Source organism: Butyrivibrio sp. INlla16 (assembly GCF_900104155.1).
Taxonomy (GTDB): Bacteria; Bacillota; Clostridia; order Lachnospirales; family Lachnospiraceae; genus Butyrivibrio.
This window is the reverse complement of the sequence record NZ_FMYB01000005.1, coordinates 1-57,671: the sequence shown is the minus strand read 5'-3', so window position 1 is coordinate 57,671 and position 57,671 is coordinate 1. Positions and strand designations below refer to the sequence as shown.

57 protein-coding genes (1 of these 57 running past the window's edge) are annotated in these 57,671 nt (G+C 38.3%); 55 read left to right on the top strand and 2 right to left on the bottom strand.

Going from position 1 to position 57,671, the window contains the following annotated elements; translation table 11 throughout:
- The 49 genes from BLR42_RS03840 to rsfS form a co-directional block, all read left to right on the top strand.
- A protein-coding gene (locus tag BLR42_RS03840; protein ID WP_091866799.1) for a glycosyltransferase family 2 protein crosses the window boundary here: on the top strand, positions 1-386 show its end. It extends 610 nt beyond the left edge of the window; only the last 386 of its 996 coding nucleotides appear in the window; the start codon falls outside the window, past its left edge; it ends in the stop codon at positions 384-386.
- A 27-nt stretch (positions 387-413) separates the two neighbouring features.
- Entirely contained in the window at positions 414-1,232 is an 819-nt protein-coding gene (locus BLR42_RS03835) for an Mrp/NBP35 family ATP-binding protein (protein WP_091866797.1), read from the top strand.
- A gap of 48 nt (positions 1,233-1,280) precedes the next feature.
- The gene (locus tag BLR42_RS03830) at positions 1,281-2,693 is read left to right on the top strand and encodes an AI-2E family transporter (protein ID WP_170832626.1); all 1,413 of its coding nucleotides are present in this window, start codon (positions 1,281-1,283) and stop codon (positions 2,691-2,693) included.
- Positions 2,694-2,886: 193 nt separating this feature from the next.
- Positions 2,887-3,918, top strand: a complete 1,032-nt coding sequence (locus BLR42_RS03825) for a branched-chain amino acid aminotransferase (protein WP_091866793.1) — start codon at positions 2,887-2,889, stop codon at positions 3,916-3,918.
- Between the two features lie 232 nt (positions 3,919-4,150).
- A complete protein-coding gene (locus BLR42_RS03820) occupies positions 4,151-4,540 on the top strand; it encodes a NusG domain II-containing protein (protein ID WP_091866791.1) in 390 nt (129 codons plus the stop codon).
- Positions 4,541-4,566: 26 nt separating this feature from the next.
- Entirely contained in the window at positions 4,567-5,055 is a 489-nt protein-coding gene (locus tag BLR42_RS03815) for a Gx transporter family protein (protein ID WP_091866789.1), read from the top strand.
- A 108-nt stretch (positions 5,056-5,163) separates the two neighbouring features.
- Positions 5,164-8,940, top strand: a complete 3,777-nt coding sequence (locus tag BLR42_RS03810; protein WP_091866787.1) for a response regulator — start codon at positions 5,164-5,166, stop codon at positions 8,938-8,940.
- Positions 8,941-8,966: 26 nt separating this feature from the next.
- Positions 8,967-10,355, top strand: coding sequence for a GGDEF domain-containing response regulator (locus tag BLR42_RS03805; RefSeq protein ID WP_170832624.1), 1,389 nt, complete (start codon positions 8,967-8,969; stop codon positions 10,353-10,355).
- A gap of 39 nt (positions 10,356-10,394) precedes the next feature.
- The gene (gene ruvA / locus BLR42_RS03800; protein ID WP_091866783.1) at positions 10,395-11,012 is read left to right on the top strand and encodes a Holliday junction branch migration protein RuvA; all 618 of its coding nucleotides are present in this window, start codon (positions 10,395-10,397) and stop codon (positions 11,010-11,012) included.
- Between the two features lie 16 nt (positions 11,013-11,028).
- On the top strand, positions 11,029-12,066 hold the full coding sequence (gene ruvB / locus BLR42_RS03795; RefSeq protein ID WP_022759931.1) for a Holliday junction branch migration DNA helicase RuvB: 1,038 nt from the start codon (positions 11,029-11,031) through the stop codon (positions 12,064-12,066).
- Positions 12,067-12,172: 106 nt separating this feature from the next.
- Entirely contained in the window at positions 12,173-12,580 is a 408-nt protein-coding gene (gene zapA / locus BLR42_RS03790) for a cell division protein ZapA (RefSeq protein WP_022759932.1), read from the top strand.
- A gap of 50 nt (positions 12,581-12,630) precedes the next feature.
- Positions 12,631-14,967 (top strand): peptidase U32 family protein, encoded by a 2,337-nt coding sequence (locus tag BLR42_RS03785; protein WP_091866781.1) that lies wholly within the window; start codon positions 12,631-12,633, stop codon positions 14,965-14,967.
- A gap of 18 nt (positions 14,968-14,985) precedes the next feature.
- Positions 14,986-16,341: an FtsW/RodA/SpoVE family cell cycle protein gene (locus BLR42_RS03780; RefSeq protein ID WP_091866778.1), complete on the top strand. Its 1,356-nt coding sequence runs from the start codon at positions 14,986-14,988 to the stop codon at positions 16,339-16,341.
- Positions 16,325-17,743, top strand: coding sequence for a peptidoglycan D,D-transpeptidase FtsI family protein (locus BLR42_RS03775; RefSeq protein WP_091866776.1), 1,419 nt, complete (start codon positions 16,325-16,327; stop codon positions 17,741-17,743). Before BLR42_RS03780 ends, BLR42_RS03775 begins: the two co-directional genes overlap by 17 nt.
- 30 nt (positions 17,744-17,773) lie before the next feature.
- Entirely contained in the window at positions 17,774-18,112 is a 339-nt protein-coding gene (locus tag BLR42_RS03770) for a hypothetical protein (RefSeq protein WP_022759936.1), read from the top strand.
- On the top strand, positions 18,112-19,107 hold the full coding sequence (locus BLR42_RS03765; RefSeq protein WP_091866774.1) for a DUF2953 domain-containing protein: 996 nt from the start codon (positions 18,112-18,114) through the stop codon (positions 19,105-19,107). Before BLR42_RS03770 ends, BLR42_RS03765 begins: the two co-directional genes overlap by 1 nt.
- A 16-nt stretch (positions 19,108-19,123) precedes the next feature.
- Positions 19,124-19,522: a GerW family sporulation protein gene (locus BLR42_RS03760; RefSeq protein ID WP_026497523.1), complete on the top strand. Its 399-nt coding sequence runs from the start codon at positions 19,124-19,126 to the stop codon at positions 19,520-19,522.
- A 24-nt stretch (positions 19,523-19,546) separates the two neighbouring features.
- On the top strand, positions 19,547-20,080 hold the full coding sequence (locus BLR42_RS03755) for a hypothetical protein (protein ID WP_091819434.1): 534 nt from the start codon (positions 19,547-19,549) through the stop codon (positions 20,078-20,080).
- Positions 20,081-20,226: 146 nt separating this feature from the next.
- Complete coding sequence (gene rpmB / locus BLR42_RS03750) at positions 20,227-20,412, top strand: 50S ribosomal protein L28 (RefSeq protein WP_022759940.1); 186 nt, start codon at positions 20,227-20,229, stop codon at positions 20,410-20,412.
- A 149-nt stretch (positions 20,413-20,561) separates the two neighbouring features.
- On the top strand, positions 20,562-20,924 hold the full coding sequence (locus BLR42_RS03745; RefSeq protein ID WP_022759941.1) for an Asp23/Gls24 family envelope stress response protein: 363 nt from the start codon (positions 20,562-20,564) through the stop codon (positions 20,922-20,924).
- 16 nt (positions 20,925-20,940) lie between these two features.
- Positions 20,941-22,722, top strand: a complete 1,782-nt coding sequence (locus BLR42_RS03740; RefSeq protein WP_091866917.1) for a DAK2 domain-containing protein — start codon at positions 20,941-20,943, stop codon at positions 22,720-22,722.
- Between the two features lie 4 nt (positions 22,723-22,726).
- The gene (gene recG / locus BLR42_RS03735) at positions 22,727-24,790 is read left to right on the top strand and encodes an ATP-dependent DNA helicase RecG (protein ID WP_091866772.1); all 2,064 of its coding nucleotides are present in this window, start codon (positions 22,727-22,729) and stop codon (positions 24,788-24,790) included.
- A 66-nt stretch (positions 24,791-24,856) separates the two neighbouring features.
- Positions 24,857-25,726 (top strand): DegV family protein, encoded by an 870-nt coding sequence (locus tag BLR42_RS03730; RefSeq protein WP_091866769.1) that lies wholly within the window; start codon positions 24,857-24,859, stop codon positions 25,724-25,726.
- A 37-nt stretch (positions 25,727-25,763) separates the two neighbouring features.
- A complete protein-coding gene (locus tag BLR42_RS03725; RefSeq protein ID WP_091866767.1) occupies positions 25,764-27,686 on the top strand; it encodes a DNA gyrase/topoisomerase IV subunit B in 1,923 nt (640 codons plus the stop codon).
- Between the two features lie 63 nt (positions 27,687-27,749).
- On the top strand, positions 27,750-29,987 hold the full coding sequence (locus BLR42_RS03720) for a DNA gyrase/topoisomerase IV subunit A (protein WP_091866765.1): 2,238 nt from the start codon (positions 27,750-27,752) through the stop codon (positions 29,985-29,987).
- Positions 29,984-30,532, top strand: coding sequence for a 16S rRNA (guanine(966)-N(2))-methyltransferase RsmD (rsmD, locus tag BLR42_RS03715; RefSeq protein ID WP_091866763.1), 549 nt, complete (start codon positions 29,984-29,986; stop codon positions 30,530-30,532). Before BLR42_RS03720 ends, rsmD begins: the two co-directional genes overlap by 4 nt.
- 67 nt (positions 30,533-30,599) lie before the next feature.
- Complete coding sequence (locus tag BLR42_RS03710) at positions 30,600-33,221, top strand: Ig-like domain-containing protein (RefSeq protein ID WP_091866761.1); 2,622 nt, start codon at positions 30,600-30,602, stop codon at positions 33,219-33,221.
- Positions 33,222-33,235: 14 nt separating this feature from the next.
- A complete protein-coding gene (gene coaD, locus BLR42_RS03705; RefSeq protein ID WP_091866759.1) occupies positions 33,236-33,739 on the top strand; it encodes a pantetheine-phosphate adenylyltransferase in 504 nt (167 codons plus the stop codon).
- A 5-nt stretch (positions 33,740-33,744) separates the two neighbouring features.
- A complete protein-coding gene (locus tag BLR42_RS03700) occupies positions 33,745-34,395 on the top strand; it encodes an ATP synthase subunit B family protein (RefSeq protein WP_022759950.1) in 651 nt (216 codons plus the stop codon).
- A gap of 60 nt (positions 34,396-34,455) precedes the next feature.
- Positions 34,456-35,163: a pseudouridine synthase gene (locus BLR42_RS03695; RefSeq protein ID WP_091866757.1), complete on the top strand. Its 708-nt coding sequence runs from the start codon at positions 34,456-34,458 to the stop codon at positions 35,161-35,163.
- A 19-nt stretch (positions 35,164-35,182) separates the two neighbouring features.
- Positions 35,183-35,785: a hypothetical protein gene (locus BLR42_RS03690; protein ID WP_091866755.1), complete on the top strand. Its 603-nt coding sequence runs from the start codon at positions 35,183-35,185 to the stop codon at positions 35,783-35,785.
- Positions 35,676-36,854: an RluA family pseudouridine synthase gene (locus BLR42_RS03685; RefSeq protein ID WP_242879172.1), complete on the top strand. Its 1,179-nt coding sequence runs from the start codon at positions 35,676-35,678 to the stop codon at positions 36,852-36,854. The genes BLR42_RS03690 and BLR42_RS03685 overlap by 110 nt, the downstream gene beginning before the upstream one ends.
- Positions 36,855-36,889: 35 nt before the next feature.
- Positions 36,890-37,423 (top strand): Holliday junction resolvase RecU, encoded by a 534-nt coding sequence (locus BLR42_RS03680; RefSeq protein ID WP_022759954.1) that lies wholly within the window; start codon positions 36,890-36,892, stop codon positions 37,421-37,423.
- A gap of 88 nt (positions 37,424-37,511) precedes the next feature.
- Positions 37,512-38,624, top strand: a complete 1,113-nt coding sequence (gene hisZ / locus BLR42_RS03675) for an ATP phosphoribosyltransferase regulatory subunit (protein ID WP_091866750.1) — start codon at positions 37,512-37,514, stop codon at positions 38,622-38,624.
- Between the two features lie 2 nt (positions 38,625-38,626).
- Positions 38,627-39,274 carry an ATP phosphoribosyltransferase gene (hisG, locus tag BLR42_RS03670; RefSeq protein ID WP_026497515.1) on the top strand — a complete coding sequence of 216 codons (648 nt, stop codon included), beginning with the start codon at positions 38,627-38,629 and terminating at the stop codon, positions 39,272-39,274.
- A complete protein-coding gene (gene hisD / locus BLR42_RS03665) occupies positions 39,274-40,569 on the top strand; it encodes a histidinol dehydrogenase (protein WP_022759957.1) in 1,296 nt (431 codons plus the stop codon). The genes hisG and hisD overlap by 1 nt, the downstream gene beginning before the upstream one ends.
- Before the next feature lie 2 nt (positions 40,570-40,571).
- Positions 40,572-41,159 carry an imidazoleglycerol-phosphate dehydratase HisB gene (gene hisB / locus BLR42_RS03660; protein ID WP_026497513.1) on the top strand — a complete coding sequence of 196 codons (588 nt, stop codon included), beginning with the start codon at positions 40,572-40,574 and terminating at the stop codon, positions 41,157-41,159.
- A gap of 28 nt (positions 41,160-41,187) precedes the next feature.
- Positions 41,188-42,465, top strand: a complete 1,278-nt coding sequence (gene hisIE, locus BLR42_RS03655) for a bifunctional phosphoribosyl-AMP cyclohydrolase/phosphoribosyl-ATP diphosphatase HisIE (protein WP_091866748.1) — start codon at positions 41,188-41,190, stop codon at positions 42,463-42,465.
- A 39-nt stretch (positions 42,466-42,504) separates the two neighbouring features.
- Positions 42,505-44,418 (top strand): TIGR03960 family B12-binding radical SAM protein, encoded by a 1,914-nt coding sequence (locus BLR42_RS03650; protein WP_091866746.1) that lies wholly within the window; start codon positions 42,505-42,507, stop codon positions 44,416-44,418.
- 15 nt (positions 44,419-44,433) lie between these two features.
- The gene (locus BLR42_RS03645) at positions 44,434-45,189 is read left to right on the top strand and encodes a TIGR03936 family radical SAM-associated protein (protein ID WP_091866744.1); all 756 of its coding nucleotides are present in this window, start codon (positions 44,434-44,436) and stop codon (positions 45,187-45,189) included.
- On the top strand, positions 45,182-46,225 hold the full coding sequence (locus tag BLR42_RS03640) for a ribonuclease E/G (RefSeq protein WP_091866742.1): 1,044 nt from the start codon (positions 45,182-45,184) through the stop codon (positions 46,223-46,225). The genes BLR42_RS03645 and BLR42_RS03640 overlap by 8 nt, the downstream gene beginning before the upstream one ends.
- A 91-nt stretch (positions 46,226-46,316) precedes the next feature.
- Positions 46,317-46,625: a 50S ribosomal protein L21 gene (gene rplU, locus BLR42_RS03635; protein ID WP_022759963.1), complete on the top strand. Its 309-nt coding sequence runs from the start codon at positions 46,317-46,319 to the stop codon at positions 46,623-46,625.
- A 27-nt stretch (positions 46,626-46,652) separates the two neighbouring features.
- The gene (locus BLR42_RS03630) at positions 46,653-46,982 is read left to right on the top strand and encodes a ribosomal-processing cysteine protease Prp (protein ID WP_091866740.1); all 330 of its coding nucleotides are present in this window, start codon (positions 46,653-46,655) and stop codon (positions 46,980-46,982) included.
- Positions 46,983-46,985: 3 nt separating this feature from the next.
- The gene (gene rpmA / locus BLR42_RS03625; protein WP_022759965.1) at positions 46,986-47,270 is read left to right on the top strand and encodes a 50S ribosomal protein L27; all 285 of its coding nucleotides are present in this window, start codon (positions 46,986-46,988) and stop codon (positions 47,268-47,270) included.
- 97 nt (positions 47,271-47,367) lie between these two features.
- Complete coding sequence (gene obgE / locus BLR42_RS03620; RefSeq protein ID WP_091866738.1) at positions 47,368-48,762, top strand: GTPase ObgE; 1,395 nt, start codon at positions 47,368-47,370, stop codon at positions 48,760-48,762.
- On the top strand, positions 48,746-49,042 hold the full coding sequence (gene yhbY, locus BLR42_RS03615; protein WP_022759967.1) for a ribosome assembly RNA-binding protein YhbY: 297 nt from the start codon (positions 48,746-48,748) through the stop codon (positions 49,040-49,042). Before obgE ends, yhbY begins: the two co-directional genes overlap by 17 nt.
- Before the next feature lie 77 nt (positions 49,043-49,119).
- Positions 49,120-49,776 (top strand): nicotinate-nucleotide adenylyltransferase, encoded by a 657-nt coding sequence (gene nadD / locus BLR42_RS03610; RefSeq protein ID WP_091866736.1) that lies wholly within the window; start codon positions 49,120-49,122, stop codon positions 49,774-49,776.
- A gap of 21 nt (positions 49,777-49,797) precedes the next feature.
- Entirely contained in the window at positions 49,798-50,391 is a 594-nt protein-coding gene (gene yqeK, locus BLR42_RS03605; RefSeq protein WP_091866734.1) for a bis(5'-nucleosyl)-tetraphosphatase (symmetrical) YqeK, read from the top strand.
- Positions 50,384-50,749, top strand: a complete 366-nt coding sequence (rsfS, locus tag BLR42_RS03600; protein WP_022759970.1) for a ribosome silencing factor — start codon at positions 50,384-50,386, stop codon at positions 50,747-50,749. Before yqeK ends, rsfS begins: the two co-directional genes overlap by 8 nt.
- Before the next feature lie 103 nt (positions 50,750-50,852).
- Here the strand turns inward: rsfS and lexA are convergent, their stop codons facing one another.
- Positions 50,853-51,467: a transcriptional repressor LexA gene (lexA, locus tag BLR42_RS03595; RefSeq protein ID WP_091866732.1), complete on the bottom strand. Its 615-nt coding sequence runs from the start codon at positions 51,465-51,467 to the stop codon at positions 50,853-50,855.
- A gap of 399 nt (positions 51,468-51,866) precedes the next feature.
- Here lexA and BLR42_RS03590 point away from each other — a divergent pair, with 399 nt between their 5' ends.
- From BLR42_RS03590 to BLR42_RS03565, 6 genes are all read left to right on the top strand, one after another.
- Positions 51,867-52,283: a LysM peptidoglycan-binding domain-containing protein gene (locus tag BLR42_RS03590; RefSeq protein ID WP_091866730.1), complete on the top strand. Its 417-nt coding sequence runs from the start codon at positions 51,867-51,869 to the stop codon at positions 52,281-52,283.
- Between the two features lie 141 nt (positions 52,284-52,424).
- Positions 52,425-53,549 carry a DUF5692 family protein gene (locus BLR42_RS03585; RefSeq protein ID WP_091866728.1) on the top strand — a complete coding sequence of 375 codons (1,125 nt, stop codon included), beginning with the start codon at positions 52,425-52,427 and terminating at the stop codon, positions 53,547-53,549.
- A 33-nt stretch (positions 53,550-53,582) separates the two neighbouring features.
- On the top strand, positions 53,583-53,930 hold the full coding sequence (locus tag BLR42_RS03580) for a hydrogenase maturation nickel metallochaperone HypA (protein ID WP_022759974.1): 348 nt from the start codon (positions 53,583-53,585) through the stop codon (positions 53,928-53,930).
- Positions 53,931-54,113: 183 nt separating this feature from the next.
- Positions 54,114-55,373 (top strand): 6-phosphofructokinase, encoded by a 1,260-nt coding sequence (locus tag BLR42_RS03575; RefSeq protein WP_022759975.1) that lies wholly within the window; start codon positions 54,114-54,116, stop codon positions 55,371-55,373.
- Between the two features lie 211 nt (positions 55,374-55,584).
- Complete coding sequence (locus tag BLR42_RS03570; protein WP_091866726.1) at positions 55,585-56,298, top strand: DUF975 family protein; 714 nt, start codon at positions 55,585-55,587, stop codon at positions 56,296-56,298.
- Between the two features lie 92 nt (positions 56,299-56,390).
- Positions 56,391-57,284 carry an Ig-like domain-containing protein gene (locus BLR42_RS03565; protein WP_091866724.1) on the top strand — a complete coding sequence of 298 codons (894 nt, stop codon included), beginning with the start codon at positions 56,391-56,393 and terminating at the stop codon, positions 57,282-57,284.
- A gap of 119 nt (positions 57,285-57,403) precedes the next feature.
- Here BLR42_RS03565 and BLR42_RS03560 read toward each other — a convergent pair.
- The coding region (locus tag BLR42_RS03560) for a transposase (protein WP_139165099.1) at positions 57,404-57,671 on the bottom strand (268 nt) is incomplete at its 5' end.

Sequence of the window (57,671 nt, the reverse complement as noted above, 5' to 3'; positions counted from 1 at the left end):
ATGAGAGATCTGAGAGATTTGCGGGAGAAAGTAAATATCCGCTGATGAAGATGCTTTCATTTGCATTCGAGGGGATAACATCACTTAGTGTTAAGCCAATAAGGATTATATCCGGTCTAGGCGTATTAATATTTTCCGTAAGTATAATTATACTTATTTATTCTCTTGTGCGACATTTTTCAGGAAATACGATACCGGGGTGGACCACAACTGTTTTATCAATTTGGGCTATCGGCGGTCTCACAATGATTTCACTTGGTGTGATAGGAGAATATGTTGGTAAGATTTATCTTGAGACAAAAAATAGACCAAGATACATAATAAGTGAATATCTTGGGGATAAAGAAGATAAGGTTAATCTTACAGACGTTAAAATAATAAGATAAAAAAAATAGAGATTTGAGGTTTTAGTAATGTCAGAAGAAAAGAAAAAGAAGACTCCTGCGGATTTTAAAAAGGAGAGTGAGCAGAGCTTTCGCGTAGACCTTGCAAAAGGTTCAACTGTAAAAAAAGTAATCGGAGTAGTAAGTGGTAAGGGCGGTGTTGGAAAAAGCCTTGTTACAGGACTTTCTGCTTGTGCCATGAATAAGAAAGGATATAAAACAGCAATTCTTGATGCTGATATTACAGGGCCTTCGATTCCCAAGATGTTTGGCGCTTCTCAGATCAGATACGCAGATGATGACGGTAATATGATTCCGTCAGAGTCTGAAAACGGAATAAAAATGGTATCCATTAATCTTTTGATGGAAAATGATACAGATCCCGTAATCTGGAGAGGCCCTGTTATAGCAGGCGTTGTTAAGCAGTTCTGGGGTGAAGCATGCTGGGGAGATGTGGACTACATGTTTGTAGATATGCCTCCCGGAACAGGTGATGTTCCGCTCACTGTTTTTCAGTCACTTCCCATTGATGGAATACTTGTAGTTTCAACACCTCAGGAGCTTGTTTCCATGATAGTTGAAAAGGCAGTAAATATGGCTAAAATGATGAACGTGCCTGTAATCGGCCTTGTTGAGAACATGAGCTATATGAATTGCCCTCACTGTAATAAGCCTATTTATGTATTTGGTGAGAGTAAGATTGACTCTTATGCTGCGGCAAACGGACTTGATGTGCTTGCAAGAATTCCGCTCGATCCGGAATTTGCCACAAAATGTGACGCAGGTAAGATAGAAGAATATGATGCAGACTTTATGGACAGTCTTGTATATAAGCTTGAAAATCTATAATATATTATTAAAATGACGTTTTAAGTTTATCGTTGGGGGATGGACCTTATGAAATGGAAACCGGGGAAGAAACAGCTTAGTATAATGGCATGCGTAGTTATTTGTGCACTGATCATTATGCTGATCTATTATGTACTTTTTAACGGGAAGGCACTCACTAAAAGCATAAACCGGCTTCTTTCCATTCTCACGCCAATTATCTTAGGATGTGTTATAGGCTATATTCTTACTCCTATTCTTAATACCATTGAACACAGATGGATTTACCCGCTATATAATCTAAAGGGTATTGATCTTAGAAAACCTCAGTATTTTAAAAGAAAAAAGAAAGTAAGAAAAATCAGCGTTGCTATAACTATGGCTTTTTTCTTTATTGTTCTTTACGCAATGCTGATGGTCCTTATTCCTCAGCTTATCCGAAGTATAAGGGACATTATTCGCAATTTTCCTTTCTATGCTTCTAACTTCCAGCGATTTATGGATAAGTATCTAAATGATAATCCTTCAGTCAGGAGAGTAGTGGATTCACTTTTGCAGGAATACTCCACCAATCTGACAAAGCTTTTCAGAGATAACTTTGTCCCTAATCTTTCTACAATGATTTCTACAATATCCAAAAGTATGATGAACATAGTTCAGATCTTTTTGTATCTGATTGTAGGAATTGTCGTTGCTGTTTATGTGCTTAATTCCAAAGAAATATTTATCGGACAGGGCAAAAAGCTTTGCTACGCATATCTTAAAAGGGATTTTGCAAATGAAGTTATTGGTGCCTTCAGATATGCACATCATACCTTCACCGGATTCATCATGGGAAAAATCGTGGATTCGCTTATTGTCGGAATAATCTGCTTTATCGTTATTAAGTTATTAAAGGTTCCTTATCCGATAGTTTTGGCTTTCTGTGTTGGACTTACCAACCTGATTCCTTTTTTTGGTCCGTATATAGGCGGAGGTTTTGGGCTTATCCTGCTTATCATGATTAATCCTATAAAGGCATTGGCATTCCTTATTACTATTGTTGTGCTTCAGCAGATAGACGGAAATATACTTGGGCCTTTAATTCTCGGCAATTCAACGGGATTATCAAGCTTTTGGGTCATTTTTGCCATTATGTTTTTCGGAGGTATATGGGGACCTATAGGGTGGCTTATAGGTGTTCCTGTTTTTGCCTGCATTTATGCATTTTTCAGCCATATAACATTAAAAAGACTAAGGGAAAAGAAATTACCGAGAGATACTTCAACATATATCGATACTGCATATATGGATGATGAAGGAATTGTATCTTTGGAAGATGCTGATAATACGAAATATTATGTTCATAATGAGGCATCCACCTGGCGCAGAATATTTAAGTTTTATAAAAAAGCAAAGAAGAATATCGAAAATGTTGTGCCAACATCGCCATCGCCTCTAAGCATTTCTGATGATACTGAGGAAGATGATGATAAGAATTGAGTAAAATTAATGGGACATTAATTTTGTAATGTATTCCATAAATTATTAATGCTTAAATTTGCGCCTTGACACTTGATTTTATGTAACTATAATAATCTTTAAACATTGGCGCGTTAAAGCGTTAAAACTAATCGGCTTAGAGATATTTTCATCCCTGAACTGATCTATAAAATATCAAAGGAGCATAGTTATTATGGGGAAAAAGAATTTAGACTGGTCAAGTATTGGATTTAATTATCATGTAACGGATTACCGCTATGTGTCTAATTTTAAAGATGGTAAATGGGATGATGGTGCCATTACAACGGATTCTAAAATTGTTTTGAGCGAGGATGCCGGAGTACTCCATTATGCACAGGAAGTATTTGAGGGACTTAAGGCTTATACAACAGAGGATGGCCATATCGTTTGTTTCAGACCGGATCTCAACGCAAAGAGAATGGTTGATTCAGCACAAAGACTTGAGATGCCGGCATTTCCTGAGGATAGATTCATCAAGGCTGTTGAGGAAGTTGTTAAAGCTAATGAGGACTGGGTTCCTCCTTTCGGAAGCGGAGCTACACTCTATATCAGACCTGTTATGTTTGCAACAGGTAATGTAATCGGTGTTAAGCCTGCTGATGAGTATCAGTTCAGAATCTTCGTTACACCTGTAGGTCCTTACTTTAAGGGTGGTGCTAAGCCAATCGTAGTAAAAATCAGTGATTTTGACAGAGCCGCACCGCATGGTACAGGTAACATCAAGGCTGGTCTTAACTACGCTATGAGTCTTCATGCTATTGTAACCGCACATGAGGAAGGCTTCGCTGAGAACGTTTATCTTGATGCTCAGAACAGAACTTACATTGAAGAGACAGGTGGAGCAAATATCCTGTTTGTAGATGAAAACGGTAATCTTGTTGTTCCGAAGTCCTTTACCGATTCAATTCTTCCTTCGATCACAAGAAGATCAATTGTTCAGGTAGCTAAGGATTATCTTGGACTTACAGTAGATGAGCGTCCTGTACGTCTTGATGAGGTACACAACTTCAAGGAGATGGGTCTTTGCGGAACAGCTGCAGTTATCAGTCCCGTAGGCAAGATCAATGACCACGGCAATGAGATTTGCTTCGAGTCCGGCATGGAGAAGATGGGCCCCGTTATCCAGAAGCTCTACGATACCCTCACCGGTATCCAAATGGGCGAAATCGAAGCTCCTGAAGGCTGGGTTCATGTTATAAAATAATAAATAAGGTCGAACACTGCTTATTGCTTGTTATTAGGCGAATATATGTGATATTTGTTTGCGTGGAACTATACATTCCAAAGCTGACAAAGTATCACATATATCCGCCTTATCCAATCAATCTGCAGCGTTCGACCTTTTCTATTATATAAACTTTCTATATAATTATTTTATGTCCCTGTTTCCTTGAGGAGATGGGGCGTTTTTTGTTGATTACATTATAAGTTGGGCAATGAATATGAAAGAAAAAAATAAGAAAGTAAAAAGTTATGCGTTATTAGTGGGAGTGGTTTTATTAGCTTTGTTGATTATGTTGATTAACAGGGTTAATTCGAGGAATGGCGAGCTTGTGGTGGTTTCGGTTGATGGGGAAGTGGTAAAGGAATTGGCCATTGATGTTGATGATGAGTTTGAAGTCACCGGGTTTGATGGTGGTAAAAATAAGGTTGTTGTCATGGATGGAGTTTGTTATGTAAATGAGGCTGATTGCCCTGATAAACTGTGTATTAAGCAGGGGAAAATTTCAAAGATCGGGGAGTCGATAATATGTCTGCCGCACAGAGTTGTTGTTACTATAAAGGGTAGTGAAGAAAAGGGTGAACTCGACAGTATGTCGAAATAATCTGATTAAATGCTTGAAGGATTGTTATGAAAACAAAAAAGCTTGCACTGCTTGGGCTTCTTTTGGCCTACGCGATGATTTTATCATATATAGAGAGTTTAATTCCGTTTTTCGGAGGTGTTCCTGGGATGAAGCTTGGACTTCCGAATATGGCAATCGTATATTTGATCTACAGTTATGGGAATAAGGAAGGGGCAGTTGTAAACCTGTTAAGGATTGTGCTTACTGGTTTCTTGTTCGGAAGTATGTTTGGCATACTTTTTTCTATTGCAGGAGCTGTGATTAGCTTTATTGTCATGTGTGTTGTTAAGAAGACAGATATTTTCGATGTGAGAGGAGTAAGTATTTGCGGCGGTGTTGCGCATAACATCGGTCAGCTTCTTATTGCTGCATTTGTGGTCAAAACCTCCGGAATAATCTACTATTTGCCGCTTCTTTTGATCTCAGGTGCGCTGTGCGGCTTTTTAAATGGTTTAATAGCCGATTATATGCTTAAATACAGCAAGATTTTATGAACGTTTTAAGAAAACTTTATAATGTGCTTACCTAAAAACACTTATAATTTATTTGTGGAATTATGATGTAATCTATTGATTTTTCTGTTAACTTATGAGGGTTTTTCGGTGAGGAAAAGTAAAAGTACAGCCGGAATAATTATAATTGTATTAATAGCTCTGATATTCGTTACTCTGATAAACACTTTTCTTGTATTTAATATGACAGCTGAAGAAACGAGAAATGCCGGTGCTTATCAGCTGGAGAGTATTATTGCAGAGCTTGATAAAGGTATAATTACCGCAAAAAATCATGCATCCGAAATAGCCATTGAAGTTTTGCCAATATTAGATGATAAAGATGCTTTGGAAAGATACATTTATGCAAAAAAAGATGCAATTTTCAAAGACTCCGATGGCGTTGGTTTTAACGTTTACATTGCGGGAAAAGACTATGAAATTATTCCGGATCTTGATGAAACAGATGGTTATAATGTCAAGGACAGAATTTGGTATCTGGGAGCCGTTAACAATAACAAACAGGTTTATGTAAGCGACCCGTATGTTGATGCGGTAACAGGTCAGATTTGCTATACGGTTTCAAAAGAGCTGCTTGTAGACGGAACAGTAATTGCCATAGATTGTTCTTTAAATAAAATTCAGAAAGAAATCGAGCAGATTGCCATTGCAAACAATAATACTGCGGTAATGGTTTCCGGAGATGGTGTTATTGCAGGTTGCAGCAATAAGGAAGATGTGGGCTTTAAACTTCAGGATACATATCCTGAACTTGCCGGGGTTTTTGATCATGCAAAAACGTCGGATAATACAGTTTCGTCGAGGATCAAAAACGGACTTTTTAATGATAATCTTTTTGCCACCGGTACTGATTTTGGGTGGTATCTTATAGTTTGTATCAATGACTGGGAATTATATCATGACTCTTATTTGTGGCTTTTAGCCGCGATTATTCTCAATGCTATTCTTTTTGTAATTATTTTTGTCCTTTACTTTGTAAGCAAGAAAAATGAGCAAAAAGCTCAGGAAGCGCTAGAATCAAAGGATAAATTCCTGAGGGCTGTTTCAGGAGACTTAAAATCACCCTTAAATACAATAATTAACAATTCAACCTCAAAAGCTTTTGATGAAGATAAAAATTATGAAGCGAGATTTGAGGCTATTCAAGATGCAACAAAACAGCTTTCCGAAAGCATTCAGCAGATAATCAGTTATTCAAATTTTGTAAAAGAGGAAAAACAGAAACGCAATACTCAAAGTGTAAAAAAATATACAAAAGTCAGCAGCAGGTTCAGGAATCTCATCATATCTCTGATGGCCCTTACAATGCTAATCAGTGCCCTTTCAATCAGCTGGATGACCTCAAGATGGTGTAAGGCACGTATGCGCGAAATGGTCGGCGAATATAATAATCAGGTTTCGGAATGGGTTGTTACACAAGAGAGCATTCTTGATATGTTCTGTGCAGATATATCAACAAAACCCGATATTCTTGATAATTACGATAATACAGTAGATTATCTTGAAAGAATAACCGCGCAATATGAACAGATATCAGCAACTTATATTGCAAATAAAGAGTTCAATCCTACGGTCTATATGAATAACGGTTGGAAGCCCGACAGCAATTTTAAGGTTGAAGACAGACAGTGGTACATGGATAGTATCAATTCTGATCAGGAGACATGTATTTCAAGTCCTTATATGGATGCGAAGACAGGATATTACTGTGTAACAATTTCGAAGGCTGTCTATGACAACAATACAGGAAAATTCCTAGGGGTATTTGGTATAGATTTTTACATGGATAAGCTTATAGATATCCTTGGAAAATCCTATGATGACAAAAACTATGCATTCCTTACCGATACAAGAGGCATGATTATCAATCATCCAAACGGATCTTATCAAATGCGGGAAGGAAAAACTACTAATATTGCAAAGCTGCCTTATGCAAAAGCCCAGACAAACGGCGAAAGTATAATGATATTTAAGGATTATGATAATGATCTTAAAGTTTTACTTGCAGTTGAGAATGAGTATTCCGGCTTTAAGGTTTATATTGTGTTCTATTTCCTTAGCATTTACGGAAGGACCATACTATACGGTACAATTGCATTCTTGTCATCACTTATATGTGTGATAGCTGTGTACAGGCTGCTTGGAGGACTGCTTACGTGGCAGGAGGAGATGAACAGCCAGTTGCAGGAGGCCGCTGACAGTGCGATTGCAGCAGGAAAAGCAAAGAGTGACTTCCTTGCAATGATGTCACATGAAATTCGAACTCCTATCAATGCCATTATTGGAATGAACGAGATGATCCTCCGAGAAAATCCGGGATCAGAGATAAAGGGTTATGCAAGCAAGATAAGAAGCGCCTCTAAGACACTTCTTAGTTTAATTAACAGTATTCTTGATTTTTCAAAGATCGAGGAAGGAAAACTCGAGATTATCTGTGTTAATTATGAAACAAGGACACTTTTAAATGATGTCATAAACATGATAAGTCCCAGATTTAAAAATAAAGATATTGAACTTAAGCTTGAGATTGATCCGGATATACCGAGAGGGATGTATGGTGATGACGTCAGAATAAAGCAGATTATCCTGAACATTCTTACCAATGCCGTAAAATATACGGAGAAGGGTTCTGTTACCCTGTCTGTTTCTGCGGAAAATTACGATAAAGAGCACACTATTCTGAAAGTAAAGGTTACTGATACCGGTATAGGTATTAAGGATGTTGATCTTGATAAACTGAATGCTCTTTTCCAGAGACTTGATGAAAAGAGAAACCGAAATATTGAGGGCACGGGGCTTGGTATTGCTATTGTTACAAGTCTTCTTAAAATGATGGGCAGTCATCTTGAGGTTAAGAGCGTATACGGCGAAGGTTCGGAATTTTCATTTGACCTCAATCAGAAGGTAACCGATTGGGGTTATCTCGGAGATTTCGATATTTCCACTGCTGTTACCGATGAGCAGGATACTACCGAGAAATATCTTGTTGCTGACCATGCTGATATCCTTGTTGTTGATGATAACGAAATGAACCTTGCGGTTATAAAAGGTCTCCTTAAAAGAAATAAGATTTCTCCCGACTTTGCAACATCAGGAGCCCAGTGTATAAGTGAGGTCAGAAAAAAGCATTATGATATCATCCTTCTCGATCATATGATGCCAGAAATGGATGGTATTGAGACTTTACAAGAATTAAAGAAAGAGAATTTATTACGGAAAGATACCACAGTTATTGCACTTACTGCAAATGCTGTTGTCGGAGCAAGAGAAGAATATATTGCAGCAGGTTTTCATGATTATCTGTCAAAACCCGTCGACCCGGCAGCTCTTGAAAAAATGCTTGGTAAATATCTTCCAGATTTCAAAATGTCATACGAAGAAGTCATTACCGAAAAGGAGTCGGAGCCCGAAAAAATCCTATCATCAAATGATGATATTCAAGACGATGACATTATTGAGTTTATGCCCGGACAATCTATATTTGAATCAAAAGCCCATCAGGATAATGCTTCCGATAATATGAAAAAGCTTAGAAAGCTTTCATATCTGAATATAGATGAGGCTATTTCATTATGTGGTTCTGAGGATGCCTATATCACCATTCTTCAGATGTTTATACGAACTGCAGATGTAAAAAAGAAGAGAATAAAAGAACTCTATGAGAAAAAAGATATTAAGAATTATATAATTGAGCTGCATGTGCTTAAGAGTTCAACTAAACTTCTTGGAGCTGAGGAATTCAGCGAACTCGCCAAAGAACTGGAATTTGCAGGAAAAGATAATAATTTATCGATAATTGATGAAAAAACAGAAAAAATCTTTGAATGGTATGATAAAATTGAAGATGAAATTAGTTCAATTATTTAATGGTACTTTTTTCGGAGGAGTTGAAAATGGCTGGTTGGGTTTTTGTGGTCGATGATGACATGACCAATCTGCTTGCAGCAGGTAATATTCTTAGCCAGAATAATATACGTGTCACTGCGATCAAATCAGGAAAAAAGCTTCTTGCTCATTTAAAGAACAATAAACCTGATCTGATTCTACTGGACATTCTTATGCCTGAAATGGATGGCTTTGAGACCTATGAGAGACTTCGCAAACAGGAAAAGGTCAGAGGTGAAGAGGAAACCCCTGTAATCTTTTTAACTGCCGACGAAGATAAAAACTCAGAGAACAGAGCCCTCCAGCTTGGTGCGGTCGATTATATCCATAAGCCTCTTAATGAAGATGTACTTCTTAAAAGAATTTCCAATGTTCTTGAAAACACTTCAAGAATTAAGGAACTTATTAACGATGCGACGATAGACGGTCTTACCGGTTTTTTAAATAAATCGGCTGTTAATGAAAAAATGATATCCGTATGTAAGGAAACAGACGGAGCTTTAATGATTCTTGATATCGATAATTTCAAGAAGGTTAACGATCTTTACGGGCACGACAAGGGAGACCTTGTCCTTAAAGCATTTTCAGATATTATTAAAACCAATACTCGTGAGCAGGATATCATCGGCAGAATAGGCGGCGATGAATTTGTCATTTTCCTAAAAAACTTTAAGGGAGAAAATGGTATCAGCTCTCTGAATGAAAGAATCAATCAGCAGTTTGCTGTCAAAATGCATGAGATGGTAGGAGATACGCTGCCGTTTAATATTGGCGTATCCATAGGTGTATCCTTTATTCCGAACGACGGTAGAGACTACGACCTGCTTTTCAGAAAGGCGGATACCGCGCTTTATCAGGTTAAGCAGCATGGTAAGCATGGCTACAATATTTTCTCGGATTCCATGAAACAGGTTATTGAATATGATGTTGCTTCCAAGGACGAGATAGACAGAATCAGTAATTTGTTAAAGGAAAACGAAACCTATAACAGCGCAATGTGGATAGGGCAGGATGCGTTCAGCCACATTTACAGATATATGTTGCGATATATCAGAAGCTATAACGGTACCGCATATAAAGTGCTCTTTAATGCGACGCCCGTTTCATCTGATATGACTAAAGTTGAATTTACCGAATGCATGAAGAAATTCGGTACGTTTTTATCGAATTCACTCAGAAAGAGTGATGTCATGATGCAAAACGGTGTAAATGAGTTTTTCCTGTTTTTGCCGGATATTGACGAACAATATATCGATAATGTTATTGGAAGACTGATTAGTTCCTGGCAAACACTTGATTTTTCTTCAAAAATAAATGTCTCCTATGAGACAGAGATCATCTCTTCCAACAGTGAAAATGATGGTAAGAGAAGATCCGGGGATTTTTCAAATAAGTAAATATTTCCAAAAAAATAATTTAATTGGAGCTCTTTAATAATGATTGCTTTTGTTAACGGAATACTGGATGAAAAAAGAGATCTGCAGGCAATTATAGATGTCGGAGGTATTGGCTATAATGTCAATATCTCTGCTTATACTGCAGACAGACTTCCTTCTAAGGGAGAACCGATAAAACTTTATACATATATGAGTGTTCGTGAGGATGCCATGAATTTGTACGGATTTCTTACAAGAGATGAGCTTGAATTTTTCAAGCTTCTTATTAGTGTGAGCGGCATTGGCCCCAAAGGAGGGCAGGCAATTTTATCAGTCATGACACCGGATGACCTGAGATTTGCAATTGTTTCAGGTGATTCCAAAGCAATAAGCAAGGCTCCCGGAGTTGGTAAAAAAACAGCGGAACGACTTGTCCTCGAACTAAAGGATAAAATTTCCGATGATGATATTTTGTCCGGAAAAGCCGGTGGAAACGGTGGGAATATATCGGTTCCCGGAGCTGATGAACCTTCAAATGAGGCAGTTGAAGCACTTGTAAGTCTTGGCTATGGTCTATCTGAAGCTTCTCGTGCTGTAAGGAAAGTCATTGGAGATGGCGGTGCAGCTGCAGAAGATACTGAGGGTATTCTTAAGCTTGCATTAAAAGAGCTAATTTAAGAGGATATAAAAAGGTATGGAAAAAAGAACAATAAGAACCTCTGCAGAGCGGGGCAACGGTGCCGTTAATGCAGAGGTAATTGATGAAGACAAAAAAATAGAGGGATCTCTTCGCCCGAAGAGACTGGCTGATTACATTGGTCAGTCGAAAATCAAGGAAAATCTTGTGGTTTCTATAGAAGCCGCAAAAAAGAGAAATCAAAGTCTTGATCACATCCTTCTCTATGGACCTCCCGGACTTGGTAAAACTACGCTTGCTGAGATTATTGCAAATGAAATGGGTGTACATTGCAAAGTAACAAGCGGACCTGCAATCGAAAAGCCCGGAGAAATAGCAGCAATCCTAAATAATCTTAAAGAGGGTGATGTACTTTTTATTGATGAGATTCACCGACTAAACAGGCAGGTGGAAGAGGTTCTTTATCCTGCAATGGAAGATTTCAAAATAGATATTATGATCGGAAAAGGACCGACTGCAAGATCTATAAGACTAGATCTTCCTCATTTTACTCTTATAGGAGCCACTACAAGAGCAGGTATGCTTACAGCTCCGCTTCGCGACAGATTTGGAATGCTCTATAAAATGGAGTTCTATGAGACACCTGAACTCATGCAAATAATTATGCAATCAGCAAAGGTACTTGGAGTTGAAACCATGGAAGACGGTGCACGTGAAATGGCAAGAAGAAGTCGCGGTACACCAAGAATCGCCAATAGAATTCTTAAGAGGGTGCGTGACTATGCCCAGGTTCGATATGATGGTGTGATCACAGAAGAAGTTGCCAAGACAGCTCTGGATCTGATGGATGTAGATAAACTGGGGCTTGACCATAACGATAGGACACTTCTTCTTACACTTATAGAAAAATTTGGCGGAGGTCCTGCCGGTCTTGATACACTGGCGGCTTCAATAGGAGAGGACCCCGGTACTATTGAGGATGTATATGAGCCTTATCTTTTGAAAAACGGTCTTATAAACAGAACCCCGAGAGGAAGAGTTGTTACAGACCTTGCATATGCACATCTTGGGCTCACAGGGATGACAAATACATGATGTTGTGGTATATTTATTATTAAATAACATCCAATACTATTGCTAATCCTTACTTCTAAGTTATATAATTTAATACATATTTAGTTTTAAGGTGGGGAGGAAAACTATGGCTTCTAAGACAGATACAGAGGTAATTATAGGCGGTAAGGTCTTTACACTTAGTGGATACGAGAGTGAAGAATATCTGCAGAAGGTTGCTTCTTATATCAACAATAAGATAGCTGATTACAACAAGATGGACGGCTTTAAGAGACAGCCCGTGGATACACAGAATGTTCTGCTTCAGCTCAATATCGCAGATGACTATTTCAAAGCAAAGAAACAGGTAGAAATGCTTGAAGGTCAACTCAGTGATAAGGAAAAAGAACTTTACGATATAAAACATGAGCTGATTGCTACTCAAATAAAGCTTGAAAACACAGAGAAAAATGTTAAGAATCTTCAGTCTGACATTTCAGAGGATTCAAGAAAGATAATCCAGATGGAGACAGAGCTTAAAACTCTGAAAAAGTAATATGAGGCTGCCGATTGGCAGCCTTTTTCATCTTAAGGAAAGGTTTATCTATGGATAAAGTAGAATTGCTTGCTCCCGCCGGCAATTATGAGACCATGATTGGTGCCTTTAACGCTGGTGCTGATGCTGTATATCTTGGTGGTCGGGGCTTTGGCGCAAGAGCTTTTGCAGACAATTTCACAGATGAAGAAGTGATTAAGGCTATTCGCTATGCCCACTTGATTGGAAAAAAGATTTACCTCACTGTAAATACTCTTCTAAAGGAAAAAGAAATTCCTGCTTTTATAGATTTTTTTGCACAATTTGCTTATGCCGGCCTCGATGGTGCAATAATTCAGGATCTTGGTATATTCCGGATTATAAGGGAGACTTTCCCCTGGGTAGAATTGCATGTCAGTACGCAGATGACAATTACGGGTAATGCCGGAGCATCGCTTCTTATGGAACTTGGAGCTTCAAGAGTAGTACCCGCGAGAGAGCTTTCTCTTGATGAAATCAGACAAATACATGATAATTGCAAATTTCCTGACGGACATAGCATAGAAATTGAAGCTTTTATACATGGTGCAATGTGTTACTGTTACTCCGGAGCATGCCTGTTCTCCAGCATGGTTGGAGAGAGGAGCGGTAACAGAGGACGTTGCGCACAGCCCTGCAGACTTCCTTACAGGACTTCTAAGAATACTGAATATTATGCACTCAGTCTTAAAGACATGTGCATGTTTGATCGTATTCCCGAGCTTATAGAAGCCGGCATCGATTCATTCAAGATAGAAGGAAGAATGAAAAAGCCCGAATATGCTGCTGGTGTTACTTCAATTTACAGGAAGCTTATAGATAATTACTATGATCAAAAAAGTTCTGCCAAGCCTTTTGAACCCGGTAAAATTCAGATAAAGGCGACATCCGTGGATAAAAGAATCCTTGCGTCTTTGTATCTTCGTTCTGAGACAGGGGAGGGATATTACTTTAAGCATAACGGAGCCGATATGGTTACACTTAACAGTCCTGCCTACAATGGCTCTGATGATGCTGTTCTTTGTGATATACGAAATAAATATCTTAACGGAGAGAAGAAACTACCGGTTTTTCTAAACTGTAAACTAATGGCCGGGAAAGAAGCTGAACTTAGTTTACGCCTGGAAAAATGCGCAGAAATAGATGAAAATTTATCTATAACAGCCATTGGAGAAATTGTGCAGACAGCTCAAAAAAGACCTATGTCTGCAACCGATATAGAAAAACAGCTCTCAAAGTTTGGAAATACTCATTTCGAACTTGTTGATAAAAAAATAGAAATAGACACAGATAATATCTTTATACCAAACAAGGCTTTAAATGAGCTGCGAAGAAATGCTGTATGTTTGCTTGAAGATGAAATATGCAAATTCAGAGGGTATTCAAATGAATATCAGAAGAAAGAATCTAAGTCGGATAAATCAGGATCTTTGACACCGAAGAAAAATGAAGGATTTTTGATCTCTGTATTAACAAAAGCGCAATTAGAAGAAGCTGTGAGATATTCGGAAGAATCTGAAAATGTTAATGCAATCTATATAGATAGCAGAATTGTCCTTTTAAACGATGAATTGCATTTATCATCTAAATGCAGAAATTATATTAGTCTTCCTTACATTACAAGAGATGAAAACTTCATTGATTGCAGGAAGGAGATAAAAAGCCTTCTTGATATTGCCGAAAGCAAAGATTATGACGGCGTGCTTGTCAGAAACCTTGAACAACTGAGTATTATTAAAGAATACAAGTTCAAGAAAGAAATAATAACTGATTACGGACTCTATATCTGGAATCATGAAGCTCTTTCTTCATATTGTGAAGTCCTTAAGGACTTATCGTTCGCTGGATTTAATCTTCCACTGGAGCTTAATCATCATGAAGCGGAAGACCTTTTGTCTTGTTTGTGTGAAGAAAAAACGATATCCATTGACGCTGATCAAAAAATCAGCGTAGGGACTATGATTTACGGAAGAGTTCCCATGATGCTAACTGCCAATTGCATTAAAAATACGCTAAAAGGTTGTACCGGTGACAGAGGAAAAGCTATCAACTATGAAAATGACAAGCTGATTGACAGAACCGGAAGAATACTACCTGTTACATGTGATTGCTTTCACTGTTATAATATTATTTGGAACAGTGTTCCTGTTTCACTCTTTAAGAAAATACATAAATTAAAGAGCATTGCTTCCAAATATTATGTTATTTATCGTCTTGATTTTACAACCGAAAAATCGGAAGAAGTAAGAGATGTGCTGTTTGCTTATAACAGCCTGTTTTTCGCTGCAGAATCAGACAAAAACAAATATGAAAATATATTATCCGCAAAAGACTACACTACAGGCCACTTTGAACGCAGTGCGGATTAATGGAAAATCAGACAGCTTATGGAATTATACCTGACAGAAATATCTAAATATGTGATTGCAGGAAGCATGGGAGCATATACGTTTTTCAGCTTCCTTGTTTTCATGTACAGAGGTGAAAAGAGAAGAAGCTGGATTTACTTACTCCAGATCATATCCCTATTTGCTACCCAGTTTGCATGCTTTATTCAGATTATTGCACAGACCGGAAGTAAACGTTATTTCTTTCTTCTGATGATACAGGCGCTTGTGCTTGCAAGCACAATATCGATGTTTCATATGGTTTATCCCGATGGAAACAGGCTGATTATCAACAACATGTGCATGATGCTTATGGTCGGGATGATAATGATTACGCGAATATCTTATGGGAAAGGAATACGACAATTCATTATCTCAAGTGCATCATTGGTACTTGCCTTTGTCATACCGGAGCTGTTGTTCAGATTGGAGTTTTTGGAAAGAAGAGGCTATGTCTTTGCCGCAATTGGAATTTTAATTCTGGGGATTATTTTAATTTATGGTTCTGTTGTTAACGGCTCCAGAATAAGCTTTAGAATTGCCGGCTTATCATTCCAGCCGCAGGAGCTTGTAAAGATTATTTACGTCTTTTTTATAGCTTCCGTACTATCTTTAAATAAGGATTTTAAGACTGTTGCTCTAACTTCAGCGCTGGCCGCTGTTCATGTCATCATACTTGTTCTGCTTAAGGATCTTGGCAGCGCACTGATATTTTTTGTTGTGTATTTATGTGTACTTTTTGTAGCTACCGACAGTTATTTCTATTTGATATCAGGAATTCTTGCAGGATCTGTTGCAAGTGTTCTGGCATACAAGATTTTTCCGCATGTTCAGCAAAGAGTGCAGGCCTGGAGTGATCCGTGGACCACTATAGATTCAACCGGATATCAGATAACTCAGTCTCTTTTTGCGATAAGCGGCGGCGGACTATGGGGGCTTGGCCTTTACGGAGGAACTCCTTCCTCTATTCCTTATGTTGAAGAGGATTTTATGTTTGCCGCAATTGCCGAGGAAATGGGAATTATTTTTGCATCATGCCTTCTTGCGATTTGTGTGTCAACTTTTATCATGATACTTCTGGAAGCATATAAAATAAAAAATTCCTTCGGCAAACTATTATGTACAGGTCTTGGAATAACATATATTTTTCAGGTATTTCTTACTGTTGGCGGAGATTCCAAATTCATTCCGCTTACAGGAGTAACGCTTCCTCTCGTAAGCTATGGCGGTACCTCAGTAATGGTTACAATCATTATGTTTTCTCTAATTGAGGGGGAATGTCTTGTAAGAAGCGATGAGAGATATCAGGAATATTTGAAAAGAAAAAGGGAGAAGATAAATGCAGGAAAAAAATAAATCTTATCCCATAATTATAATCGGTGTTTTTACAGTGATCCTTTTTATATCCATGATTTCCTATATATCAATTTATGCTATTACCAATCACAGGGAGATGATGGATAACAGTTATAATGCACATCAGCAGCTTCTGAAAAAGCAAAATACCAGAGGCACAATCTACTCTGCTGACGGTCAGGCACTCGCAATTACATCAACCGATGAAGAGGGAAATGAAACGAGAGAGTATCCTTTTGGTAAAACTTTTTCTCATGTTGTGGGCTTTTCCGTAAATGGAAGGAGCGGAATAGAAGATCTTGCCAACTATTACCTTATCAATTCCAATGCAGCACTAAAAAGTAAAGCAGAAGCTAAGGAAAATGACAAAAAATTTCCCGGAGATGATGTATACACAACTCTTGATGTTGATTTGCAACAGACTGCCTATGAAGCTCTTTCTGCAAGAGATGGTGCAATAATAGTCACAGAAGTAAAAACAGGTAAGGTACTTGCTCTTGTTTCCAAACCGGATTTTGATCCTGCAACCATCCTAAAAGACTGGGATTCTATTACAAATGATAAAAGTAACACCCAGTTACTTAACAGGGCAACACAGGGGCTCTATCCTCCGGGATCAACTTTTAAGATTGTTACCTCTTTAGAATACTATCGCGAAATTGGCGAAGATTATAAAAATTATAAATTTAACTGTAATGGCAAATTTGCTTCAGGTGATGATGTTATCAGATGTTTTCATGGAGAGAATCATGGAAGCCTTGATTTTCCCTTGTCATTTGCCAAATCATGTAATTCATCTTTTGCTAATATTTCTTTGCAGCTGAACAGAGATGCTTTCGGGAAAACCTTAGATAAGCTTATGTTTAATAACGAACTTCCCTGGGATATGAATTACTCTGTATCTTCTGCAGTATGCGATAACGACCTGGGAGATGCCGATACTATGCAGCTTGGCATAGGTCAGGGTAAAACTCTTGTCACTCCGCTTCATATGAATCTGATTACAGCAGCCATTGCCAATAACGGTACCCTGATGAAACCATATCTCATCGATAGTGTTGTCAGTGCCGATGGAAAAAAGATTGAAACCTTTTCACCCAAAGCCTATAAAACACTTGTTTCTGAAGAAGAATCGGATTTTTTAAAGGAAATGATGCTTGGAGTTGTGAAAAAAGGTACCGCATCAAAACTAAAAGGTCTTTCATATAATGCTGCGGGTAAGACAGGCTCTGCGGAATTTAAAGATTCTGCATCAGATTCGCATGCATGGTTCACCGGCTTTGCACCTTATGAGGATCCTGAGATTGCGGTCACTATAATTGTTGAAAATGCAGGATCGGGCGGAGAATTTGCTGTACCTATCGCAAAAAGATTGTTTGATTGCTGTTTTAACGAAAAGTAAAATGTTATTTTTGATTGTTGGGAGGCTTTTTTGAGATTAAGGGGATGTTGTAATTTTTTCTCAAAATTATATATAGGCGATTCGATTAAGGATGCTCGCCTTGTAAAGTGGAAGCTAAAGCATGGTGCAGGACAGCTTTTCATATATGTTATTACCGCATCTGATATTCCGACGGGGCAGCTTGAAATAAAGCATTGTGCTTTCCTTAAACAGAAGTATTATTTGAGACATCCTGAATTTATATATGGAATCGCAGGAAGCTATAATGAAGCTTTGGATATTGTTGTAAAGATTTCCGAAGAAGCTTCAAAAAAGGGTATGGAAGGAGATATAAAAGGCTATCTTATCAGCCTTTTGGGGAATAACTGATGTCACTTTTTCTTACTATTCTTAAAATAATAGGAATAGTTTTGCTTTTAATACTTGGAGTATTGCTTCTGATTTTACTCCTTGTTCTTTTTGTACCCATCAGATACAAAGTGAATGCTTCTGTTAAAGAAACTGATCTTCAGACTGAAAAAGATAAGTTAAAAGAAAATGTCTCTGCCGATGTAAAATTCAGCTGGCTCCTGCATCTAGTGAGAGGAGGGATATCCTATCCCGATGATTTGGAGTTCAAGGTAAAGGTGTTATGTTTCACGGTATTTCCGCCGAAAAAGAAATTATCTGAAGAGAATGTTTCCGATGACGAAGCATTGGAAACGGAAAAAGAAAGCGGATTTGAAGATTCCACAGTAACAAGCGATGTGAAGAAAGAAGAAGTATCCGAAGAATCATCTTTCGAAGAACAATCCTCAGAAAATCCAAAAAAGGATTATGATAATCATTATAATAACGAAAATTCAAAAGCAGATAATTTTGAAACGGATGATTTTGATAATGAGGATAAAGGATTCCTGAATTTTCTGAAAAAAATATTGGATACTGTAATAAAAATAGTAAAAGTACCACAAGATGTATTTTTAAAAATCCAATATACAACATCTAGAATATGTGATAAGATAAACATGGTCAAAAATACGTTATCCAATGATATTTTCAAGCGTGCTTTCGAAGTCACAAAAAAGCAGCTTATCAAAGTCCTGAAGATGATTATTCCGAAACGTTTTAAGGCGGAATTTCTTATCGGACTTGAGGATCCGACAGTCACAGCTGATATCCTTTCGGCATATGGTGTGCTTTATCCGCTGCTTGTTAACAAAGTATATGTTGTGCCGGATTTTGAGAGACAGATATTGAAGGGTGATATCCATTTTAAAGGAAGGATAACAGTATTCAGAATCATCTGGGCTGCTGCAATTCTTTATTTTAATAAGGATGTAAAAAAGACATATAGAAGATTTAAACGAATTATAAATTCTTAATTGGGGAGAGTTTTTTATGGGAGATTCAAATTTTAATTCCGTTGTTGATTCTCTAATGAATGGCATGAATACAATTATGGGAGCCAAGACCGTAGTAGGTGAAGCCACTAAGGTCGGCGATACAATAATTGTCCCTCTCGTGGATGTATCCTTCGGAGTGGGTGCGGGTGCAAGTAATGCCGACAAGAAGAATTCAGGGGCCGGCGGTTTTGCGGCAAAAATGTCGCCAAGCGCGGTTCTTGTTATAAAAAACGGTCAGACAAAGCTTGTTAATATAAAGAACCAGGATGCGGTAACCAAGGTCCTTGATCTTGTTCCCGATATAGCTGACCGCTTCATGAATCGCGGCAATGACATGATGGATGATGACAGCGCGGTTGATATTGCCTTTCCTGAAGAAGAGAACCTGGAGTAGTTTTACGGTTTTAGGGGGTTCCGTATGGAAAAGTTTATTAGTGAAGAAAGAATCGACAAAGCAACCGAGGAAGAGCTCTTTGAGATGAGACTCTGGATTTATAAAGAAAGTCAGAGACTTGAAGCAGAGCAGAAGGCTGTCGACTCAAAAGTTGCTGAAATTGAAGCAAAAATGGAAAGATTCCGCGCAAAGTTTCAGTCTGAAAGAAGTCAGTTTGAGCATGACAAGCAAAAATTCAAGGATGATCAGGCTCTATTTGATCAGCAGATAGAGATCCTTAAGGACGGATTTGATAAGCTCAATGCAGACAAGAAGAAGCTGGAGCGGGAATGGAAGAAACTCGAACAGGAGAAGGGGTACCTGAGAGAGGATGAGTATAGCAGAGCGGAATTTTTCTTCCAGGGTGTCAATTCTCTTCTTGCTCTAAAGAAGAGATATCGTGATCTTATGAAGATATATCATCCGGATAATCTATGTGGTGATCATAAGCTCTGCGATATGATCAATGAAGAATATAATATTCTTCTTCGCCAATTTGATACTTATATGAAGGCTTAAATAGAAGATTATTAATTAAATAATTATTTTTTGCTTGCATTTGCTTACCATTTCTGATATCATGTGTGATGTTGCGAATATATTTATGTAGTTATTTATTCGCTTGATGCATTTGATTAAAATATGGCTTATAAGGAGGTGTCAAAGTGGCTAAGTGTGAAGTATGCGGCAAGAGCGTTCATTTCGGTAACAACGTAAGCCATTCCCATAGAAAGAGCAATAGAATCTGGAATGCTAACGTACATAAGGTTGCAGTTAAGGTTAACGGCGGTACTAAGAGAATGAACGTTTGCACAAGCTGTCTCAGATCCAAAAAGGTTGAGCGTGCTTAATTATTGCAGATGAGTATTAAAAGGATTCACGAAAGTGAGTCCTTTTTTTATCTTAGCAGATGGGTTTTGGTAGCAAAACTCTTTTTGACTTCTATTTTTTGCTTAATTAGTTTATAATCTGTTATATGCGATTTTAATGGAGGTGCAGTATGAAGTCTACTTCAATGAACACTCATATGGGAAGTATTGCAATTGATAATGAAGTAATTGCTCAGTACGCAGGCGCCGTTGCCAATGAATGCTTTGGTATTGTCGGCATGGCTAATGTAAATGTGGCTGAGGGACTTGTCAGTCTTCTGAAGAAGGACAACATCAAGAGAGGAATTAATGTTACTGTCGGAGCTAACAGAAAGCTTACACTTGATTTTCATGTAATCATTGCTTATGGCGTAAGTATTTCCGCTGTAACTGATAACCTTATAGATAATGTTAAGTACAAGGTTGAGGAATTCACCGGCCTTGAAATTGAGAAGATAAACATCTTCGTCGAAGGCGTTCGTGTCATCGACTAAGGTCAAGGAGGGTAGAATTTTGGCTAACACTATTAAAGCGTCTGATGTAAAGAAAATGTTTCTTGCAGGCGCAAGTAATTTGAATGCAAAAAAAGAGTGGATAAACGAGCTTAACGTTTTCCCTGTTCCTGACGGAGATACAGGAACAAATATGACAATGACTATCATGTCTGCTGCAAAGGATGTAAAGAACCTTCCGGAAGATGTTGATATGGGAAGCCTTTGCAAAAGTATTTATTCCGGCGCTATGCGCGGAGCCAGAGGTAACTCCGGCGTTATCCTTTCACAGCTTCTTCGTGGTTTTACAAAGGGTGTCCGTGATTATGATGAACTGGATGCTTCAATCATTGCAAACGCTTTTGATAAAGCAGTTGAGACTGCATATAAAGCAGTAATGAAGCCTAAAGAAGGAACAATTCTTACCGTTGCAAAGGGTGCTGCGGAAAAGGCTATGGAGTTAGCCAAGGAAGGCGCTGAAGATCTTGAGCCTTTCTTTGAAGAAATCATAAAGTACGGCGACGAAGTATTAAATAAAACTCCTGAGATGCTTCCTGTTCTTAAGCAGGCCGGCGTAGTTGATTCCGGCGGACAGGGTCTTATGCAGGTTCTTAAGGGAGCTCTTGATGCATATCTTGGAAAAAAGATTGATTACACAATAGATGAAGCAGCAGCAACACCGGTAGCATCAAAGGCTCAGGCAACAGCCGAAGTAGATATTAAATTTGGATATTGTACAGAATTTATAGTCCTTTTAAGTAAACCTTTAAATGTTAAGCAGGAAATAGATTTTAAGGCATTTCTGGAATCGATTGGCGATAGTATTGTTATGGTTGCCGATGATGAAATTTGCAAAGTTCATGTTCACAGTAATGATCCCGGACTTGCTATTCAGCGTGCTCTTATGTATGGCCAGTTATCAAACATGAAAATTGATAACATGAGAATGGAGCACCGTGAAAAGCTTTTCCACGAGACACAGAACGGAGTATATGCGGAAATAGATACTGAGATTAATGGAGCCGCTGAGTCAACTCCCACTTATAATAGAGATGATGATATTCCGCTGAAAGACCAGACTCCTGTTTCTGAAAAGAAAGCTGAGCCTGAGTTTGTTAATTCAGAGCACAAGGATATTGGATTTGTTGCAGTATGTGCAGGCGACGGTCTTGCAGAGATATTCAGAGGTCTTGGCGTTGATTATGTAATCGAAGGCGGACAGACTATGAACCCCAGTACAGAGGACATTCTCGATGCTGCATCCAGAGTCAATGCCGATACTGTATTTGTATTACCCAACAATAAGAACATAATACTCGCCGCTAATCAGGCAAAGATTATGATGGAAGATAAGGGTGACAATAAGAAAATTGTTGTTATTCCCACTAAGACTGTACCCCAGGGCATCACTGCTGCTATCAACTTCATGCCCGGAACGTCTGTAGAAGAGAATGAAGAGGGCATGAAAGAAGCTATTTCAACAGTAAAAACCGGTGAGGTTACATATGCTGTTCGCGATACGATGATAGATGATGTCACAATCAAACAGGGTGACTACATGGGAATCGGCGACAACGGAATTCTTGGAGTCGGTTCTGATATTGAAGATGTTACAGCGATGATGATCGATAAGATTGTAGATGACTCTACCGAACTTATCAGCCTGTTTTATGGTTCTGACATCAAGGAAGAAGAAGCAGCTGCTCTAAGCGATAGAATCAGTGCTAAATTCTCAGGCTGTGATGTTGAAGTTCAGTATGGTGGTCAGCCTATTTACTATTACATTGTGAGTGCGGAGTAATAAGATGGTAAATAAAAATCCATCCTTAATTGAACATGTATCTTCTTTAAAGGGCGTTGGCGATAAAAGCAGCGCCCTTTTTGAAAAGTGCGGAATAAAGACTGTAGAAGACCTTCTTTCATATTTTCCAAGAGATTACGATATCTGCGAAGAAATAAAAAATGTTTCAGACTTAGCTTCAGGAGAGATTAGTGCAGTCAGACTTACCGCTGTAGGTAATATTGCTGTTAAGAAAGTCCGAAATTTAAGCATTCTTACATTCAAAGCAGGGGATGTTACAGGCACATTACAAATCACGTATTTTAATATGCCTTTTATGAGGAACAATATCAAACCGGGAAAATATTATGTTTTCCGAGGTCTTGTTCAAAAAAAGGGTAATTCATTTGTTATGGAACAGCCCAAAATGTTCAAAACAGAGGACTATCTTGAAATTATGGGTTCTATGCAACCCAGATATCCGCTTGTCAAAGGGCTTTCCAATCAGCTTGTAATAAAAACCGTAAAGCAGGCAATTCCTTCAACTCCGTATTTGGAAGAGATGCTACCTTCATATATAAGAAGACAACTGGGGCTTATGGACTACTCAGAGGCAGTAAGGAAAATACATTTTCCTGCAAATATGGAAGAATTTTCTACTGCAAGAAGACGTATAGCATTTAATGAAATACTGGAATTTATTCTCAGACTGCGTTTTCTCAAGAGATATGAGGAACAGTCAATAAATGATTATAATTATAAATCAAGTGCACAGTCAGATTCATTAATTGACAGGCTTCCTTACAAGCTTACCGGAAAGCAGCTCGAAATATGGGCTGATATAAAAAGTGATCTGACCGGCAAAAATGTTATGAACAGACTGATACAGGGCGACGTTGGATCCGGAAAGACCATTCTTGCATTTTTATCGCTTCTTTTTACTGCCGAAAATGGCTATCAGGGTGCAATTATGGCACCCACAGAAGTTCTTGCCAGGCAACATTATGAAGGTTTCATAGAGATGAAAGAGCGGTATAATCTTCCAATTACACCTATTCTGCTTGTAGGTTCACTTTCTGTAAAGGAAAAAAGGATAGCACAGGAAGGTATCGAGAACGGTGATTATAATCTGATTATCGGTACCAATGCGCTTATACAGGAGAAGGTAAATTATAATAATCTTTCTCTTGTTATTACTGATGAGCAGCATAGATTTGGCGTCCAGCAAAGAGAAAGACTCTCTGAAAAAGGAAAAAATGTGCATATTCTTGCGATGAGTGCAACGCCTATTCCCAGAACGCTTGCAATTATTCTTTACGGAGACCTTCATATTTCTATACTGGATGAAATGCCAAAAGGAAGAATTCCTATTAAGAATTGTGTCGTTGGCACAGAGTATAGACCCACTGCTTATAAATTTATTGCGGATCAGGTCAAAAAGGGACATCAGGCATATGTAATATGTCCGATGATCGAAGAGGGCGAAACGGATGGGCTTGAAAATGTATCTGATTATACAGAAAAGCTTAGAGATTCCATGCCGTCTGATATTAGAATACGTACGCTTCACGGTAAACAAAAACCGTCCGAAAAAGAAAGCATTATGGAAGAGTTTGCAAGAGGTGAAATAGATATTCTTGTATCCACAACTGTCATTGAAGTCGGCATTAATGTTCCGAATGCAACTGTGATGATGATAGAAAATTCTGAACGTTTCGGTCTTGCACAGCTACATCAGCTTCGCGGAAGAGTTGGAAGAGGAAAGGACCAGTCATACTGTATTTTTATAAATACTTCCGGTCGCGAAGAAGCTAAACAAAGGCTTGATATAATGAATCATTCCAACGATGGTTTTGTCATAGCTGAAGAGGATTTAAAACAAAGAGGCCCGGGTGACTTATTCGGAATAAGACAAAGCGGAGAAATGTCATTCCACGTTGCTGATATTTATCAGGATGCAGCACTTATTAGGGAAGCAGCAGCACTTGCAGACAGGCTGCTTTCAGAAGATCCGGATCTTATCATGGAAGAAAACAGCCCATTAAAACAGTGGCTTATATCGAATTCATTTGACTTTACAGCATTATAAAAGTAAAATTTAGTAGAGTATGTGTTCGAATAATACAATATATTGTATATTTTCTCGGAGGATAACATGTCAAAAGTAGCAATCATAACAGATACAAACAGCGGAATTATGCCTGCAGATGGTGAAGCACTTGGAATAAAAGTAATTCCCACTCCCTTTATGATTGATGGTGTTGAGTATTTAGAAGGAATTAATCTTACTCAGGAGGATTTCTTCAAAAAGCTTGCAGATGGAGCCGATGTATCAACCAGCCAGCCCAGCCCCGGTGCTCTTCTTGAGCTATGGGATGCAATGCTTAAAGAATATGATGAGATTGTATATATACCTCTCAGCAGCGGCCTGAGCAGTTCATGCCAGACAGCAACCATGCTTGCATCCGATGATTATGAGGGCAAAGTATTTGTTGTCAATAATCAGAGAATCTCAGTAACAATGAGGCAGTCTGTTCTCGATGCGATAGAGCTTAGAGATAAAGGAATGAACGGCAAGGAAATAAAGGACAAGCTCGAAGAGGTTAAATTTGAGTCAAGTATTTATATTATGCTTGATACATTGTACTACCTTAAAAAGGGCGGAAGAATAACACCTGCCGCCGCAGCTCTTGGTACTTTGTTAAAACTTAAACCGGTTTTGCAGATCCAGGGCGAAAAACTTGATGCGTTTGCTAAAGCAAGAACTGCAACTCAGGGTAAGAATATTATGATTAATGCCATGCTCTCGGATTTTGAGAACAGATTTGGCGGAATTGATGCGCATGATGTTCACTTAAGCGGCGCCTACTCATATGATCTTGAAAAGGCAAACGAATTTAAAGGTGAGGTTGAAGCTGCTTTCCCAGGATATGAGATGCATATGGATCCGCTATCACTCGTGGTTTCCTGTCATATCGGGCCCGGAGCCTTGGCTATTGCTGCATCAAGAAAAATACATGTATAAAAAGTAAGAAAAAAGTTTTGTAAGGTTGGGAAGTTTTATGTCAGTAAATAATAACTATGATGCTTCAAGCATTACAGTTTTGGAGGGTCTCGAAGCCGTTAGAATGAGACCCGGTATGTATATAGGAAGTGTTTCAACAAGGGGACTTAATCATCTTGTCTACGAAATAGTGGATAATGCTGTGGATGAGCATCTTGCAGGATATTGCTCACAGATAACAGTGACACTCAATCCTGACGGAAGTGCTACGGTAGAAGATAATGGTCGTGGAATCCCTGTTGGTATGCATGCCAAGGGAATTACTGCAGAACGTGTTGTACTGACTATGCTCCATGCAGGTGGTAAGTTTGATAACGCTGCATACAAGACCAGTGGTGGACTTCACGGTGTAGGTTCTTCTGTTGTTAACGCTTTATCTACCTGGCTAAAGGTTCAGGTTAAAACCGATGGTCAGATCTATGAAGACGCTTATGAGAGAGGCGTTCCCACTGTCAAACTTAAGGATGGACTTCTTGAGCCTGTCGGTAAAACAAGAGAACATGGTACAACCATATCATTTTTACCCGATCCTACAATTTTCGAAAAAACCAGATTCAGAGAAGAGGATATAAAATCCAGACTTCATGAGACCGCTTATCTTAATCCGAATCTAACTATTATTTATATTGATGACAGACCGGGCACGGAGGAGTATATAGAATTCCATGAGCCTGAAGGCATTACCGGTTTTATCAGAGATATGAATAAGTCCAAGGAAGCAGTTACAGATGTAATCTTCTATAGCGGAGAGAGCGACGGAGTCTCAGTTGATGTGGCTTTTCAGTATGTCAACGAATTTCACGAAAACATTCTTGGCTTTTGTAATAACATTTATAATGCCGAAGGTGGAACACACCTCACCGGCTTTAAAACCATGTTTACAAATATTATCAATCAATACGCCAGAGAGATTGGTTCTCTTAAAGAAAAAGATGCCAACTTTAACGGTACTGATGTGCGAAACGGTATGACTGCCGTTGTCAGTATCAAGCATCCGGACCCAAGATTTGAGGGCCAGACAAAAACCAAGCTTGATAATCAGGATGCGGCCAAGATTGTTTCGCAGATTACCGGTGATGAAGTCACAAGATTTTTTGACAGAAATATTGAAGTATTAAAATCTATTATCGGTTGTGCCGAAAAGGCAGCAAAGATCAGAAAAACCGAAGAAAAAGCCAAGACGAATCTTTTAACAAAACAGAAATATTCATTTGATTCCAACGGAAAGCTGGCTAACTGCATTAGCAAGGATGCTTCAAAGTGTGAGATTTTCATCGTCGAGGGAGATTCTGCGGGCGGCAGCGCCAAGATGGCAAGAAACCGTGAATTTCAGGCTATACTTCCTATCAGAGGCAAGATTCTTAATGTTGAAAAGGCAAGTATTGATAAGGTGCTTGCCAATGCTGAGATCAAGACTATGATCAATGCGTTCGGATGCGGATTTTCAGAAGGCTACGGTAATGACTTTGATATTTCAAAGCTTCGCTATGACAAGATAGTTATCATGGCCGATGCCGATGTCGATGGTTCTCATATTGCGACGCTTTTGCTTACTCTGTTCTACAGATTCATGCCTGAGCTTATTTTCGAGGGGCATGTTTATATCGCCATGCCGCCTCTTTACAAGGCTATCCCAAGCAGAGGAAAAGAGGAATACCTCTATGATGATTCTGCTCTTGAAAAATACAGAAAAAATCACAAGGGACCTTTTACACTTCAGAGATATAAGGGTCTTGGAGAGATGGATCCCGAACAGCTTTGGGAGACAACACTTGATCCCGAGAATCGTATGATGAGACTCGTTGAGATTGAGGATGCCAAGATGGCATCACATATGACAGAGCTTCTTATGGGTAATGAAGTTCCGCCAAGAAGAGATTTTATTCATCAGCACGCGACCGATGCTGAGCTTGATATTTAAATATTTGCCTTCTTTGCTAAAAGTACAGACAAGGTGTCAGCTTAGCTGACGGATGAGGTATAAATGGAAGAAAGATTAATTCGCTCCGAATACTCGGAGATAATGCAAAAATCGTATATTGATTATGCTATGAGTGTTATCGTGGCAAGAGCGCTTCCTGATATCAGGGATGGTCTTAAGCCTGTTCAGAGAAGAACTCTTTACGATATGTATGAGCTTGGAATCAGATATGACAGACCATATCGTAAGAGCGCACGTATTGTCGGCGATACCATGGGTAAATATCATCCTCACGGTGACAGTTCTATTTACGATTCGCTCGTTGTGATGACTCAGGATTTTAAGAAGGCTGTTCCGCTTGTTGACGGTCATGGTAACTTTGGCAATATCGAGGGAGACGGTGCCGCTGCCATGCGTTATACAGAGGCGAGACTTGCCCAGATTACTCAGGAAAATTTCCTGGCTGATCTTGATAAGGATGTTGTTGACTTTGTCCCTAACTTTGACGAGACAGAGCGAGAACCTTCGGTTTTACCTGTAAAGATTCCGAACTTTCTTATTAACGGGTCTGAAGGTATAGCAGTTGGTATGGCTACAAGCACACCTCCTCATAATATCGGCGAGGTTATTGATGCCGAGATTGCTTATATGCAAAATCCGGAGTTATCCGCCAAGCAGCTCATGAAATATATTAAAGGACCCGATTTCCCTACAGGTGGTATTGTCACAAACAAGGACGAACTTCGTGCTATTTATGAGACCGGGCAGGGCAAAATAAGAGTCAGAGGTAAGGTCGAAGTTGAAAAGGGAAAAGCAGGACATATAAATCTTGTAGTTACTGAGATTCCTTACACTATGATTGGTGCCGGAATAGGTAAATTCCTTTCTGACGTGGCTGAGCTTGCTGAGAAGAAGATAACCAATGACATTATCGATATATCCAACCAGTCTTCAAAGGAAGGTATCAGAATTGTAATTGAGCTTAAGAAAGATACAGATGTTGAGAACTTCAAGAACCTTCTCTATAAGAAGACAAAACTTGAGGACACATTCGGCGTAAATATGCTTGCTATCTGTGATGGAAGACCCGAGACTATGAGTCTTTCATCAATAATGAGATCAGTTGTCGATTTTCAGTTTGAGACAGCAAGAAGAAAGTATACAACACTTCTTAAGAAGGAACAGGATAAGAAAGAGATCCAGGAAGGTCTCATCAAGGCCTGCAACGTAATTGATATTGTAATTGAGATTTTAAGAGGTTCCAAGGACAGACCTATGGCTAAGGACTGTCTTGTAAACGGTAATACCGAGGGAATCAGATTTAAGAGTGAGGCTTCAAGAGCTATGGCTGCACAGCTTCTTTTCACAGAGAGACAGGCTGATGCCATTCTTGAGATGAGGCTATATAAATTAATCGGTCTCGAACTTGAAGCTCTTGTTAAGGAGCACGAAGACACAATCGCCAAGATATATCGCTATGAGGATATTCTTGAAGATCACGAGTCCATGTCACTTGTAATTCAAAATGAACTCTCAGAAATCAAGAAGAAATACAATGTGAAGAGACGTACTGTTGTTGATAACGTTGAGGATGCTGTTTACGAAGAAAAGCCCATTGAGGAGATTGATGTTGCATTCCTTATGGACCGCTTCGGATATGCCAAGACAATTGATGTAACAACTTATGAGAAGAATCTTGAGACTATCAAGAATGACTTTAAATATTCGTTTGTAATGAAGAACACCGGAAAGGTTTGCGTCTTTACTGCAAACGGAACGCTTCATACCATAAAGGCAATGGATCTTCCTGCGGGAAGGATGCGTGACAAGGGGGTTCCTATTGATAATGTCAGTGATTTCGACACGACAAGTGATCAGATTATATATGTAGCAAGCCAAAGCAGCCTTAACCTTTACAGAATAATGTTTGTTACAAAGCAGGCTAATATGAAGATTGTCGACGGCGGAGAATTTGATGTATCCAGAAGATCCGTTGCAGCCACAAAGCTTGCGGAAGGTGATGAAGTTGTCAGTGTTCATGAGCTTCACGAAATCAGTACTGTTGTGCTACAATCAGAAAACGGCTTCTTCCTGAGATTTAATGTTACAGATGTCCCTGAGAAGAAAAAGGGTGCCGTGGGCGTTCGCGGTATGAGACTTGGAGCAAAAGACCTTGTAAGAGATGTTTATTATTTAAAGGAAACGGATGATCTTTCAATAGAGCATAACGGAAAAGCCCTAGCTCTTGATCATCTAAAGATCACAAGCAGAGATACAAAGGGTACAAAGGTGAGATTATGAGAGTAATAGCAGGTGAAGCAAGAAGGCTAAAACTGGTAACTCCCGAGGGGAATGATACCAGGCCAACGCAGGACCGTATAAAAGAGACTCTTTTTAATATGCTTCAAAATGATGTGCCGGGTGCTATTTTTATCGATGTTTTCGCCGGCAGCGGCGGTATTGGAATAGAAGCTTTATCAAGAGGCGCAAAAAGAGCGTATTTTATAGAGAATAATATCAAGGCAATTAAGTGTATCAATCAGAATCTGCAGACAACTCATTTTGAGGACAAAGCTACTGTATTAAAGTCTGATGTTCTGGTCGGCTTAAAAAATGTCAACGAAAAGGAAGCTCATATAATATTTGTGGATCCGCCTTATGAGTCGGGACTATATGAGAGAACCTTTGAGTTACTTGGAAGATTACCATATGTCACAGAATATACCATGCTCATAGCTGAATGTAGTCTGGATATGGATTTATCAGTTTTTGAAGAAAATGGTTTTGAAATCATAAAAGAAAAGAGATATAAGACAAATCAGCATGTTTTCATGAAAAAGGCTTAATGCCACGCGAAAACATGTGATTATATATTTTCTGTGAGAGGGGTATACAGAAAGGAAAAGAGAGTAAGTGAGAAAAGAAATTTGGGGAAAAAGTGTTTTAGCGCTTGTACTAAGTGCTGCCTTGTTTGCAGAAGGCGTAGCGCCTTTAAGTGTAAAAGCGGAAGAAATTAACTCCGCTGAATTTCTGCAGGCAATTGAAGAGACTGAAGATGTAAATCTCTTATCTGTTTCAGACGGTAATGCTGAGGAAGAAGTACCTGCCGAAACTGAATCAGAAGAAACCACAAAAGAACCGGAGAAAACTGAAGCGGCAATTGATACTCCCGCTTCAGAAGAATCTGTTCCTGCAGAAAATGAATTCGCTGAAAATCCGGATGTATCAGAAAACGAAGAAATTTCTGAAGCTGAAACTGAAGAAGATCTGAATAATTCAGCTGATGCCGTTTCAGATGGCAATGCTGCAAATGAAGCAGCTGTTTCAGATGGAAATGCGCAGGCTCCCGGGGCTTTTGATTTTGAAAAAGAGATCGATGGCTATATAATAAAGCTTCATGCGGAAGAGGGGATTGTTCCTGAGGGTACAACAGTTGACATCACAAAGGTAAAAAAAGTTGGCGACCAGAAGGTTGATGATCTTGTAAATGATGTTCTTCCTGCAGAATCCGTAGTTTACGATTCCGCATCATTTGATATAACACTTATAAAGGATGGTCAGGAGTTTGAGCCTGATGGAAATGTTTCAGTAGAGATAACATTAAATGATAAGCTTTCTGATGCTAATTCGGAGAACGAAAGTACTTCCGTTCAGGTGTTCCATATCGAGGATGATGCCACTACAACAGAGGTTCCTGCTGATGTAACAGAGAATGCCACAGATGTTTACGGTGATGGCGAAGAAACAGTTGTATCTTATGATGCCGAAAGTTTCTCAGTTTATGACGTAGCTGTAGTACTTAATTTCGAGACATCAGAGGCAACAGCAGAAGTAAATCCCGTTTATGAAAACAGAATTGCCGTTAGCCAGAATGAGCTTAACACGCTTGCGTCACAGCTTGACTCAACCGTAAATGTTAAATCACTTCTTTCATCAGGCGGAAAATGTACTTCAATTCAGGAGATGGCAGAGGTTGCAAGAGAGGCAATTAAAGCAAGACAGACTTCTGTAATGATTAATTTCAAATTGCCGGATCTGTATAACGAGACCACTATATTAAATCCTATGCTTCCTATTATTTGGGAGCACACCGGTGTGCCTAATGAAGGCGATTATGTTAGATGGGCATTCCATCAAATTGCAAGACAGTCTTCCATTGCTTATGCCGACAATTACACATACGGTTCTATACAGCTTATGTTTGTATATAATCATGATGCTGCGCAGGAAGTACTGACAACTCAGAAGATTGATCAAATAATTAAGAATAATGGATTAAATAAGGGTACTGATTACCAGAAAATTTATAATACATATAGATATATAACCACGCACATATCTTATGATTATGAAACTATATCAAATCCAAACAAGTTTATTGGCTACTCATGTTATTCTGCAGCTTGCTTAAATAATACGGTATGTGAAGGGTATTCTCTTCTTTTCTACAGAATTATGCTTTCAGTTGGAATTGATTCAAGATTAGTTGCAGGTCTTGCAGAGGAAGGTGATCAGAATTCGGGTCATGGTTGGAATATAGTACAACTTGGCAATATATATTATTATGTTGATGGCACCTGGGACGCATATGATCCCAGACCCGGCCACAATACACCTGCAAAAACCGATAACTTCTTAAAAGGAAGTCGTGTCGATTATAATAAAAAAGTAGCTTTTGACAGCATTTATCACATTAGGTATCCGGAATATGCAACAGCTGATTTCTACAGAGTTTATCCTGTAAGCAGTACTGATTATAACGGTTCCGAAGGCAGTTTTGTTAAACCCACAAGCGTTGCTATAAGTCAGGCCAATGCTATAATTGCGGTTGGTTCACCATTACAGCTTAGTGCAACCTGTCTCCCCGCAAATTCCAAGCAGGGTATCAGATGGAATTCTTCTGATACGACAGTTGCCACTGTTAGTGATACCGGTCTTGTAATGGGTATAAGGAACGGTGAATGCGAAATCTTCGCAACCTCTGCATATGGCGGAAAAAAGGCTCGTTGCCGACTCATAGTTACAGACGGAAGAGTAAAAGGTCTTGATGTATCCGCAACAAAAATCACCGTTTATGCCGGATCAAAAGCATCAATTGGCACAGCCGTATTCCCTGAATGGGCCTTTAATAAGAGCATAAAGTTCAAGTCAAGCAATAAGAAAATTGCGACAGTCAATAAATACGGTATTATTACAGGTAAGAAACCCGGAAAATGCTTTATTACATGTAAGACACGAGATGGCGGAATTTCAAGGAAAGTTACTGTCATTGTAAAAAAAGCAAAACGTGTAAGATCTGTAAAACTTACCAAGAAGAAATTAAAACTTACAGTTGGTAGTACTTATACTCTTGGAGTTAAATTAAACCCCAAAAAGGCAACAAATAAGAATGTGACCTGGAAAAGCTCTAAACCCAGTGTTGTTTCAGTAGATGCTTATGGCAATCTTGTAGCATTAAGTCCAGGAAAAGCTAAAATTACAGTTAAATCCGAGGATGGAAATCATAAGGCAACCTGTATTGTAAAAGTAAGATAAAAAGAGGAATTGTAATGAAAATAGCTGTTTATCCCGGAAGCTTTGATCCTATAACATTAGGACATCTTGATATTATCAAAAGAGCTTCTGCCATGTTTGATAAGCTGGTCGTTGTGGTAAGCGTGAACACAGCTAAGAGTCCGTTGTTTTCAGTAGATGAACGTGTTAAGATGATTAAGGAAGCAGTTAAGGATCTTGATAATGTTGAGATTGACTGTCATGAAGGTCTTATCATCGATTATTGCAAGCAAAACAATATAAGGATTCTTTTACGAGGTCTCAGAGCTATCACCGATTTTGAATATGAACTCCAGATTGCTCAGACCAATAAAGCATTTTCACAAAATGAAGTTGATACTGTTTTCCTGACAACAAGCCTTGAATACGCATATCTAAGCAGTTCAACTGTTCGTGAATTCGCAAGCTTTCATGGGGATATAAGCCGCTGTGTAACAGAGTATGTCGCACAAATGGTTTATGAGAAATATGGGTATGATAAACAGCAAATTGGGGGGTAAAGACTATGAGCAGTAGAATTGAACAATGTATTGATGAAATTGAAACATTCATTGACAACTGCAAGTATCAGCCGCTGTCGCATACTAACATTGTAGTAAACAAAGAAGAGATTGATGAACTTCTAAGAGAGCTTCGCAGTAAAACACCCGAAGAAATCAGAAGATATCAGACTATTATCAGCAATAAAGAAGCTATTCTCGAGGATGCCAGGAAAAAGGCAAAAGATCTGATTGACAGAGCCACAGAGCAGACTCATGCAATGATAAATGAACATGATATCATGCAGCAGGCTTATGCACAGGCTAATGAGGTAATTGCCCATGCTGCAAAGCAAGCTGAGGAGATTCTTACAAGGTCTACAAATGAAGCCAATCAGATGAAGGCTGCAGCAGTAAGTTATACAGATAACCTGCTTGCAGAGGTTGAAGTAATAGTAAATAAGGCAATTGAAACCACTAATGCAAGTACAACTTCTTTCTTAAAAGATCTTACTTCATATAGTGAAACAATTAAATCAAACAGAGCGGATCTTGTTCCGCCAAGTGTCAATCCTTCTAACGTAAAAGAGAAACCCAAGCCGGCTTCTAATTTTACAGAAATAACTCCAGAAGTTATGCTTGACGATGGCTCTGATTTGAATCTTGATTTATTGTAATAATAATTTTATAGCTGCCGGTGAGTAAATCATGCGGCAGCTTTTCTTTTAGGATATATTATGAGATTAGATAAGTTTTTGGGATCCTGCGGCATCGGAAGCAGGAAACAACTTAAAGAATATATAAAAAACGGTATGGTATGCGTTGATGGTAATGTTATAACAAAACCTGAGTTTAGCGTTGATCCTACCATAAATGAAATCTTATTTTCGGGCGAAAGTCTCACTTCCGATTATAAAGAATTCAGATATTATCTGCTTAATAAGCCGCAAGGCGTTGTTTCTGCAACAAAAGACAATCATGACAAAACTGTTCTTGATCTCATTGATATAGGTTTTGACAATAATTTGGCTCCTGTCGGAAGGCTTGATAAAGATACTGAAGGACTTCTGATAATAACAAATGATGGAAAGCTTGCTCACAGGCTTCTTTCTCCCAAAAAGCATGTTGAAAAGGAATATGAAGTCCATACTGCAAGAGTGATATCTGATTTAGATCTTAAGAAGCTTGAGGAAGGCGTTGATATAGGTGATGATGAACCTACACTTCCCGCAAAAGCATTTATTGAAGATGTAAATGGTGAAGCAGTTTTGCACCTTATCATCCATGAGGGGAGATTCCATCAGGTTAAGCGTATGCTTGAAGCCATAAGAAATGAAGTTACTTTCCTAAAAAGGATAAGGATGGGGGGACTTTTTCTTGATCCAACTCTTGCTCCGGGTGAATACCGAGAGCTTACGGATGAAGAGCTTGATCTATTAAAATAACTGATATTCAGAGGTTGTCATGAAAAGAGTAGCAAAGGGAAATTTTGGATATATTGAATATAATCGTAAGTTTGCAACTATAAGGACCATTATTGCACTTGCAATTTGTCTGATTATATTTTTCACAGGTCTTTTTATCTATAAATCAAATAAGAGTGCATTTAGTATAATTGCTGCACTTGGATGCCTGCCCACAGGACTTAGTGCTGTCAATCTTATAATGTACATTAAAGCGCATCCTTGCAGCAAGGCTGCGTACGACATAATTGAAGCTCACAGAGGCGGGCTTCTCATCAGATATGATCTTGAGATGACTAGTTACGATGAAAATTTTAGTATTGCAGCTGCAACAGTTCTTGATAAGAATGTAATCTGCTATACGGAAAATAAAGCCCTTGATACCTCAAACTGCGAGAAACACATTAGAAACCAGATATCACAGAGCGGTTACAGCAGTTACACAGTCAAGGTATTTAAAGATATTAATGCATTTTGTAACAGGCTCGATAATCTTGAACAGATACGGCAATCCAAGAATATCGATCCTCAGGCAATTGAAGATTCCTGGGTGCCCGGCACGGTTGAAACCTGTGCGCTTGTTTTACTTTCAATTTCATTATAATCAGGGTGATATGAGAGAAATTAAAATAGATAAAAATTCAACAGGTAAGAGATTGGATAAATTTCTGGGGAGCTATTTTACCGAATGCTCCATGGGATTTTTATTTAAGATGCTTAGAAAAAAGAATATTACTCTTAACGGAAAAAAGGCAAGCGGAAAGGAAGCTCTTAAAGAAGGGGATGTTATATCCGTATTTTTTTCCGATGAAACATTCTACAAATTCGCAAATAAACATGTGAATATTTATGATACTGGAAGTGCTGCCAATAATACGGCGACGGAGTATGAGAGAGCCTTTGCGAAATTCGGAGACCTTGAAATTATATATGAAGATGAAAGCATTCTTCTTTTAAACAAACCATGCGGAATCTTATCTCAGAAATCTGAAGCTAAAGATTTAAGTATTAACGAATGGCTTATAGGATATCTTCTTAACCAAGGAGACATAAGTAAAGAGAGTCTTGCAACTTTCAGGCCATCTGTATGTAACCGTCTGGACCGAAATACATCGGGGCTTCTAATATGTTCCAAATCACTACCCGGAGCCAGAAAAATGGCCGAGCTGTTAAAAGACAGAACTCTTCATAAATATTACAGAACAATTGTTGTTGGAAATATTGTCTCTGATTCGCATTTATCCGGTTATCTATTTAAGGATAAAAAAACAAATAAAGTAGTTCTTACTGATACTAAGCCCAACGATGAACAAAATAACCTATATTCCCCGGTAAAAACATCTTTTAAGGTTTTGGGTCATGGTGCACTCTATATCTCAGATAAAAAAACTATACTTACAGAGCTGGAAGTATTACTTCATACAGGGAAAACACATCAGATAAGAGCACATTTATCATCGGAAGGACATCCACTGATCGGTGATACTAAGTATGGTAATGAACAGACTAATAAGATAATTAAGTCTGAATTCGGATTAAAATATCAGCTGCTTCATTCAAGCAGGCTGGAATTTCCGGTGATGGATGATGATTTTTCATATCTTTCGGGCAAGATTTTTGAAGCTGAACTTCCTGCTATTTATTCAAACATAAAATTCAAACTGTTTTCATAAATAATTTCGTATTTATTCTTTCGAATGGAGACAATATGGCCACATGGAATTCAAGAGGCCTTCGTGGTAACACTCTGGAGGAACTGATAAATCGAACAAACGAAAAATATCAGGAAGAGGCACTCGCCCTCATCCAAAAGATTCCCACGCCTATTACACCGATAAATATTGATAAAGAAACAAGACATATTACACTTGCCTATTTTGATCAAAAAAGTACTGTCGATTATATAGGCGCAGTTCAGGGAATTCCTGTTTGCTTTGATGCAAAAGAATGTGCACAGGATACATTCACCCTGGAAAACATCCATCCCCATCAGGTTTCTTTTATGGAAAAATTTGAAGCACAGGACGGCATTGCTTTTTTTCTGATTTATTATACCGGGCGAGGGGAATTCTATTATCTTCCTTATAGAAAACTCAAATATTTTTGGGAAAGAGCCGTTGAAGGCGGACGAAAAAGTTTTCGATATGATGAGCTCGATCCGGAATATATAATTTCAGATGATACAAAAGGATATATCCCTTATTTGGATATGCTGCAAAAAGATCTTGAGCAAAGAGATTGACAAATAAATTGTATTCCTATAAACTTAAATAAATTTAATGTAGTAGCGAAGTAGCACGTTAATGTAATAAAGTATCCAGGAGATATGTATGAATCGAAGACTTTTGCACACACCAGAGGGTGTACGTGATCTATATGGAAAAGAATGCAGTGACAGATCCTTTGTAATTAATACTATAGGAAACCGTATGAAATCTTACGGGTTTGAAGCCATTGATACTCCTACTTTTGAGTTTTTTGATGTTTTTGCGGAGGAGATCAGCAGTAACAGTGAAAAAGAGCTCTATAAGTTCTTTGACCAGGATGGTAATACCATGGTACTTCGTCCGGATTTCACACCATCAGTAGCAAGATGTGTAAGTAAATATTTTTTGGAAGATGAAGAACCTGTTAGATTCTGTTACAGCGGTAAGACATTTTTAAATACTCACAGTCTGCAGGGAAAGCTGAAGGAAGTTTCCGAAATCGGCGCTGAGCTTATGAACGATGGCTCAATTTTTGCTGATGCTGAGATGATCGCATTGCTTGTGGAATCGATTTCCGCTACGGGCTTAAACGATTTTAAGGTAAGTATAGGTGATGCTGATTATTATTACGGTATCTGCGAAGAAGCCGGCATCGATTTTGATACTGAAGAAGCTATAAGAGAAAAGCTTGTAAGCAGAAATACATTTGCTGCAGATCTTATCATGGAAGAGTCCGGAATTTCAGAAAAATACCGCGAACTAATAAAAAGTGTTTCAACCTGTATAGGAAATGCAGAAGTTCTTGAAGAAGCAGGAAAGCTCGTTAATAACAAGCGTTCACAAAAAGCTATTTCTCACCTTCAAAGTTTATATCAGGTATTATGTAACTACGGTATTCAGGATTACATATCTTTTGATCTGGGTATGCTCAGTAAATTTAATTATTATACCGGCGTAATGTTTGGCGCTTATACCTACGGTGTAGGTGATGCGATAGCAAAAGGCGGTCGATATGATGACCTTCTCGACAGATTTGGAAAGAGCGCACCTTCAATCGGATTTATGATTAATCTTGATGATCTGATGAAAGCTTTATACAACCAGAAAATTCAGTTGCCTGAAGAAGATAAGCCAATAGTTATTGAATATGATGAAAACAGCTTCAAGGATTCTCTTTCTAAGGCGAAAGAGCTTAGGAAGCAGGGATCAAGAGTAATCTTAAAGGGGGCAAAATAATAATGAATAAACAGGATAGATATCTCACATTTGCCCTTGGTAAGGGAAGACTTGTTGATTCAACAATGGAACTTTTAAAGAAATGCGGCATTGAGTGTGAGGAAATCACTGATAAAAAGACAAGAAAACTAATTTTCACGAATGAAGAACTGAAACTTAAGTTTTTCCTGGCAAAGGGCCCTGATGTTCCCACCTACGTTGAGTATGGTGCAGCTGACATCGGTATAGTCGGCAAGGATACCATTATGGAGGAAAATCGCAGTGTATATGAAGTTCTGGATCTTGGATTCGGTAAATGCAGAATGTGTGTATGCGGCCCCGAATCTGCCAGAGAACTTCTCGATCATCATGAAATGATCAAGGTTGCCAGCAAATATCCTAATATTGCAAAGGATTATTTTTATAACAGAAAAAACCAGACTGTTGATATTATTAAACTAAACGGTTCGGTAGAACTTGGTCCAATTGTTAATCTCTCGGATGTTATAGTTGATATAGTTGAAACAGGCAGTACACTTCGTGAAAACGGTCTTACTGTTTTGGAGGAGATATGTCCGTTATCTGCAAGAGTTATTGTAAACCAGGTAAGTATGCAGATGGAATCTGAAAGAATTCATAAACTAATCAATGACATGAAGGAGAACCTGTAATGCGGATAGTAGAATTAAACAGTAAAACAAAAGGAGAGCTCCTTGAGAAGTTATTAAAAAGAAGTCCTTCTAATTACGGTGAATACGAGCAGATCGTAAATGATATAATTACAAATGTAAGAGAAAATGGTGACAAAGCTATTTTTGAATATACCTCTAAATTTGATCATTTTGATATAACAGCTGATACAATAAAGGTAACAAGGCAGGAGATTGAGGCTGCATATGAAGCTCTTGACGATGACTTTATTGATGTTATAAAGAAAAGTGCTGAAAACATTCGTGTATTTCATGAAAAGCAAAAGAGAAATACCTGGATAGATACAAAAGAAGATGGCTCAATTCTTGGTCAGAGAATCATCCCAATTGAAATATCCGGTGTTTATGTACCAGGTGGAAAAGCTGCCTATCCTTCAAGCGTACTTATGAATGTTGTACCCGCCAAGGTTGCAGGTGTAGAACGTATTATAATGTGTACACCGCCTTCAAAAGATGGAAAAATCAATCCCGGAACTCTGGTAGCTGCTGATATTGCAGGTGTTACCGAAGTGTACAAGGTTGGAGGAGCACAGGCTATTGCAGCTATGGCATTTGGTACCGAATCAGTTCCGAAAGTGGATAAAATTACTGGTCCCGGAAATATATTCGTTGCTCTTGCAAAAAAAGCCTGCTTTGGTTATGTTTCTATTGATTCTATTGCAGGTCCTTCTGAAATTCTTGTAATTGCCGATGAAACCGCAAATCCTAGATATGTTGCGGCAGACCTTTTATCACAGGCAGAGCATGATGAGATGGCCAGTGCAATTCTTGTAACTACAAGTAAGAAGCTTGCCGAAGATGTTTCAGTAGAAGTAGAGGCTTTTACCCAAAAGCTTGAGAGAAGTGAGATAATTCAAAAGTCGCTTGATAATTACGGATACATTTTTGTTGCTGATAATATGACTGATGTTATTGATGCAGCAAACGCCATAGCCTCAGAGCACCTTGAAATCATTACAAAGAATCCTTTTGAGGTTATGCCGAAAATCAAGCACGCGGGTGCTATTTTCCTTGGAGCGTATTCTTCTGAGCCCCTTGGTGATTATTTTGCAGGCCCTAACCATATTTTACCCACCAATCAGACAGCAAGATTTTTCTCACCGCTTTCTGTGGATGATTTTGTAAAGAAGACAAGTATAATTGCGTATTCTGAGGATGGTCTAAGAAAGGTTCATAAGGATATTGAACTTTTTGCTAAAAATGAGGGCCTGACAGCCCATGCAAATTCAATAGCAGTTAGATTTGAGGAGGAATAAGTATGGCACGTACAGCTGAAATCGAAAGAAAAACCGCTGAAACTGACATTACATTAGAAATTGATCTTGATGGATCCGGAAAATCCGACATTAATACAGGCATCGGCTTTTTTGATCATATGCTTTCAGCTTTTGCCAGACATGGTTTATTTGATCTTTCTGTTAATGTTGTCGGCGATACTGATGTTGATGGCCACCACTCTGTGGAAGATACCGGAATAGTTCTTGGACAGGCAATCGCAAAAGCCCTCGGAAACAAGAAAGGGATCAAACGCTATGGTAGTTCTATCCTTCCTATGGATGAGGCACTTGTTCTATCCGCAATTGATTTATGCGGAAGACCTTATTTCGAAATGGATGCCGAATTCACTGCACCAATGGTTGGGGCGTTTGACACTCAGCTTGTGAGAGAGTTCTTTTATGCAGTTTCTTATGGTGCAATGATGAATCTGCATCTCAGAGTAATAACGGGAATCAATGATCATCACAAGATAGAAGCTATGTTTAAAGCATTCGCCAGAGCTTTGGATGAAGCAACTTCCATAGATTCAAGAATAGACGGTGTTTTAAGCACAAAGGGAAGTCTTTAATACTAAACTATTTACCGGGAGAACTAATATGCTGAAAAAATTTATACCCTGCATATATTTACACAACGGAAATGCTGTTGCATCTTTGGAAAATGCAGATGTTATTTCACAGTCACCTGTTATGCTTGCAGAGAAATATGATGATGACGATTGTGATGCTATAATCATTTTTGATATGTCAGAGGGTGATGCAGAGCATGAAGAATCACTTGATATCATAAAGGAAATATGCAGTGTGGTTTCCTGTGATGTATATGGCGCAGGAAATGTTAAACGTATGGAGGATATCAAAAAACTTCTCTATGCAGGTTGCAAAAAGGCTTGCCTCAATTTTTCCAAACAGGGCAATATTGATATTTTGCAGGAAGTATCAGAGAAATTCGGCAAGGATAAAATATGTATATGCTATACTGAGACAGATAAGATATCAGCTTACGATGAACTCATAAAAAAATATGCTGATGAACTGATTCTTCTTAACAGTTCTGAAATAAAGAAAACCTTTGCAATTGAATTGCCAACTATATTATGCCTTCCTGATTTATCCCTTGATAAAATGATAGGACTGATGTCAGAGAAAAATGTCAGTGGTCTTTCAGGAAGAGCTATAAATGTCAATTCTTCGGAAATAAGAAATATGAAAAATATCTGTGCCGAGAATGATCTTGCTGTCAATCGTATGCTCCCACAGTTTAAATGGGAAGATTTCAAGAAGAATTCCGATGGCATGGTTCCTGTAGTGGTTCAGGATTACAGAACAGATGCGGTTTTGATGGTTGCTTATTTTAACGAAGAATCATATAAGAAGACTCTCGAAACCGGTAAGATGACATATTTTAGCAGAAGTCGAAATGAACTTTGGCTTAAGGGAGAAACAAGCGGTCACTTCCAATATGTTAAGAAGCTGACAGCGGATTGTGATATGGACACTATACTAGCAAAGGTAAAACAGGTTGGTGTCGCATGCCATACCGGCAGCTATTCATGCTTCTTCAACGAAATCACCGGCAAAAAATATGCAGAGAAAAATCCTCAAAAGGTGCTCGACAGTGTATTTACCGTTATAAATGACAGAAAAACCAATCCAAGAGAAGGCTCTTACACCAATTACCTCTTCGATAAAGGATTGGATAAGATACTGAAAAAGGTCGGTGAGGAAAGTACCGAAATGGTCATCGCCGCAAAAAATAAAAATTCAAATGAACTCATTTACGAAATGGCTGATTTCCTGTATCATATGATGGTACTTATGGCAGAAAAAGATATTAGCTGGGAAGAAATAACCGATGAGCTCGCAAGGCGCTAAGGCCTTTTAATATCGATTATTTGAATTATTTCTCAATTGATGTCTTTTATAAATCTTTCGAGGTGTAATTTGAACGAAAAATTAGCATTATCAGATGAAATCCTTCTTAGCATCAGTAAACCCGAGCGCTATATCGGCGGCGAGGTTAACAGTGCTGTGAAGGATTTATCTGACATTAAAATCAGATTTGCATTCTGTTTCCCTGATGTGTACGAAATAGGCATGTCACATTTGGGAATTCAGATTCTTTACGGTTTATTCAACGAATATGAAGATGTATGGTGTGAGCGGGTATTTTCTCCCTGGTCCGATATGGACAGTATCATGAGAGAAAATGACATCCCGCTTTTTGCTTTGGAATCACAGGATCCCATAAAGGGTTTTGATTTCCTTGGATTTACACTTCAATACGAGATGTGTTATACAAACATACTTCAGGTTCTTGATCTTTCAGGAGTCGCGATATATTCAAAGGACAGAACCTGGGATGATCCTATAGTTATTGGCGGTGGCCCTTGTTCATATAATCCGGAGCCTATAGCAGATTTCTTTGACCTTTTCTATATCGGTGAAGGAGAAACGAAATACAGAGAGCTTTTTGATTTATACGAAAAAGCAAAGTATGAAGGCTTATCAAGAGAGGAATTCTTATTCCAATGCTCTCAAATTAATGGCATCTATGTTCCTTCTTTATACGATATCAGCTACAAAGAGGACGGGACAATTAAAGCTATAACTCCTGTCAGAGAGGGCGTTCCTTCCGTAGTAAAAAAAGAACTATGCCTGGACCTCACAAATGCGTATTATCCAATGAAGCCTGTTATGCCTTTTATCAGAGTAACTCAGGACAGAGTAGTAATGGAGGTTATGAGAGGCTGCATCAGAGGCTGCAGATTCTGCCAGGCGGGGCAATTATACAGGCCTCTTCGTGAAAGAGATGTAAAGAAACTGAAAGAATACGCAATTACATTACTTAAGAATACAGGCTACGAAGAAATATCCTTAAGCTCACTCAGCACAAGTGACTACACAGGATTAAATGAGCTTTTGGAATTCCTGATTGATTACTGTAACGAGCATAAAGTTAATATATCATTGCCTTCCCTTAGAATTGATGCATTTTCTCTTGATGTAATGAGCAAGGTTCAGGATGTTAAGAAATCCTCACTTACATTTGCTCCTGAGGCCGGATCTCAAAGGATGAGAAATGTAATTAATAAAGGGCTTACTGAAGAGGATATATTACGAGGAGCTCATGAAGCTTTTGTTGGCGGATGGAATAAGGTTAAGCTTTATTTCATGCTTGGCCTTCCCGGAGAGACTCCTGAAGATATAGAAGGGATAGGAGATATAGCCAATAAAATTGCTGTTGAGTATTTCGAGACAGTTCCTAAGGAGAAGAGAAACGGAAGAACAATTGAAATCGTAGCAAGTACGTCTTTCTTTGTCCCAAAGCCCTTTACTCCTTTCCAATGGGCTTCTATGAATACCAAGGAAGAATTCCTTGATAAGGCAAGTATTACCAGAAAAGGTATAATGGCTCAGCTTAACCAGAAGCATATAAAGTATAACTGGCACGAGGCTGATGCCAGCATGCTTGAAGGTATACTGGCTCGCGGTGACAGAAAGCTATCGACAGTTATTTATAATGTATATAAAAGAGGCTGCATTTTTGATGCCTGGAGCGAACATTTTAAAAATGATATCTGGCTGGAAGAAATGGAAAAAGCTTCTCTTGATCCCATGTTCTATGTAAAAAGAGAGCGAACAAAGGATGAAATTCTCCCCTGGGATATGATAGATTGCGGAGTGTCCAAAGAATTTTTATGGCGAGAATGGGAAAACTCCAAAAAAGGCGTTGTATCTCCGAATTGCAGACAGTCATGTATGGGATGTGGCGGCGCAAATTACGGTGTAGGTATTTGTTTTCAGCCTAAAACCGGTGTTAATTAAAGGTACTGACAAATTATGGTAAAACTACGATTAAAATTTTCAAAATATGGTCCGATAAGGTTTCTTGGTCATCTGGATGTCATGAGATATGTCCAAAAAGCTATAAGACGTGCTGAAATAGATATTAAATACAGTGAAGGCTACAGCCCTCATCAGATTCTTTCTTTTGCACAGCCTCTTAGTGTCGGTTCCACAACCGATGGTGATTATATGGACATGACCGTACTTAGCTGTAAGTCACCCGAAGCTGTTATGGATTCTTTAAACAATGCAATGAATGAAGGCATTGTAATAACGGCTATCAGTGAACTGCCGGAGAAATCCGTAAATGCCATGACGAGTGTAGCTGCCGCTGAATATGTTATCTCATTCAGAGATGGAAAAGTCCCTGAGTTTAATCTAGAAAGTACTTTCAGAAGTTTCATGGAACAGAATGAAATTTTAGCTACAAAAAAGACTAAAAATGGTGAGAAGGAAATAAATATCAAGCCACTGATTTATGATTATGAGATACTTCCGGGAAATCAGATACATGTCCTTGTATCTGCCGGCAGTTCAAGTAATTTAAAAGCATCTCTTTTAACTGAATCGCTGTTTTCATTTGCAGGAGAGGAGATGAAGCCGTTTGCTGCCGTTTATCACAGACTTGAAACCTACCTTTCCGGTAATGATGAAAAAGGTTACTTTATTCAGCCTATGATTCCGCAGAAAATTCCGGCTCTTTCTTTTGCTGCCACTAAGTCCTCCTCACAGGGAAAGCTTTATGTGTGAAATAATTATTACAAGATGGCACGGACATCTTTCAATGATCGGTATTCTAAATAATACAGTTCAGTCGCTGGATATTTTGGATTCCATTGACAGGACCGGCAATATATACGTCGGAAGAGTCGAGAATCTTGTATCCAATTTAAACGCTGCTTTTGTCAGGTTTGAAAACATTAAGGGAAAGCATAGTGTAGGATTTTTACCATTTAAAGCTATGCCTCCTGCACATATACTTAACAGAAACGCTGATTCATCTTCATTGAAAACCGGCGATATAGTTCTTGTCCAATTAAAAGTGGAAGAGCAAAAAACAAAACAGGCGAGGCTATCCGGTAAAATCGACCTTGATAGTTCTACTTTTGACGGTAATATCGATGATTTGATAAAGATTGCCAAAACAAGATGTGAGTACCAGATGATATCAGGTAATACCGGCCTTGTATCTGATGAAATTAGTACATTTGTATCTGATTTTATCAAAATTATTGATACTATTGATTCTGATGCCAATTGCGCAGAATCCTACAAAATTGTTACAGATATACGAGATATTTATGATGAACTGAGCGCTCATAATGTTGTATGTGAATATTATGATGAGGAAGAAAAAAGACTTCCTTTACAAATAAATTATAGTCTTTCCAGTAAAACAGATGATTTGTTTGGTAAGAAGGTCTGGCTGGATTCAGGAGCATTTCTGATAATAGAGCAGACTGAAACCCTTAATCTGATTGACATCAACTCAGGAAAAGCTACAAAAAAATCCGAGGATTTCTTTTTAAAACTTAATATGGAAGCTGCTGTTGAAGCTTATAGACAGATTAGGCTAAGAAATCTTTCGGGCATGATACTTATTGATTTCGTGTCAATGAAAAATGCCGACATGAATGAAAGACTTATCTCATTTATAAAGAATCTGATACAATCGGATCCAATGAATCTGACTTATATTGATTTGACAGGTCTTGGTATAATGGAGTTTACAAGACAAAAAAGAAAAAAATCTCTGAGAGAAACTATTGACATAAAAAATAAGTGATGTTATTATTTCAGAGTATGCCGCTTAACGAGGTCGAAGTGGATTAATTTTCCCACCATAGTTAGCGAGATTTGGAAAAAGGAGGTGCCTTATGTACGCAATTATTGTTACTGGTGGTAAGCAGTACAAGGTTTCCGAGGGCGACGTTATTCGTGTTGAGAAGCTTGACGTAGAAGCCGGAAAAGAAGTTACATTTGATAATGTTATTGCTGTAAGTGATGACAAGACTCTTAAGGTTGCTGGTGATGTAGCAGGCGCTAAAGTTAGTGCAACTGTTATGGAACAGGGCAAGGGCAAGAAGGTTATCGTTTACAAGTACAAGTCTAAGACAGGTTATCACAAGAAGAACGGTCACAGACAGTGCTTCACAAGCGTAAAGATTGATAAGATTTCTCTTTAATCTTGTGTTTTTTGAGTGTTTGCAGATATGACAAATATCATTATTCGTAAAAATACGGATGGCGAGTACAAGGGCTTTAAGCTTGAAGGACATGCCGGTTCCGGTGAATATGGCAAAGATATAGTATGTGCAGCAATTTCCATGCTATCTATTAATACTGTCAATTCTCTTGAAAAATTTACAGATGATGTTTTTACCTGTGATGCTAATCCTGAGAAGGGTTACATTGAAGTGCAAGCAGAGAATGGTTTCTCTGAGGAGGGCGAATTATTGATGAAGTCCTTCGAGCTTGGAATTACAGGTGTCTACAAACAGTATGGTAATGAGTTTTTGAACATTAAATTCGAGGAGGTGTAAGTCATGTTGAATATGGACCTTCAATTTTTTGCTCATAAGAAGGGAGTCGGATCCACAAAGAATGGTCGTGATTCCGAGTCAAAGCGTCTTGGAGCAAAGAGAGCTGACGGACAATTCGTAAAGGCTGGAAATATTTTATACAGACAGCGCGGCACTCATATTCATCCCGGTGTGAACGTTGGTATCGGTAAGGATGATACTCTGTTTGCACTTATCGATGGTGTGCTTCGTTTCGAGCGCAAAGGCCGCGATAAGAAGCAGGCTAGCGTTTATGCTGTAGAGAAGTAATCAGTATCGTTTTGTATTGAGCTCCAAACATATTTTGTTTGGAGCTCTTTTTCTTAGAATCCCCGTTGTTTTTATATAATTTATTTAGGAGATTATAATGCCTGCATTTGTTGATAGAGCAAGAATATTTGTAAAAAGCGGAAAAGGCGGAGATGGCCACGTATCCTTCAGAAGAGAAAAATTTGTTGCCAATGGTGGTCCCGATGGCGGAGACGGCGGAAAAGGTGGAGATGTTATTGTTAAAGTTGATCTTGGAATTAATACTCTCTCAGATTTCCATTATGGCGGCAAATATAAAGCAGAAAACGGTGAAGATGGCGGAAAGAGAAGATGTCACGGCAAACAAGGCTCTGATATCATTATTAAGGTACCCCAGGGTACAGTAATTAAAGAAGCTGAGAGCGGTAAAGTCATTGTCGATATGTCCGGCGAAACCACTGAGTTTGTTTTACTTAAAGGTGGTCGCGGCGGTAATGGTAATATGCATTATGCAACCAGTACAATGCAGGCGCCGAGATATGCTCAGCCCGGCCAACCCTCCAAAGAACTTGAAATATTACTTGAGCTGAAAATGATAGCAGATGTAGGACTTGTTGGTTTCCCCAATGTTGGTAAATCGACGTTTTTAACAAAAGTATCTAACGCTAAGCCCAAAGTAGCAAACTATCATTTCACAACATTAACCCCTATTCTGGGTGTTGTAAGTTTAAATGATGCAAGAGGCTTTGTTGTAGCAGATATTCCCGGACTTATCGAGGGCGCCGCCGATGGAGCAGGTCTCGGACATGAATTTTTGCGCCACATTGAGCGTACAAGGATGATGATTCATGTTGTAGATGCTGCAGGAACAGAAGGGCGGGATCCCTTTGAAGATATAGAAGCCATAAATAATGAACTTGCAAAATACAATGCCGATATTACCAAGAAAACACAGGTAATAGCAGCAAATAAGATTGACATGCTTCCTGATGGAGAAGACTCTGAGATAATTCAAAAACTAAGAGAAAAATTTGAGCCACAGGGTGTAAAGGTATTTGCAACGTCAACGTTAACTGGCAAAGGCATTAATGAACTGTTATACTATATAAGTAGAGAACTTGACAAACTTGGTGATGATACTGTCGTATTTAAAAGTGAGTATGATCCCGAGGTTGAACTCAAGGTAGAAAATGAGTCCTTCACTGTTGAATATGATTCAAAAGCTAAGGAATATGTAATAGAAGGACCAAAGATTGAAAAAATGCTTGGATATACTAACCTTGATTCCGAAAAAGGTTTCGCATTTTTCCAGAATTTCCTTGTTGAGACAGGTATTCTCGATAAACTTGAAGAACTTGGTATACAGGAAGGTGATACCGTAAGAATGTACGGTAACAGTTTTGATTATTACAGAAATGCAGATACCGGCGATAATTCAGTCATGAATGATGCCGAAATGCAAGATGATGATATAGATATTGATATGGAGGACAATGATGAATTTAACGAGTAAACAGCGCGCTTACTTAAAAGGGTTAGCCATGAATCTGGAGCCTGTTTTTCAGATTGGCAAGTCAGCAGTAACTCCCGAAGTAACTGAAGCAGTTTCCGAATGTTTTAATAATAAAGAGCTTATAAAGGGTTCTATTTTAAAGAATTGTACAGATGATGTTAAAGAGGTGGCAAATACTGTTGCTGACAGAACCAGATCAACACTCGTTCAGGTAATCGGTCGCAAATTTGTGTTATACAAGCCTTTTCATGAAAATCCTGAAATCAAGCTTCCTAAATAAGTAATATGTATTAAAATTTGGCCCTGTTATCATAAAGGCTACAATACTAAAAACAATTTTACAGCGAGGTTATTACTATGGCAGGCAGAAAAATCGGAATATTAGGCGGAACGTTTGATCCTATTCATCATGTTCATCTTATTCTTGGCGAAGCAGCAAGAGAGCAGTTTGGCCTGGACAGGATTATCTTTATTCCCAGTGGGTGTTCATATATGAAAGATACCTCTTCCATAACCCCCGGTGAGCTTAGATATCAGATGGTTAAGCTTGCAATTGAAAATAATCCTTATTTTACCTGCTCTCGAATTGAGATTGATCGTGAAGGTAATAGTTATACTATTGATACCTTACGTGAGCTTAAGAAGATGTATCCCGGCGATGAGATATATCTGATACTCGGCGGTGATACTTTCAGATCAATTGAAAGCTGGTATGAAAGTGAAGAGATTTTCAAAAACTGCATTATTCTGGCTGCTGTAAGAGACAATATGTCTATAGAAGATATGGATAAGCAGAGACGCCATCTGCACGATACATATGGTGCTGATGTCAGAATTCTCTCATTTAAGAATCTTGATTTATCAAGCAGTGACATCAGAGCTCGTATGAAAACCGGCAGATCGGTAAGATATCTTCTTCCGGATTCTGTTATTGAGTTTGCATGCCTGAAGAATATATTCAATGGAATCCCCGTAGATAATGATACCGATGATGTAAAAATATATAATGGTTGATTCATTACCTGACATTACATTATGAAGATTATTGATATTTCACACAAATTCCGAAAAGAAATGAAGCTTGTACTCAATGCGGATCGTTTTGACCACACATTGGGAGTAGCTTATACAGCTGCAAATATGGCCGCTGTACATGATGTTTCTATTGAAAAGGCTCTTATCGCAGGATATTTACATGACTGTGCTAAAAACCTCGATCATGAAGAGCAAATTAAAATCTGCAAAAAGTACGAAGTTGATATTTCCGAAGTAGAAAGAAGAAATCCATCTCTTATTCATGCTAAAGCAGGTATGTGTCTGGCAGAGCACAGATATGGTATCGATGACAAAGAGATTTTATCAGCTATAAGGTGGCATACTACCGGACACCCGGGAATGACGGACCTTGAAAAAATCGTATTCATCGCAGATTTTATAGAACCGAACAGAAAACCGCTTGAACATATGAGCGAAATTCGTAAAGAAGCATATAAAAATCTCGACAAATGTATGCTTTATATATTAAGGGATACGCTTAACTATTTAAAAAACATTGATAAAGAATGCGATCCCATGACTCAGGACACTTATGATTATTATTTAAAAAAGGACAGGATGAACAATGAGTGAACACACAATTGAAAATTCAAAAAATATGGTCAAGATAGCTGTTGAGGCTATAGAAAATACAAAGGGCTCCGATATTGAAATTATCGATATCAGTGAAGTTTCATCACTTGGTGATTATTTCATAGTTGCAAGTGGTTCAAACAGATCTCAGATCCAAGCTATGGCTGATAAAGTTGAAGAGGCCCTTGGCAGAGCAGGCTATGAGAAAAAGGATGTAGAAGGTTATGAGAGTGCTTTTTGGATTCTTCAGGACTTCGGAGACATAATTGTTCACATATTTGATCAGGAAAACAGATTATTCTATGATCTTGAGAGAATATGGCGAGACGGAAAGCATATTACTAAAGATGAGCTGTAATTAGTTAAGGAGTAGATATTTATGAAAATATCTACTCCTTCTTTTTTATCAATATTAAATGACCTAATCGAGGATTTGCATTTGTAAATACAAATCAAAAATATCAATAAAGCCTTAAAACGCCAAATACTCTTCCCAGAATCTCGCAATCATCGACAATTATAGGTTCCATAGTATCGTTCTCAGGCTGAAGTCTTATATGTCCCTTTTCTTTATAAAAAGTTTTAACAGTTGCTGAATCATCTATAAGGGCAACAATCTGTTCACCATTCCTGGCTGTATCACAAGCTTCAACAAAAATACGATCACCATTAAAAATGCCGGCATTTATCATAGAGTCACCTTTAACATTGAGTATAAACATTTGCCCTTTAGGACACATCTCAGCCGGAATAGGGAAGTAGCTGTCAATATTCTGCTCTGCAAGAATAGGAGTTCCCGCAGCAACCTGACCGACAACAGGAATATTAACCATCTCAGTTCGAATCATATTGAATGAATCGTCACAAATTTCAATTGTACGAGGCTTGGTAGGATCTCTTTTTATATATCCGTTTTTCTCAAGTGTTTCAAGATGAGAGTGGACAGAAGAGGTTGATTTCAGATGTACTGTCTCACAAATTTCTCTTACTGTCGGCGGATAGCCTTTCTCCAGAATCTTATCCTTGATAAAATCCAATATTTCTTGCTGTTTTGCGCTAATTCTTCTTTTTTCCATGATAATCCTCCATAAAAATTCAGAACCTATGTTCAGTTTAGCATAAAAAAAGAATTATAGCAAACATATATTCGCTGTACGTTTTATTGGACAGGGGATGGATTATTATGAATACATAAAGAAATTGCATTAATCACAAAACACCCACATTACTGTGAGTGTCCTGCGATTTTCTTATGAGGGGGAGATAGTGTGATTTAGTTCATCAACTATCTTGATTAAATAATACTTTATAAATATGAACAAAATATGAACTCAAACGAATGATTTCTTTAAGATTATTTTGTTCTCAATTTCAGAACAAATGTGCGAATTTATTGTTGACAAGAGAATAAATGTTCGATATATTTATTTCAGAACAATTGTTCGTAACGTTTGTTCGCATTCGGAGGTAACAAGATGAGAGAAGTGGTTGTTGGTGGTAAAACTTATAGTTATTCAGAGAACTGTGAGAAGAGCTTTGTTCGTTCCATGAATAATAAGAAGAGAAGAGAGATACAGCTTCGCAGAAGAGTTGTTACATTTTGTGTTTCTGTTTCTGTAATCATTTTCCTTGCTCTCATTCTTTCATTCTCATTTAAATCTGACGCAAGTAGCAGTGATGATCATCAGCAATATCGTTATTATTCTTCCGTATCAATAGCTTCCGGTGATTCAGTATATTCGATAGCTGAGAAATATATGGACTACCTTCATTACAGAGATATAAATGAACTTGCTCATGACATCGCTTCAATCAACAGAATATCGACAAATACTGATCTTGTAGCAGGTTCTAAAATATTTGTTCCTTATTATGATGATTTCATAAAATAAAAAGAAAAAACGGAAACTACATTTTAAATAATAGTATCGAAAAATACAGTATAAAATATATAACTTTTGCCAATAGCATTTTACGCTCATATATTGCATTATTATTGCAGATAATATTGTTTAATTTTATGGAGGTAACTTATGCTATTCCAACTTTATGGCTCAAGTGCTGCGTCACAACTCATTGGATGGGTTCTTGTCTTCGCGGGCCTTATTCTTATGAACGAGATTGGTAGAAGAACAAAAGCTGGTGGAATCCTGGTTTTTGTAATTATCCCAACAATCCTCACAGTTTATTTTATTGCTGCACATCTTGGTATGTTTGGAGGTGCGAGCAATCCTACAGTAGCTTATATGGACGGTTGGTTCCATTATTTCAAACTTTACGCTGCTGATATAGGATGTGTAGGCTTCATGATGATCAAGTACAAGTGGGGCATTGGCAAAGAAAAATGGTTTGCCTGGTTCCCTTGGTTCATCGTTGCAGCTAACATCATGATCGCAAATGTTTCTGATATGGAGTCAGCTCTTGCTGCATTTAATATCACAGGTAACCTTTCCGGTGCATGGTGGGCATCTAACGAAGGTGTATTCATCTACGGTGGATGGTGGAACGTTGTTAACGCTCTTGCAGGTATGATCAATATCTTCTGTATGACAGGTGTTGTTCATCTTTACACGTCTAAGGACAGAAATAAGTCAGATATGCTTTGGCCTGATATGACCGTTTGGTTTATCCTTGCTTATGATGTATGGAACTTTGAGTATACATACCTCAATCTTCCTACACACACCTGGTATTGCGGCGTTGCACTTCTTCTTGCACCTACTTTTGCAAATGCATTTTGGAACAAGGGTGCATGGATTCAGAACAGAGCTAATACACTTGCTATCTGGTGTATGTGGGCTCAGGTAGTTCCCGGATTCCAGCTTTGGAGTAAGTTTGCGGCAGCACTTCCTACAGTATACGGTGGTGCTACAGCTAATAACATTACTACAATGGATCTTTATTCAAAGGCAATTGAGCTTTACAATTCAGGAGCAGGTAAAACAGCACAGGCAGGAGAAATCATTTCATCTATGGGCATTACCGCAGATCCCAGAATGCAGGGGTTTGTTGCTATTCTCTCAATAACAATCAATGTTATTTGCATAGTAGAGATTATTAAGAGAGCAGTAAAACTTGGTAAGAATCCTTACTCAAATAATGTATTTGAAGATACTAAGGATTTCCAGCTTGCTATGGATCGTGCTGAGAAGGCGTAAATATTTATATCGCGCTTATAATTGAGGTTTTTTATGCACGAACTTGGTGTAGTATTTCATATTATTGATGATCTTAAAGAGGTCGCAGAAGAAAACAAAATTGAAAAAATTGAGAAGGTTACAATTGAACTTGGTGAAGTTTCAACCGTAATTCCTCACTTTTTGACTGACTGTTGGAAGTGGGCTTCAGAAAAACAGGATTTTATTAAAGATACAGAACTTTTAATCGAAACAATTCCTGCGATAACTGAGTGTCAGGATTGCAAGAAGCAATATGGAACCGTTGCCCACGGAAGAATATGTCCCTTTTGCGGCAGTGAACACACATATCTTGTACAGGGAAATGAATTTCTAATAAAAGAAATAGAAGTACAGGAATGATTGCAAAATTAATATATTTTAGCGAAAAACTCAGCTTATATCCCTGATATAAGTTGAGTTTTTTTAATCTATTGCGTTTTTTGTATTTTTTTCTTATACATTTTTAATGACAACATAGGATTTTTATTATAAAATGTATGCATGTTGCATAATACAAAACTAGGTAAGGGGGTATTCATAGCCATGGCAACTAAGGAGAAGAGAAATGTTATTGTTGGACAGTCAGGAGGACCTACAGCTGCAATCAATTCCTCACTTGCAGGTGTTTATCGTACAGCTATAGATCGTGGATACAAGAAGGTTTACGGAATGATCCATGGTGTTCAGGGTCTTATGGAAGGTCGTTATGTTGATCTTGCAGAGCACATTAAGACAGGTCTTGATGCTGAGCTCTTAAAGAGAACACCTTCGGCTTATCTTGGCTCATGTCGTTATAAGCTTCCGGAAATATTCGAAAGCAAAGAGACATATGAGAAGATTTTCCAGATACTTACTGATTTGGAAATCGATTGCTTTATTTATATCGGTGGTAATGACTCAATGGATACCATCAAAAAGCTTTCCGATTATGCAATTATTTCGGGATCTACAGTAAGATTTGTAGGATGTCCCAAAACAATTGATAATGACCTTGCACTTACTGATCACACACCCGGATATGGCTCTGCAGCAAAGTACATTGGTACTTCCGTAAAAGAGATTATTCGTGATGGTTGGAGTCTTGAGACCGAGCACGGTCAGGTTGTTATCGTTGAAATCATGGGTAGAAATGCGGGCTGGCTTACAGGTTCAGCTGCTCTTTCAAGAGGAGAGGACTGTGATGGTCCTGATGCAATCTATCTTCCCGAGCTTCCTTTTGACGTTAAGAAGTTCATAGATAAAGTCAGAAAACTCCTTAAAGAGAAAGCCAATGTCGTTATTGCAATCTCTGAGGGTATTCATGATAAAGATGGTAAATATATCAGCGAGTATGACAACGGCGTTGAATATGTAGACGCATTTGGACATAAGCAGCTTACAGGTACTGCAAGATATCTTTGCACAGTTCTTTCAACAGAAATCGGTTGTAAAACAAGAGCTATTGAACTTTCAACTCTTCAGAGAGCTGCAAGCCACTGTGCTTCACGTGTGGATATTCTTGAAGCATATGAGGTTGGCGGTGCTGCTATGAAGGCTGCTGATGAAGGTGACAGCGGTAAGATGGTTGTTATCGAGAGACTTTCAGATGATCCTTATCAGGCAGGAACAGAGGTTAAGGATGTTCATAAGATTGCAAATGATGAACGTCTTGTTCCCAGAGAATGGATAAATAAAGAAGGTACATATGTAACTGATGAGTTTATTACTTATGTTCGTCCTCTTATCCAGGGTGATGTTGGACCGATCATGGTAGATGGTATTCCGAGACATCTTTTCGTACCCGGATTCCAGGAACTCTTATAATATCTTCAATATTGACAATAATCTGTGTTACACCACTGTTATTGGGGGAGGGAGCTGCCTAATATTAGGCAGCTCCTGTTTATAATTAATCGGATAATTTGCATAAAAAATATATTATTTCAATATATTTTGCTAAATTTGTACTTTAATTATGCACAATTTGATATAATATATATATATAAGGAAACTTGTTTTTGAAGGGAGAGTAATTATGTGGACAAATTCACTACTTAAACAAAACGGTAAGCTCAACATGAAAAAGAACTACTGGTATTGTGTTGTGGCTTCAGTGGTGCTTGGCATTTGTGTAGGCGGAAGCTCAGGCGGATCAGCTTATAACAGTACCCAGAATAGTGCCAGCTCAAGCGGATCATGGATTTCCGAAATTGATCCCGCAATTATAACAGCAATTTTGGGAGCTGCAGGAATAGCTATTGTTATCGGTATCATTATTAAGATTGCTTTGTTCAACCCCCTTGAAGTAGGATGCCAGAAGTTCTTTATAATGAACCGCGTTGAACCCAAGGCTGAACTTGGCTATTTAGCATTTGGTCTTAAGAATAACTGGAAGAATGTTGTAAAGACCATGTTTCTTACTCATTTATTTCTGGCCCTGTGGACTTTATTGTTTATTATCCCCGGAATAATAAAAGGCTATTCATACAGGCTCGTTCCATATATCATGGCTGAAAATCCTGATATGGACTCCAATGATGCCATTACACTTTCAAGATCTATGATGAATGGTCAAAAAATGAATGCATTTATTTATGATCTTTCCTTCCTTGGCTGGATAATTTTAACACTCTTTACATGCGGTATACTTGGTATTTTCTATGTTGGCCCTTACAAAGCATGTTCGGATGCAGAGCTTTATACAGCAATTAAAGAGAATTATAATCCGCAGAATACAGTATTACAGTAAAAGCTTAAGATAATATTAATTTTTCTGGCCTGTACTTTTGTGCAGGCCATTTTAGTGCGATAATATTATATATATTTATTTTGGGAACTATTATGAACACGAGAATTAAAAGATACATTTTTTTAATATTTCTATTTTGGGGATTCTTTTTTGCATGCCCTTTTTCAGAAAAACTAAGTACATCACTACATGTCAGTGCCGCCAGTGATAACAAGCTGTATGTCGGATCAAAAGCCAGATATTTCACAAAGACTGTTCTTCCTAATGAAGAATTCAAAATTACGGTTTATGACAATCGTCAAAAGCTCAGCACAAAAGGCTTAAAATTTAAATCGAGTAAACCATCTGTTGCAACAATAGATAAAAATGGAAATATCGTTGCTCATAACATAGGAACCACAACAATACAGATTAAGAGAAACCATCATCTTTTTGCCACTTTAACCGTTAAAGTAAAAGAAAGCATCCCAAGAATTCTGTTTATAGGTGATTCACGTTCGGTTTATATGTTCAATGTAAAAAACAATGAATTGTGCGGTGATGTCAGGAATGGAATGTTTGTTTATGCCAGAAGCGGAGCTCAGCATGATTACATAGACGAGGTCCTTAACGAAGTTGATCCCGATTCTTATGATGTAGTCGTTTCATGGATGGGGGCTAATGACAGAGGAAATTTTGGAGTTTATCGCAAATATTATAACGAACTGCTAAAAATGAAAAAGAAGCTTATTCTATGTACTGTTGGTCCCGTAAAGGATGCATATCTTGATGAAATAGGTCTTATATGTTTTACAAACAATTTAATGGTACATTATAACAAAGGTCTGAAAAAATGGGCCAAGAAAAACAATGTAGCAACAATCGATTTGTATAATTATATAGTAAAAAAGAATTTAAGAGTTGATACAAGAGACGGCGTTCATTATCTTCCACGTCCCACTAAGAGTATTTGGAAATTTATTTTAAAGAAATTACCAAATTTATAATAGCTATTTACTTCCACATGCCATACAATGGTATGTGGAATTTTTATACATAATAATTTCTGGCTCTTCTGGCATGAGTGTGGTTAGTTAAATACGCTGAAGTCCTCATGCCATGCGGCTTAAGCGTACTTTACACGGTTGCGATTTGGTAACGGTATTTTCAGGTCAGAACAGTATAGCAAAACCATATCGATCATACTGTCTACGTCCCTGAATCCATACGCCTTCCGGATAAGCAATTTTATCTTGTTGTTGGTTGCCTCAATGCGGGCATTGGTCACACCAAGCTCGATAGTGTTAAGGATATGATCCTTGTGGCGCATGATCTTTCTCTGCAGCTCCACAAACACCGGGATCCTACAGTGCCTTGCCCATTTGACCCATGCG

What these genes read in the sequence shown, in the direction of transcription:
- BLR42_RS03835 (WP_091866797.1), top strand. Translation starts at nt 414, where the DNA reads ATGTCAGAAGAAAAGAAAAAGAAGACTCCTGCGGATTTTAAAAAGGAG.
- BLR42_RS03830 (WP_170832626.1), top strand. Translation starts at nt 1,281, where the DNA reads ATGAAATGGAAACCGGGGAAGAAACAGCTTAGTATAATGGCATGCGTA.
- BLR42_RS03825 (WP_091866793.1), top strand. Translation starts at nt 2,887, where the DNA reads ATGGGGAAAAAGAATTTAGACTGGTCAAGTATTGGATTTAATTATCAT.
- BLR42_RS03820 (WP_091866791.1), top strand. Translation starts at nt 4,151, where the DNA reads ATGAATATGAAAGAAAAAAATAAGAAAGTAAAAAGTTATGCGTTATTA.
- BLR42_RS03815 (WP_091866789.1), top strand. Translation starts at nt 4,567, where the DNA reads ATGAAAACAAAAAAGCTTGCACTGCTTGGGCTTCTTTTGGCCTACGCG.
- BLR42_RS03805 (WP_170832624.1), top strand. Translation starts at nt 8,967, where the DNA reads ATGGCTGGTTGGGTTTTTGTGGTCGATGATGACATGACCAATCTGCTT.
- ruvA (WP_091866783.1), top strand. Translation starts at nt 10,395, where the DNA reads ATGATTGCTTTTGTTAACGGAATACTGGATGAAAAAAGAGATCTGCAG.
- ruvB (WP_022759931.1), top strand. Translation starts at nt 11,029, where the DNA reads ATGGAAAAAAGAACAATAAGAACCTCTGCAGAGCGGGGCAACGGTGCC.
- zapA (WP_022759932.1), top strand. Translation starts at nt 12,173, where the DNA reads ATGGCTTCTAAGACAGATACAGAGGTAATTATAGGCGGTAAGGTCTTT.
- BLR42_RS03785 (WP_091866781.1), top strand. Translation starts at nt 12,631, where the DNA reads ATGGATAAAGTAGAATTGCTTGCTCCCGCCGGCAATTATGAGACCATG.
- BLR42_RS03780 (WP_091866778.1), top strand. Translation starts at nt 14,986, where the DNA reads ATGGAATTATACCTGACAGAAATATCTAAATATGTGATTGCAGGAAGC.
- BLR42_RS03775 (WP_091866776.1), top strand. Translation starts at nt 16,325, where the DNA reads ATGCAGGAAAAAAATAAATCTTATCCCATAATTATAATCGGTGTTTTT.
- BLR42_RS03765 (WP_091866774.1), top strand. Translation starts at nt 18,112, where the DNA reads ATGTCACTTTTTCTTACTATTCTTAAAATAATAGGAATAGTTTTGCTT.
- BLR42_RS03760 (WP_026497523.1), top strand. Translation starts at nt 19,124, where the DNA reads ATGGGAGATTCAAATTTTAATTCCGTTGTTGATTCTCTAATGAATGGC.
- BLR42_RS03755 (WP_091819434.1), top strand. Translation starts at nt 19,547, where the DNA reads ATGGAAAAGTTTATTAGTGAAGAAAGAATCGACAAAGCAACCGAGGAA.
- BLR42_RS03745 (WP_022759941.1), top strand. Translation starts at nt 20,562, where the DNA reads ATGAAGTCTACTTCAATGAACACTCATATGGGAAGTATTGCAATTGAT.
- recG (WP_091866772.1), top strand. Translation starts at nt 22,727, where the DNA reads ATGGTAAATAAAAATCCATCCTTAATTGAACATGTATCTTCTTTAAAG.
- BLR42_RS03730 (WP_091866769.1), top strand. Translation starts at nt 24,857, where the DNA reads ATGTCAAAAGTAGCAATCATAACAGATACAAACAGCGGAATTATGCCT.
- BLR42_RS03725 (WP_091866767.1), top strand. Translation starts at nt 25,764, where the DNA reads ATGTCAGTAAATAATAACTATGATGCTTCAAGCATTACAGTTTTGGAG.
- BLR42_RS03720 (WP_091866765.1), top strand. Translation starts at nt 27,750, where the DNA reads ATGGAAGAAAGATTAATTCGCTCCGAATACTCGGAGATAATGCAAAAA.
- rsmD (WP_091866763.1), top strand. Translation starts at nt 29,984, where the DNA reads ATGAGAGTAATAGCAGGTGAAGCAAGAAGGCTAAAACTGGTAACTCCC.
- coaD (WP_091866759.1), top strand. Translation starts at nt 33,236, where the DNA reads ATGAAAATAGCTGTTTATCCCGGAAGCTTTGATCCTATAACATTAGGA.
- BLR42_RS03700 (WP_022759950.1), top strand. Translation starts at nt 33,745, where the DNA reads ATGAGCAGTAGAATTGAACAATGTATTGATGAAATTGAAACATTCATT.
- BLR42_RS03695 (WP_091866757.1), top strand. Translation starts at nt 34,456, where the DNA reads ATGAGATTAGATAAGTTTTTGGGATCCTGCGGCATCGGAAGCAGGAAA.
- BLR42_RS03690 (WP_091866755.1), top strand. Translation starts at nt 35,183, where the DNA reads ATGAAAAGAGTAGCAAAGGGAAATTTTGGATATATTGAATATAATCGT.
- BLR42_RS03680 (WP_022759954.1), top strand. Translation starts at nt 36,890, where the DNA reads ATGGCCACATGGAATTCAAGAGGCCTTCGTGGTAACACTCTGGAGGAA.
- hisZ (WP_091866750.1), top strand. Translation starts at nt 37,512, where the DNA reads ATGAATCGAAGACTTTTGCACACACCAGAGGGTGTACGTGATCTATAT.
- hisG (WP_026497515.1), top strand. Translation starts at nt 38,627, where the DNA reads ATGAATAAACAGGATAGATATCTCACATTTGCCCTTGGTAAGGGAAGA.
- hisD (WP_022759957.1), top strand. Translation starts at nt 39,274, where the DNA reads ATGCGGATAGTAGAATTAAACAGTAAAACAAAAGGAGAGCTCCTTGAG.
- hisB (WP_026497513.1), top strand. Translation starts at nt 40,572, where the DNA reads ATGGCACGTACAGCTGAAATCGAAAGAAAAACCGCTGAAACTGACATT.
- hisIE (WP_091866748.1), top strand. Translation starts at nt 41,188, where the DNA reads ATGCTGAAAAAATTTATACCCTGCATATATTTACACAACGGAAATGCT.
- BLR42_RS03650 (WP_091866746.1), top strand. Translation starts at nt 42,505, where the DNA reads ATGTCTTTTATAAATCTTTCGAGGTGTAATTTGAACGAAAAATTAGCA.
- BLR42_RS03645 (WP_091866744.1), top strand. Translation starts at nt 44,434, where the DNA reads ATGGTAAAACTACGATTAAAATTTTCAAAATATGGTCCGATAAGGTTT.
- BLR42_RS03640 (WP_091866742.1), top strand. Translation starts at nt 45,182, where the DNA reads ATGTGTGAAATAATTATTACAAGATGGCACGGACATCTTTCAATGATC.
- rplU (WP_022759963.1), top strand. Translation starts at nt 46,317, where the DNA reads ATGTACGCAATTATTGTTACTGGTGGTAAGCAGTACAAGGTTTCCGAG.
- BLR42_RS03630 (WP_091866740.1), top strand. Translation starts at nt 46,653, where the DNA reads ATGACAAATATCATTATTCGTAAAAATACGGATGGCGAGTACAAGGGC.
- rpmA (WP_022759965.1), top strand. Translation starts at nt 46,986, where the DNA reads ATGTTGAATATGGACCTTCAATTTTTTGCTCATAAGAAGGGAGTCGGA.
- obgE (WP_091866738.1), top strand. Translation starts at nt 47,368, where the DNA reads ATGCCTGCATTTGTTGATAGAGCAAGAATATTTGTAAAAAGCGGAAAA.
- yhbY (WP_022759967.1), top strand. Translation starts at nt 48,746, where the DNA reads ATGAATTTAACGAGTAAACAGCGCGCTTACTTAAAAGGGTTAGCCATG.
- nadD (WP_091866736.1), top strand. Translation starts at nt 49,120, where the DNA reads ATGGCAGGCAGAAAAATCGGAATATTAGGCGGAACGTTTGATCCTATT.
- yqeK (WP_091866734.1), top strand. Translation starts at nt 49,798, where the DNA reads ATGAAGATTATTGATATTTCACACAAATTCCGAAAAGAAATGAAGCTT.
- rsfS (WP_022759970.1), top strand. Translation starts at nt 50,384, where the DNA reads ATGAGTGAACACACAATTGAAAATTCAAAAAATATGGTCAAGATAGCT.
- lexA (WP_091866732.1), bottom strand. Translation starts at nt 51,467, where the DNA reads ATGGAAAAAAGAAGAATTAGCGCAAAACAGCAAGAAATATTGGATTTT.
- BLR42_RS03590 (WP_091866730.1), top strand. Translation starts at nt 51,867, where the DNA reads ATGAGAGAAGTGGTTGTTGGTGGTAAAACTTATAGTTATTCAGAGAAC.
- BLR42_RS03585 (WP_091866728.1), top strand. Translation starts at nt 52,425, where the DNA reads ATGCTATTCCAACTTTATGGCTCAAGTGCTGCGTCACAACTCATTGGA.
- BLR42_RS03580 (WP_022759974.1), top strand. Translation starts at nt 53,583, where the DNA reads ATGCACGAACTTGGTGTAGTATTTCATATTATTGATGATCTTAAAGAG.
- BLR42_RS03575 (WP_022759975.1), top strand. Translation starts at nt 54,114, where the DNA reads ATGGCAACTAAGGAGAAGAGAAATGTTATTGTTGGACAGTCAGGAGGA.
- BLR42_RS03570 (WP_091866726.1), top strand. Translation starts at nt 55,585, where the DNA reads ATGTGGACAAATTCACTACTTAAACAAAACGGTAAGCTCAACATGAAA.
- BLR42_RS03565 (WP_091866724.1), top strand. Translation starts at nt 56,391, where the DNA reads ATGAACACGAGAATTAAAAGATACATTTTTTTAATATTTCTATTTTGG.